This window comes from Streptomyces sp. NPDC050806 (assembly GCF_055586425.1).
Window position 1 is genome coordinate 924,544 of record NZ_JBVJIF010000001.1, and the last position, 56,003, is coordinate 980,546.

The 56,003-nt window shown below is 69.9% G+C and carries 53 protein-coding genes (2 of these 53 only partly in view); 33 read left to right on the plus strand and 20 right to left on the minus strand.

From position 1 onward, the window contains the following. A protein-coding gene (locus tag ACZ6WH_RS04180; protein ID WP_469725831.1) for a GbsR/MarR family transcriptional regulator crosses the window boundary here: on the minus strand, nt 1–390 show its 5' portion. Its footprint begins 375 nt before the window's first position; only the first 390 of its 765 coding nucleotides appear in the window; the start codon lies at nt 388–390; its stop codon lies beyond the left edge, outside the window. A 225-nt stretch (nt 391–615) separates the two neighbouring features. Between ACZ6WH_RS04180 and ACZ6WH_RS04185 the strand changes: the two genes are divergently transcribed. Both ACZ6WH_RS04185 and ACZ6WH_RS04190 read left to right on the plus strand, forming a co-directional pair. Further along, a complete protein-coding gene (locus ACZ6WH_RS04185) occupies nt 616–1,287 on the plus strand; it encodes a DUF4097 family beta strand repeat-containing protein (RefSeq protein ID WP_469725832.1) in 672 nt (223 codons plus the stop codon). Nucleotides 1,288–1,397: 110 nt separating this feature from the next. Then, nucleotides 1,398–3,701 carry a S9 family peptidase gene (locus tag ACZ6WH_RS04190; protein ID WP_469725834.1) on the plus strand — a complete coding sequence of 768 codons (2,304 nt, stop codon included), beginning with the start codon at nt 1,398–1,400 and terminating at the stop codon, nt 3,699–3,701. 120 nt (nt 3,702–3,821) lie between these two features. On the opposite strand, the gene ACZ6WH_RS04195 is transcribed toward ACZ6WH_RS04190, so the two are convergent. Next, nucleotides 3,822–4,502, minus strand: a complete 681-nt coding sequence (locus tag ACZ6WH_RS04195; protein WP_469726267.1) for a class I SAM-dependent methyltransferase — start codon at nt 4,500–4,502, stop codon at nt 3,822–3,824. A gap of 172 nt (nt 4,503–4,674) precedes the next feature. Continuing rightward, nucleotides 4,675–6,102: a GntP family permease gene (locus ACZ6WH_RS04200; protein ID WP_469726269.1), complete on the minus strand. Its 1,428-nt coding sequence runs from the start codon at nt 6,100–6,102 to the stop codon at nt 4,675–4,677. A gap of 324 nt (nt 6,103–6,426) precedes the next feature. On the opposite strand from ACZ6WH_RS04200, the gene ACZ6WH_RS04205 reads away from it, so the two are divergent. After that, nucleotides 6,427–8,286, plus strand: a complete 1,860-nt coding sequence (locus tag ACZ6WH_RS04205; protein ID WP_469725835.1) for a sensor histidine kinase — start codon at nt 6,427–6,429, stop codon at nt 8,284–8,286. Then, nucleotides 8,283–9,065: a response regulator gene (locus ACZ6WH_RS04210; protein ID WP_469725836.1), complete on the plus strand. Its 783-nt coding sequence runs from the start codon at nt 8,283–8,285 to the stop codon at nt 9,063–9,065. Before ACZ6WH_RS04205 ends, ACZ6WH_RS04210 begins: the two co-directional genes overlap by 4 nt. Nucleotides 9,066–9,194: 129 nt before the next feature. Here the strand turns inward: ACZ6WH_RS04210 and ACZ6WH_RS04215 are convergent, their stop codons facing one another. After that, complete coding sequence (locus tag ACZ6WH_RS04215) at nt 9,195–10,553, minus strand: helix-turn-helix domain-containing protein (protein ID WP_469725838.1); 1,359 nt, start codon at nt 10,551–10,553, stop codon at nt 9,195–9,197. A gap of 197 nt (nt 10,554–10,750) precedes the next feature. On the opposite strand from ACZ6WH_RS04215, the gene ACZ6WH_RS04220 reads away from it, so the two are divergent. Continuing rightward, nucleotides 10,751–11,470 carry a DUF4232 domain-containing protein gene (locus ACZ6WH_RS04220; protein ID WP_469725840.1) on the plus strand — a complete coding sequence of 240 codons (720 nt, stop codon included), beginning with the start codon at nt 10,751–10,753 and terminating at the stop codon, nt 11,468–11,470. 91 nt (nt 11,471–11,561) lie between these two features. Here ACZ6WH_RS04220 and ACZ6WH_RS04225 read toward each other — a convergent pair whose 3' ends face one another. Both ACZ6WH_RS04225 and ACZ6WH_RS04230 read right to left on the minus strand, forming a co-directional pair. Next, nucleotides 11,562–11,891 carry a branched-chain amino acid transporter permease gene (locus ACZ6WH_RS04225; protein WP_432849653.1) on the minus strand — a complete coding sequence of 110 codons (330 nt, stop codon included), beginning with the start codon at nt 11,889–11,891 and terminating at the stop codon, nt 11,562–11,564. Further along, on the minus strand, nt 11,884–12,630 hold the full coding sequence (locus tag ACZ6WH_RS04230; RefSeq protein ID WP_469725842.1) for an AzlC family ABC transporter permease: 747 nt from the start codon (nt 12,628–12,630) through the stop codon (nt 11,884–11,886). The genes ACZ6WH_RS04225 and ACZ6WH_RS04230 overlap by 8 nt, the downstream gene beginning before the upstream one ends. Before the next feature lie 62 nt (nt 12,631–12,692). Between ACZ6WH_RS04230 and ACZ6WH_RS04235 the strand changes: the two genes are divergently transcribed. The 4 genes from ACZ6WH_RS04235 to ACZ6WH_RS04250 all read left to right on the plus strand — a co-directional run bounded on the left by ACZ6WH_RS04235 (nt 12,693) and on the right by ACZ6WH_RS04250 (nt 14,955). After that, a complete protein-coding gene (locus ACZ6WH_RS04235; protein ID WP_432849650.1) occupies nt 12,693–13,151 on the plus strand; it encodes an Lrp/AsnC family transcriptional regulator in 459 nt (152 codons plus the stop codon). Nucleotides 13,152–13,229: 78 nt separating this feature from the next. After that, nucleotides 13,230–13,916, plus strand: a complete 687-nt coding sequence (locus ACZ6WH_RS04240; protein WP_469726271.1) for a LysR substrate-binding domain-containing protein — start codon at nt 13,230–13,232, stop codon at nt 13,914–13,916. Nucleotides 13,917–13,984: 68 nt separating this feature from the next. Continuing rightward, a complete protein-coding gene (locus ACZ6WH_RS04245; RefSeq protein ID WP_469725843.1) occupies nt 13,985–14,590 on the plus strand; it encodes a TetR/AcrR family transcriptional regulator in 606 nt (201 codons plus the stop codon). After that, nucleotides 14,587–14,955: a DoxX family protein gene (locus ACZ6WH_RS04250; protein WP_469725845.1), complete on the plus strand. Its 369-nt coding sequence runs from the start codon at nt 14,587–14,589 to the stop codon at nt 14,953–14,955. Before ACZ6WH_RS04245 ends, ACZ6WH_RS04250 begins: the two co-directional genes overlap by 4 nt. Here the strand turns inward: ACZ6WH_RS04250 and ACZ6WH_RS04255 are convergent. Next, nucleotides 14,924–16,057 carry a LacI family DNA-binding transcriptional regulator gene (locus tag ACZ6WH_RS04255; RefSeq protein ID WP_469725846.1) on the minus strand — a complete coding sequence of 378 codons (1,134 nt, stop codon included), beginning with the start codon at nt 16,055–16,057 and terminating at the stop codon, nt 14,924–14,926. The two genes, ACZ6WH_RS04250 and ACZ6WH_RS04255, sit on opposite strands and share 32 nt — an antisense overlap. A gap of 277 nt (nt 16,058–16,334) precedes the next feature. On the opposite strand from ACZ6WH_RS04255, the gene ACZ6WH_RS04260 reads away from it, so the two are divergent. The 11 genes from ACZ6WH_RS04260 (at nt 16,335) to ACZ6WH_RS04310 (ending at nt 29,302) form a co-directional block, all read left to right on the plus strand. Continuing rightward, the gene (locus tag ACZ6WH_RS04260; RefSeq protein ID WP_469725848.1) at nt 16,335–17,669 is read left to right on the plus strand and encodes an extracellular solute-binding protein; all 1,335 of its coding nucleotides are present in this window, start codon (nt 16,335–16,337) and stop codon (nt 17,667–17,669) included. A gap of 215 nt (nt 17,670–17,884) precedes the next feature. Then, complete coding sequence (locus tag ACZ6WH_RS04265) at nt 17,885–18,721, plus strand: carbohydrate ABC transporter permease (RefSeq protein ID WP_469725850.1); 837 nt, start codon at nt 17,885–17,887, stop codon at nt 18,719–18,721. A gap of 35 nt (nt 18,722–18,756) precedes the next feature. Beyond that, nucleotides 18,757–19,566 (plus strand): carbohydrate ABC transporter permease, encoded by an 810-nt coding sequence (locus ACZ6WH_RS04270; protein ID WP_469725852.1) that lies wholly within the window; start codon nt 18,757–18,759, stop codon nt 19,564–19,566. A gap of 116 nt (nt 19,567–19,682) precedes the next feature. Further along, nucleotides 19,683–21,383: a glycoside hydrolase family 13 protein gene (locus tag ACZ6WH_RS04275; RefSeq protein WP_469726273.1), complete on the plus strand. Its 1,701-nt coding sequence runs from the start codon at nt 19,683–19,685 to the stop codon at nt 21,381–21,383. A gap of 129 nt (nt 21,384–21,512) precedes the next feature. Beyond that, nucleotides 21,513–22,520 carry a GNAT family N-acetyltransferase gene (locus ACZ6WH_RS04280; RefSeq protein ID WP_469725854.1) on the plus strand — a complete coding sequence of 336 codons (1,008 nt, stop codon included), beginning with the start codon at nt 21,513–21,515 and terminating at the stop codon, nt 22,518–22,520. Between the two features lie 104 nt (nt 22,521–22,624). Further along, the gene (locus ACZ6WH_RS04285; RefSeq protein WP_469725855.1) at nt 22,625–24,199 is read left to right on the plus strand and encodes a molybdopterin-dependent oxidoreductase; all 1,575 of its coding nucleotides are present in this window, start codon (nt 22,625–22,627) and stop codon (nt 24,197–24,199) included. An 85-nt stretch (nt 24,200–24,284) separates the two neighbouring features. Beyond that, complete coding sequence (locus ACZ6WH_RS04290; protein ID WP_469725857.1) at nt 24,285–24,929, plus strand: fasciclin domain-containing protein; 645 nt, start codon at nt 24,285–24,287, stop codon at nt 24,927–24,929. A gap of 203 nt (nt 24,930–25,132) precedes the next feature. Beyond that, complete coding sequence (locus tag ACZ6WH_RS04295; protein WP_469725858.1) at nt 25,133–26,389, plus strand: NAD(P)/FAD-dependent oxidoreductase; 1,257 nt, start codon at nt 25,133–25,135, stop codon at nt 26,387–26,389. Beyond that, nucleotides 26,383–27,192 carry a DUF1365 domain-containing protein gene (locus ACZ6WH_RS04300; protein ID WP_469725860.1) on the plus strand — a complete coding sequence of 270 codons (810 nt, stop codon included), beginning with the start codon at nt 26,383–26,385 and terminating at the stop codon, nt 27,190–27,192. The genes ACZ6WH_RS04295 and ACZ6WH_RS04300 overlap by 7 nt, the downstream gene beginning before the upstream one ends. After that, on the plus strand, nt 27,189–28,442 hold the full coding sequence (locus ACZ6WH_RS04305) for a class I SAM-dependent methyltransferase (RefSeq protein WP_469725861.1): 1,254 nt from the start codon (nt 27,189–27,191) through the stop codon (nt 28,440–28,442). Before ACZ6WH_RS04300 ends, ACZ6WH_RS04305 begins: the two co-directional genes overlap by 4 nt. Further along, nucleotides 28,439–29,302 (plus strand): DUF1295 domain-containing protein, encoded by an 864-nt coding sequence (locus tag ACZ6WH_RS04310; RefSeq protein WP_469725863.1) that lies wholly within the window; start codon nt 28,439–28,441, stop codon nt 29,300–29,302. The genes ACZ6WH_RS04305 and ACZ6WH_RS04310 overlap by 4 nt, the downstream gene beginning before the upstream one ends. Before the next feature lie 186 nt (nt 29,303–29,488). Here the strand turns inward: ACZ6WH_RS04310 and ACZ6WH_RS04315 are convergent, their stop codons facing one another. Then, nucleotides 29,489–30,232 (minus strand): anti-sigma factor, encoded by a 744-nt coding sequence (locus ACZ6WH_RS04315; RefSeq protein WP_469725864.1) that lies wholly within the window; start codon nt 30,230–30,232, stop codon nt 29,489–29,491. Next, entirely contained in the window at nt 30,229–30,819 is a 591-nt protein-coding gene (locus tag ACZ6WH_RS04320; protein ID WP_469725865.1) for a sigma-70 family RNA polymerase sigma factor, read from the minus strand. Before ACZ6WH_RS04320 ends, ACZ6WH_RS04315 begins: the two co-directional genes overlap by 4 nt. 257 nt (nt 30,820–31,076) lie before the next feature. Between ACZ6WH_RS04320 and ACZ6WH_RS04325 the strand changes: the two genes are divergently transcribed. The 4 genes from ACZ6WH_RS04325 (at nt 31,077) to ACZ6WH_RS04340 (ending at nt 35,063) form a co-directional block, all read left to right on the plus strand. Beyond that, complete coding sequence (locus ACZ6WH_RS04325; RefSeq protein ID WP_469725867.1) at nt 31,077–32,324, plus strand: class I SAM-dependent methyltransferase; 1,248 nt, start codon at nt 31,077–31,079, stop codon at nt 32,322–32,324. A gap of 150 nt (nt 32,325–32,474) precedes the next feature. After that, on the plus strand, nt 32,475–32,906 hold the full coding sequence (locus tag ACZ6WH_RS04330; RefSeq protein ID WP_469725868.1) for a hypothetical protein: 432 nt from the start codon (nt 32,475–32,477) through the stop codon (nt 32,904–32,906). 420 nt (nt 32,907–33,326) lie between these two features. Then, complete coding sequence (locus tag ACZ6WH_RS04335) at nt 33,327–34,325, plus strand: hypothetical protein (protein WP_469725870.1); 999 nt, start codon at nt 33,327–33,329, stop codon at nt 34,323–34,325. Nucleotides 34,326–34,394: 69 nt separating this feature from the next. Next, complete coding sequence (locus ACZ6WH_RS04340) at nt 34,395–35,063, plus strand: O-methyltransferase (protein ID WP_469725871.1); 669 nt, start codon at nt 34,395–34,397, stop codon at nt 35,061–35,063. Between the two features lie 160 nt (nt 35,064–35,223). Here the strand turns inward: ACZ6WH_RS04340 and ACZ6WH_RS04345 are convergent, their stop codons facing one another. Next, nucleotides 35,224–36,066, minus strand: coding sequence for a phosphotransferase (locus ACZ6WH_RS04345; protein ID WP_469725873.1), 843 nt, complete (start codon nt 36,064–36,066; stop codon nt 35,224–35,226). 54 nt (nt 36,067–36,120) lie between these two features. Further along, nucleotides 36,121–37,065 (minus strand): phosphotransferase, encoded by a 945-nt coding sequence (locus ACZ6WH_RS04350; RefSeq protein WP_469725875.1) that lies wholly within the window; start codon nt 37,063–37,065, stop codon nt 36,121–36,123. A gap of 251 nt (nt 37,066–37,316) precedes the next feature. Between ACZ6WH_RS04350 and ACZ6WH_RS04355 the strand changes: the two genes are divergently transcribed. Both ACZ6WH_RS04355 and ACZ6WH_RS04360 read left to right on the plus strand, forming a co-directional pair. Beyond that, the gene (locus tag ACZ6WH_RS04355) at nt 37,317–37,865 is read left to right on the plus strand and encodes a TetR/AcrR family transcriptional regulator (RefSeq protein ID WP_469725877.1); all 549 of its coding nucleotides are present in this window, start codon (nt 37,317–37,319) and stop codon (nt 37,863–37,865) included. Between the two features lie 58 nt (nt 37,866–37,923). Beyond that, nucleotides 37,924–40,098 carry an MMPL family transporter gene (locus ACZ6WH_RS04360; RefSeq protein ID WP_469725878.1) on the plus strand — a complete coding sequence of 725 codons (2,175 nt, stop codon included), beginning with the start codon at nt 37,924–37,926 and terminating at the stop codon, nt 40,096–40,098. A gap of 146 nt (nt 40,099–40,244) precedes the next feature. Here the strand turns inward: ACZ6WH_RS04360 and ACZ6WH_RS04365 are convergent, their stop codons facing one another. Continuing rightward, the gene (locus ACZ6WH_RS04365; RefSeq protein WP_469725879.1) at nt 40,245–40,517 is read right to left on the minus strand and encodes a hypothetical protein; all 273 of its coding nucleotides are present in this window, start codon (nt 40,515–40,517) and stop codon (nt 40,245–40,247) included. A gap of 57 nt (nt 40,518–40,574) precedes the next feature. Continuing rightward, entirely contained in the window at nt 40,575–41,666 is a 1,092-nt protein-coding gene (locus ACZ6WH_RS04370; RefSeq protein WP_469725880.1) for a LacI family DNA-binding transcriptional regulator, read from the minus strand. Between the two features lie 141 nt (nt 41,667–41,807). Between ACZ6WH_RS04370 and ACZ6WH_RS04375 the strand changes: the two genes are divergently transcribed. The 4 genes from ACZ6WH_RS04375 (at nt 41,808) to ACZ6WH_RS04390 (ending at nt 47,594) form a co-directional block, all read left to right on the plus strand. Next, entirely contained in the window at nt 41,808–43,115 is a 1,308-nt protein-coding gene (locus tag ACZ6WH_RS04375) for an ABC transporter substrate-binding protein (RefSeq protein ID WP_469725882.1), read from the plus strand. Between the two features lie 41 nt (nt 43,116–43,156). Continuing rightward, complete coding sequence (locus ACZ6WH_RS04380; RefSeq protein ID WP_469725883.1) at nt 43,157–44,044, plus strand: carbohydrate ABC transporter permease; 888 nt, start codon at nt 43,157–43,159, stop codon at nt 44,042–44,044. Continuing rightward, nucleotides 44,041–44,862 (plus strand): carbohydrate ABC transporter permease, encoded by an 822-nt coding sequence (locus ACZ6WH_RS04385; RefSeq protein WP_432849601.1) that lies wholly within the window; start codon nt 44,041–44,043, stop codon nt 44,860–44,862. Before ACZ6WH_RS04380 ends, ACZ6WH_RS04385 begins: the two co-directional genes overlap by 4 nt. A gap of 131 nt (nt 44,863–44,993) precedes the next feature. Beyond that, a complete protein-coding gene (locus ACZ6WH_RS04390) occupies nt 44,994–47,594 on the plus strand; it encodes a beta-glucosidase (RefSeq protein WP_469726274.1) in 2,601 nt (866 codons plus the stop codon). Between the two features lie 86 nt (nt 47,595–47,680). On the opposite strand, the gene ACZ6WH_RS04395 is transcribed toward ACZ6WH_RS04390, so the two are convergent. After that, nucleotides 47,681–47,902 carry a DUF7489 domain-containing protein gene (locus ACZ6WH_RS04395; protein WP_469725885.1) on the minus strand — a complete coding sequence of 74 codons (222 nt, stop codon included), beginning with the start codon at nt 47,900–47,902 and terminating at the stop codon, nt 47,681–47,683. 130 nt (nt 47,903–48,032) lie between these two features. Then, nucleotides 48,033–48,713 (minus strand): TetR/AcrR family transcriptional regulator, encoded by a 681-nt coding sequence (locus ACZ6WH_RS04400; protein ID WP_469725887.1) that lies wholly within the window; start codon nt 48,711–48,713, stop codon nt 48,033–48,035. 78 nt (nt 48,714–48,791) lie between these two features. On the opposite strand from ACZ6WH_RS04400, the gene ACZ6WH_RS04405 reads away from it, so the two are divergent. Beyond that, nucleotides 48,792–49,787 carry an NAD(P)-dependent alcohol dehydrogenase gene (locus ACZ6WH_RS04405; RefSeq protein ID WP_469725888.1) on the plus strand — a complete coding sequence of 332 codons (996 nt, stop codon included), beginning with the start codon at nt 48,792–48,794 and terminating at the stop codon, nt 49,785–49,787. 50 nt (nt 49,788–49,837) lie between these two features. On the opposite strand, the gene ACZ6WH_RS04410 is transcribed toward ACZ6WH_RS04405, so the two are convergent. Further along, nucleotides 49,838–50,335: a GNAT family N-acetyltransferase gene (locus ACZ6WH_RS04410; RefSeq protein ID WP_469725889.1), complete on the minus strand. Its 498-nt coding sequence runs from the start codon at nt 50,333–50,335 to the stop codon at nt 49,838–49,840. A gap of 193 nt (nt 50,336–50,528) precedes the next feature. Here ACZ6WH_RS04410 and ACZ6WH_RS04415 point away from each other — a divergent pair, with 193 nt between their 5' ends. After that, nucleotides 50,529–51,425: a LysR family transcriptional regulator gene (locus ACZ6WH_RS04415; RefSeq protein ID WP_469725891.1), complete on the plus strand. Its 897-nt coding sequence runs from the start codon at nt 50,529–50,531 to the stop codon at nt 51,423–51,425. Between the two features lie 119 nt (nt 51,426–51,544). Here the strand turns inward: ACZ6WH_RS04415 and ACZ6WH_RS04420 are convergent, their stop codons facing one another. Together ACZ6WH_RS04420 and ACZ6WH_RS04425 are read right to left on the minus strand one after the other, a co-directional pair. Further along, nucleotides 51,545–52,315: an oxidoreductase gene (locus ACZ6WH_RS04420; protein WP_469725893.1), complete on the minus strand. Its 771-nt coding sequence runs from the start codon at nt 52,313–52,315 to the stop codon at nt 51,545–51,547. Between the two features lie 308 nt (nt 52,316–52,623). After that, nucleotides 52,624–53,208: a TetR/AcrR family transcriptional regulator gene (locus tag ACZ6WH_RS04425; RefSeq protein ID WP_469725894.1), complete on the minus strand. Its 585-nt coding sequence runs from the start codon at nt 53,206–53,208 to the stop codon at nt 52,624–52,626. A gap of 222 nt (nt 53,209–53,430) precedes the next feature. On the opposite strand from ACZ6WH_RS04425, the gene ACZ6WH_RS04430 reads away from it, so the two are divergent. Continuing rightward, the gene (locus tag ACZ6WH_RS04430; protein ID WP_469725896.1) at nt 53,431–54,369 is read left to right on the plus strand and encodes an alpha/beta fold hydrolase; all 939 of its coding nucleotides are present in this window, start codon (nt 53,431–53,433) and stop codon (nt 54,367–54,369) included. A gap of 138 nt (nt 54,370–54,507) precedes the next feature. Here ACZ6WH_RS04430 and ACZ6WH_RS04435 read toward each other — a convergent pair whose 3' ends face one another. Beyond that, complete coding sequence (locus ACZ6WH_RS04435) at nt 54,508–55,365, minus strand: class I SAM-dependent methyltransferase (RefSeq protein WP_469725897.1); 858 nt, start codon at nt 55,363–55,365, stop codon at nt 54,508–54,510. Between the two features lie 75 nt (nt 55,366–55,440). Next, nucleotides 55,441–56,003, minus strand: partial view of a GlxA family transcriptional regulator gene (locus tag ACZ6WH_RS04440; protein ID WP_469725899.1) — the 3' portion only. 421 nt of this gene lie beyond the right edge of the window; 563 of the gene's 984 nt are visible here — the last part of the coding sequence; its start codon lies off the right edge, out of view; it ends in the stop codon at nt 55,441–55,443.

Here is a 56,003-nt window from a genome sequence, read left to right on the forward strand (position 1 = left end):
GACGAGTTCGGACGCGGTCAGGCTGCCGGCGTCGGTGATGGTGAGACAGGACAGCACCCGGGCCATCATCTTGGGCAGGCCCGACGCCATGAGGACGGTGGTGAACACCTCCTCGTACTCGCGCACCGCCTCGGCGTCGCGTCCGTGTGTCTGCGGAGGTGTTTCCGCATCGCGGGGCGTGGCCCGCCTGCGCCGGTGGGCGCGGCGTTCGGTGGCACGGTGGGCCAGGTCGGCGCGGTAGGCGGTGGGGCCGCCGTTGCGCATCACTTCGCGCGTGATGGTCGAGGTCGGACGGTCAAGGCCTCTGGCGATCTCCGCATACGCGAGGCCGTCGGCCAGCCCCAGCGCGATCTGCTGACGTTCCTGCTGGGTGAGCCTGCCGCCCGGCATCGCAATCTCCTCCGTGCTCAGTGAGTGCCCTCACCATAGCGTTCACCCGCAAACTATTGCAACGAGTGGATGGTCAATGGTTGCGTTAACTTCGGATCCATTGCAACAAATATGTGTCATCTAGCTGGGGTGATGCCGTAACGGTGCAACAAGTTTATTGCTGGAGTCATGAATGCAACGTAGCGTTTCGCACATCAGAAACAAGCCGAGTTGCAGGAGGGCACGATGCAGAAGTTCGACACCCCCACCCCGATCTCCGCCGTTCTCGACATCCCCGCGGGACGCATCCGGTTCATCGCCGCCGACCGGGCCGACACCACGGTGGAGGTCCTGCTGGCTGACGCCTCGAAGAGCCGTGACGTGAAGGCGGCGGAGCGGGTCGAGGTCGTGTACGGCGACGGCGTCCTGCGGATCGAATCCCCGGCGGCGCAGAGCCGGAGCCTCGGTAACCCCGGAGCCGTCGAAGTGACCGTCCAACTTCCCGCCGGCTCCCGCATCGAGGCGAAGGCGGCCAGCGCCGAATTCCGGGGCGTGGGACGGCTCGGCGACGTCACCTTCGAAGGCGCGCACGGCTCCGTCGAGCTCGACGAGATCAAAGGCGCCCGCCTCGCCCTTCTCGCCGGTGGCATCTCCGTCGGCCGCCTGGACGGCCCCGCCGAGATCAGCAGCCAGAAGGGTGACCTCCACATCGCCGAAGCCGTACGCGGCAAGGTCACGCTGCGCACCGAGCACGGCGAGATCTTCATCGGCGCTGCCCGCGGAGTCTCCGCGACGCTGGACGCCGGCACCGCCTACGGCCGGATCCACAACATGCTCAACAACACCGATGGCCCCGCCGCCGGACTGAACATCAACGCGACCACCGCCTACGGCAACGTCACCGCCCGCAGCCTCTAGGCGCCCCCACCTGAACCCGGCGCCCTCACCTGAGCTCTTCCATTCCCTCGCCACCCCTGCCGTTTCGGCACCACCGTGCCCAGAGGCGACACCAAGGAAGGACGACGAGATTGAGCACCACTCAGGACTACCAGACGGCGGAGCAACTCCTCCGCCGCCCCGTCCGCCCCGGCGAGCTCGTCGTCGGCGACAAGGTGAGACCGCAGTGGATCGAGGGAGGCACCCGCTTCTGGTACGCGGTGAGCAATGGTGCAGGCAGACGGTTCGTGAGGGTGGACCCGGCAGCGGGCACTCGCGAGCCGGCCTTCGATCACGCCCTGCTCGCCGCCGCACTGACCGCCGCATCCGGCCGGCAGGCCGACTCCGAAGCCTTGCCCTTCATGACCATCGAACTCTCGGGGAGCACCGTGGAGTTCGACGCGTTCGGCGAGCACTGGCGCTGCTGCTTGGACAGCTACGCCTGCGAGCGGGCCGAGTTCACAACGCCGGGCAACCCGCTGGAAGTGCTGTCACCCGACAAGAAGGTCGCGGTGTCCCAGCGGGGGCACGACCTGTGGGCGCGCTCGCTGTCCGACGGCCGCGAATGGGCGCTGACCACGGACGGGGAGCCCGGCTACCAGTACGGTTCCGGCCCGGAATCCACGAGCAACCCCACTCTGCTGCGCAAGATCGGTCTGCCCCATCTGCCGCCCGCTGTGGCCTGGTCGCCCGACTCGACGAAGGTGCTGGCGCACCGGACCGATGAGCGCGGCGTCCGGCAGACCCACCTCGTGGAGGCCAGGCCGGCCGACGGTGGCGCGCCCCTCCTGCACACCCAGCGGTACGCATACGCCGGGGACGAGAGCATCCCGCAGGCCGAACTGGTCGTGCTGGACGTCGCCGCGGGCACGGTGGTCCGCGTGCAGGCCGAGCCGCTGCTCATACCGGTGCTTTCGCCCATCACGAGCAAGTGGGCATGGTGGGCTCCGGACGGCTCGGCCGTCTACTACCTCAGCCGTCCCCGCGACCAGCGCACACTCTCCCTGCACCGGCTGGATCCGGCCACCGGTGAGGTCACCACTGTGCTCAGCGAGACCGGGGCGACCCGTGTGGAGCCCAACCAGTGGTCGCTGGAACCCCCGATCGTGAAGGTGCTGGCCGACGAGGTGCTGTGGTACTCGCAGCGGGACGGCTGGGGCCACCTGTACCGGTACGACCTGCGCACCGGCGCGCTGCTCGGGCAGGTCACCGCCGGGCAGTGGGCAGTGCGGCAGATCCTGCGCGTCGACGAGGCCGAGCGGGTGGTGTACTTCGCCGCCTCCGGACTGGTCGACGAGGATCCGTACCGGCGTACGGTGTGCCGGGTCGGCCTGGATGGATCCGGCTTCGCCAAGGTCACGGACGACGCGCTGGACCACATCGTCACCGTGCCGGAGAGCCGGGGAAGGCTGGAAGGCCCGGAAAGTCTGGAGTACTTCATCGACTCCGCATCCACTGTCGACACCCCGCCGGTGACGACGGTCCGAGACTGGACCGGGCGGGTGGTGGTCGAGCTGGAGCGCGCCGACATCAGCAAGTTCAGCGCCACCGGCTGGACGCCGCCGGAGCGGTTCTGCGTCAAGGCCGCTGATGGCGTGACGGACATCTACGGGGTGCTGTACCGGCCGCGGGGGTTCGACCCGGCCCGGCGCTACCCGGTGGTGGACAACGTCTACCCCGGCCCACAGGTCAACAGGGTCGCCCCGTGCTTCGACCCCGGCGGGATGGGCCTCGACGCTGAACCCCTCGCGGCGCTGGGCTTCGTGGTGGTGGCGGTGGACGGGCGGGGCACCCCCGGGCGGAGCAAGTCCTTCCACGACGCCTCCTACGGCCACTTGGCCGACGCGGGCTGCCTGGTCGATCACGTCGCGGCGCTGCGGCAGCTGGCCCGGACCCGGCCGTGGATGGATCTGGACCGGCTGGGCGCCCTCGGCCACTCCGGGGGTGGGTTCGCCACAGTGCGGGCGATGCTGGACTTCCCGGAGGTGTACAAGGCCGGAGTCGCCCTCTCCGGCTCGCACGACGCCCGCTGCTTCAATCCGGGCTTCGTGGAGGCCTACGACGGCGCGGACAACCCCGATGCCTGGGCCCTCGCCTCCAACGTGGACCTCGCGGACCGGCTGGCGGGCAAGTTGCTGCTCATCCATGGCGAAATGGACGACCAGGTCCACCCGGACCACACGCTGCGGCTGGCCGACCGGCTCGTCGCCGCCGACAAGGACTTCGAGCTGCTCATCGTCCCCGGAGCCGAGCACACGTTCATCGACTGCCTCACCTACGTCCGTAAGCGCTGCTGGGACTTCCTGGTACGCGAGCTGATGGGCACGCAGCCGCCCTCCTACCGCCCGGCCCCCATCGCCCTCGGCCCCGAGATGCTCGGCGAGATGTTCGCCTGAGTGCGACGCCACGGGTGAGCAGCGCAGGGAAGACGCTCCTCGCCGGCGATGAGTCGGCTGCGGTCGGCCGGGGCAGCCCGATCCCTGGCCGACTGCCGCCCGGTGGATGGTCTCAGCGCCTCAATCCGAGGGAATCGCGCGGACCCATATCCGGTCCTCCGTCAGATACGTGTCCACCTTCAGCCCTGCCTCCGCCAGCGCCTCCTCGAACTGTTCCTTCGTCAGGGGCCGGGAGAGGAACGTCTGGGTCCAGCCGGCGTCCGGGAACTCGTACTCCGCATGAACCGAGCGCACCCCGTCATCGACCGGCTCGGAGGACACGATCCGGACGGTGAAGCCGGCGGGGTCGACGCGCTGACGAGGGACGTCGGTATGCCAGTCCTCGCCCTCCCGCTGGATCAGCACACAGCCGGCCGGAGCGACATGCCGCACACAAGTGCGCAGCAGGGCCTGCCGCTCCTCGACGCTTCCGGCGTGGACGAGGAACGAGGCAAGCATCACCACGTCGTACGTCTCACCGAGGTCGAGGTCCTCGATCGGGCTGCATATCGTGCGCGCCCCGCGGACCCGCTCCAGCATCTCCGGGGACTCGTCCACGGCCGTTACCGTGAAGCCTCGTTCCAGGAGTGGATGGGTCATTCGTCCCACGCCACAGCCCAGTTCCAGGATGTGTGCCCCCGCCGGCACCGCCGCGGCGATCATGTCGGGCTCGGCCCCGATGGGGAGCCGTGCGTACAGCTCCACCGCACAGCCGTCAGGAGTAATCGCGCCAGGCCCCGTCGCCTGATGCCCCGCTCGCATCTTCAGCTCCATGCCCTTCCAACGGCTCACGCGCCGTGACCGTTCCCGCGCCAAGCCGGGCCGTTCAGCCGTTGGGCAGTTGAGCCGTTGGGGAAGGCGGCATGCCGATCTGATCGCGAGGGTCCGACGAGGTCCGACGAGGTCAGGGGACGTCAGAGGAAGTCAAGTGACGTCAGACGAACATGGAGATGAGGAGGGCCATCAGCAGGCCGCAGACGCTGACCAGGGTCTGGATCATGGTGTGCGACTTCGTCGCCTGGCCGAGCGTCATTCCGAAGGACTCCTTGACCAGCCAGAAACCCGCGTGGTTGACGTAGTTCAGGCCGATCGAACCGGCGCCGATCGCCACCACGAGCAGGGAGGTCTCGACGCTGCCCATGTGCTGTGCCATGGGCGTCAGGATGCCGGTCGCCGCGACGATGCCCACGGTCGCGGAGCCCGTCGTGAACGACAGCAGCAGAGCCAGCAGCCAGCCCAGGACGAGCAGATTGAGGTGGGCGCCGGAGGCCACTGATTCGATGGCCTTGCCGATGCCGGAGTCCTCCAGCACCTGGTTGAACGTGCCGCCACCGGCGATGATCAGCAGGATGCCCGCCACGGATTTGATGCTGTCCGTGAGCGCCTGACGCGTGCCCTCCGGCGATGTGCCGCGTCGGTACCCGAGCACGAACAGCGCGAAGAGGAAGCCGGCGAACATCGCGATCACCGGTTCACCCGCGAAGTCCAGCACATGGCGCAGCGCGGACGTCTCGCCGAGGGTGAGTTCGCCGAGGGTACGAAGCAGCATCAGGACGGCCGGTACGAGCACGGCGGCCAGCGCCCGGCCCACCGGGACGCCGCTCTGGTGCGAGGAGTGGCCGTCCCCCTGCCCCGAAGACTCCTCGGACCGATCGGGTGTGGACGCGGACGTGCCGCCGGTGAACTGGGCGACGAGCTCCCGGTCCGGGTCGACCGCCAGGCGCGGTGCGATCCACCGCCCGTACAGGGGGCCCGCCACGATGACCGTCGGTATCGCGCAGACGAGCCCGATGAGGATCGTGGTGCCGAGGCCGGCGTGCAGGCCCTCCACCGCGATCAGCGGACCCGGGTGCGGCGGCACCATCCCGTGCAGTGTCGCGAGCGCCGCGATGGCCGGGGTGGCGAGCAGGACGTACGGCGAGCCGGTGTGCTTCCCACTGGCACGCAGCCGCTGGGCCACGCTGAAGACCAGCGGCAGCAGCACGATGAGCCCGATCTCGAAGAACATCGGGATGCCGATGACGAATGCGGCGCCCGCCATGTACCAGGGGAGCCAGCGCTCTCCCGCGCGGTCGATGATGGCCCGGGCGATCCTGTCCGTGGCGCCCGAGGCCGCGAGCAGTTTGCCGAGCATCGCACCGAAGGCGAGGGTGATGCCGACGTCGCCGAGGATGCCGCCGGCACCCTTCTCGATCGACTCGGCGATCTGCTCGGTGGACTCGCCCGACACCACGGCCACCACGATGGAGACCAGCATCAGCGCGATGAACGGGTGGAACTTCAGCCGGGAATTGATGAGCACGATCAGGGCCACGATGGCCCCCGCGAGCGTGATCAGCAGTGTCCAGGTATGCGTCGTCACCATCGGGGCGCCCCCTCGGCGTGGGCGCGGGCAGCACTCGCGCGCGGCTCTGCGCGGTGTGTTGTCATTCGCTTCTCCTGCTGATCACGTTCCGTCTGACCTGCGGGAAGCTATCGGCCGTCGCGGCGGCGCTCCAGAATTCGTGCACAGCCCGCGATAGCCGCGTTCTGCCACTTCTGCTCATTGTGTGCACGCCTGTGCCGGGGCCCCCGGGGGCCCCGGCACTGGTTGCCTGTGTGCCGCGATGTGGGTGAGTACAGGCTGCCGGGCCGGGGTCCGCGGCCGCCGGACGCGTGGATTCCGCTCGCGTCTACCGTGGGGCCGGTGAAGCCCTACCCGTCCCGCTCCCGTCGCCGGTCCCGGTCACCGGTGCCGGGCCCCGGCCACCGCCCGAGACTGCGCGTACGGCTGCGGACCCGGATGCTGCTCCTGCAGTGCGTGGTCGTCGTGGCCGTCCTCGCCTCGGCCTTCGGCGCCTTCGCGTACGACACCGACCAGCGGCTCGTCCACCAGTACCAGCAGCGGGCCCTCGCCATCGCCCGTACCGTCGCTTCGGAGCCGACCGTACGGGCCGGGGCCGCCCGGTACTCCGAAACCAACGACCGTCCGGGGCAGGGCGCCGCACACGAAAGCACCGCAACACTCGCCGTGAACGCGGTACGCAAACGGGCCGAGACGGTCAGGAAGAGCACCGGATCGCTGTTCGTCGTGGTCACCGACGACCGGGGCATCCGACTCGCCCACCCCGACGTCTCCGAGCTGGGCAAGAAGGTGAGTACGGACCCCTCCCGGGCGCTGTCCGGGCGCGAGGAACTCGCCGTGCACCGTGCGCACCTCGGCGAGGAGGTGGTCGCCAAGGTGCCGGTACGCGCCCCCGGCTCGTCCCGTGTCGTCGGCGAGGCGAACGTCGGCGTCTCCGTTGCCGCCGTCCACGCCCAGGCAGCCCGAGTGCTGTGGGGCGGCGTCGGCTGGCTCGTGGCCGCGCTGCTGCTGGGCATCGGGGCCTCGGTCCTGCTCGCCCGGCGCTGGAAACGGCTCACCCTCGGCCTGGAACCCGAAGAGCTCGCGGGCCTGGTCCAGGAGCAGGAGGCAGTGGTCCATGGGATCGGGGAGGGGGTGCTCGCCGTGGACGGGTACGGGCGGGTGACGGTCGCCAATGATGAGGTACGCCGACTGCTGGGTACCCCTGCCGAGCCCGGCAGCCGGCTCGACCGGCTGGGGCTCACCCCGCGCGTTCTGGAGGTGGTCGGCGAACCCGAGGGGCGGCCCGTCATGGCTGTGGTGGGGGAGCGGGTGCTGGTGGTCTCGGCCCGCCGGGTCGAGCGGGACGGCCTCGACCTCGGCACACTGCTGACCGTCAAGGACCGCACCGACGTCGAGTCCCTGACCCGTCAGCTCGACGCCGTACAGACGATGAGTTCGGCGTTGCGTGCGCAGCGGCACGAGTTCGCCAACCGCCTGCATGTCCTGTCCGGGCTGCTGCACCAGGGGCACATCGAGGGGGCCAGTGACTACATCGACAGCCTGCTCGGCACCGGCGGCAGGGGCGGCACCGGCGGTGCTGGCCCCCTCGAAGCTCCCGGCGCCGCACTCCCCGGCCTGGAAACGGTCAAGGACCCGTACCTGAGCGCCATCCTGTCGGCGAAGGCCGCCCAGGCGCGCGAACTCGGGGTGACGCTGCTGCTCGGCGGCGCCACCTGGGTGGACGGGCCGGTGACGGCACGCGTCGACCTCACCACCGTGCTCGGCAACCTGATCGACAATGCCCTCGACGCCGCCCGCGACGGGACCCGCCGCCCGCCGCGCGTCGAGGTGGAGCTGATGACGGTGGAATCGGACCTGCACATCACGGTGGCCGACAGCGGCGACGGCGTACCGGCCGAGCTGACCGACGCCCTGTTCGAGGAGGGGATCTCGACGAAGGACCACACGTCGGCGCCCGGCGGGCGGGGCGTGGGCCTCTCCCTCATCCGGCAGATCGCCCGGGGCCGCGGGGGAGACATCCGGCTGACGGACCCCGGCGGCCCGCCGACCGCCACCGAGACCGACGAGGTCGACGAGGCCGACGAGGTCACCGACCTACCCGGTGAGCCCGACCGGGTCACCGGCGGCGCCGTCTTCGTAGCCCGCCTGCCGCACGTCGTACGCCACCCCGACACCCCGCCCGCGAAAGACCGGACATGAGCGATCACCACGAAGACCACGACCACCGCGAAGACGATGACCACCGCGAAGACGACGACCACCGCGAAGGCCGCCGTGGGGGTCACGACCGCCGAGTGCACCGTGAACGTCAGGAACGGCGAGCCCCCTTCTCCGTACTGGTCGTCGACGACGACTTCCGCGTCGCCGACCTGCACGCGTCGCTGGTCGCCGACACCCCCGGCTTCACCGTCGTGGGGACCGCGCACTCCGCGCGCGCGGCGCTGGCGGAAGCGTCCGCGCACCCCGTCGACCTTGCGCTGGTGGACCGCTATCTCCCCGACCGCTCCGGCATCGAGCTGATGGCCGAGCTGTCCTGCGATGTGTTCGTCCTCAGTGCCGCGGCCGAGGGCGAAACCGTCCGCGAGGCGCTGTCGGCGGGCGCGCTCGCGTACCTGGTCAAGCCGTTCCCACCGCTGCTGCTCTCCGAAAAGCTGCGCGGGTACGCCCGGTTCCGGCAGCTGACCGACGCGGAGATCCTCGACCAGAACGTGATCGACAACGCCTTCGACGCGCTCAGGAGCCCGCGCGCGAGCCGCAGCCGGCAGGCCGCCGCGCAGACCGTGACCAGGGAACTGGTCCTGGCCGCCGTGGACAGCTCCGGCGCCCCGCTCTCCGCCGGCGAGGTCGCCGCCCAGATCGGTGTGTCACGCGCCACGGCACAGCGCTACCTCGCCGACCTCGTCACACGCGGTCGGCTGCGCATGCGTCTCCGGTATGGCGCGGCGGGCCGCCCGGAGCAGGAGTATCACCACCTGTGAGGTTCTGCTCCGGGTGCGGGTGCGGGTGTGGCACGTGACCGTGTACCGGACTTTGCGCGTCGCGACTATGGCCCCTCGCGACGGTGGCTCCACGCGAATATGGCTCCACGCGACTGTGGTTCCTCGCGGCTACTGCTCCTCCCGCTCGATCCACTCGCTGCCGCCCAGCGGGTAGTCGTAGCCCGGGCGTCCGGCGTCGGCGCTGGTGCGGAACGGAGCGCCCTTGTTGTTGATGTGCACGGTGCCGTGGCGGTCGCCGCTGGACCAGTCCAGGGCCAGGTCCCAGCGGACATCGTGCGCCTTGGTGTGGGCGCTGACGTAGAAGACCTCCGGGTCGGACTCGCTGACCTTGTACGGGAAGTCGCGCTGGCCGTTCTTGACGGTGACGTGCGGGCTGCCGTTGTCGAGGTCGATGTCGAACGACTTGGTGCCGACGTTGCCACCGCAGCCGACGCCCATCGAGTAGTCGTTCCAGGCGAGCGGGGCGCCCTTCGCGACGACTCGTACGTGCAGTGCCTCCAGGACGACGGTGTCCTTCCCGGTGCCCTGCACGGTGAGGGCGACGCGCTGTTCCCCGGAGGAGACCGCGCCGTAGGCGGCGGCCCAGCGAGGCGCGTCCTGTTCGGTGGCCGGCGGGCCGACCTGTTCGGGCTCGCTGTCGACAAGGAAGTGCTGGCTGCACGGGCTGTCGTAGACGTAAGGCCGGGTGGCGACGTTGACCGGTACGCCGCCGGTGTCCCCGGTGGCGCCACCGCCCTTGCGCGCGGGGTCCTTTGTCACCGAGTCGGAGGGCTTGCCGGTAGTCCCGTTCCGGGACGGGGGAGGGGAGGCCGAGGCGGACGGCCGCTTGTCCTTCGGGTGGCGGCCGTCACCGCTTCCGTTCGCGGGGTCGGTGCCGGTGGTTCGGGTGGCGGTCCCGGCGGCCTTCTGGCCACCGCCACCCCCGTCGTCACCGCCCGAGGGCGGCAGGGCCAGGGCGAGCGCGCCGGCACCCAGCACCGCGGCCGCGGCGACGGCAGCGACAAGCGGGGTGCGCCGCCGGGGCCGCTCGGAAGCGGGAGCAGCGGAGGGATCGGAGGAGGCGGCGGTTGCCGTGCTGCCGATGTCCGGTTCGACGACCGGCTCCTCACTTGCGGCGGGTACGGAGAGTCCCATTGCGGCGGATGCGGGGAGTCCCATTGTGGCGGATGCGGGAAGCCCTTTTCGCCCCCGCGCCGCGTCCGCCAGGATCCACCGCCGGTGCAGCTCGACCAGTTCCTCGGGGCTCGCCCGGCACATCCGGGCGAGCCGCTCGGCCGGCGCGTAGTCGGTCGGCACCGCGCTGCCGTTGCAGTAGCGGTGCAGCGTCGACGTGCTCATGTGCAGCCGCTTGGCGAGCGCCCCGTAACTCAGCCCCGAGCGCTCCTTGAACCCCCGCAGCAGCTCCGCGAACGCCTCCGCCTCCCCGGCGGTTCCCGTCGCTCCCGCGGACCCTGTTGCCCCTGACACTGCTTCCCCTTCCCCCGAACGGTCCGGCGCGTCCCATTCCCGCGTTCCAGACCCTTCACGTTTCCCCTGGTCACAGCCTGTTTTCGCGTTCCAGTGTCCCCAACTGCCCGCTCTTCGTGGCGGTTGGGACGGATCACCCCACAAGCTGCAGTCATCCAAGCACCACACCCACCGCACCGCCGAAGGGGCCCACTCGCATGTCCAGCGTCCGTACCTCCCGCACCCGCCTGCTGACCGCCGCCGCGACCGTCGCGCTCGCCACGCTCTCCCTGACCGCGTGCAACGACGGATCAGGCGTACAGACCGAGGGCGCGTCAGCAGACGCCTCCTCGCTCGCCTCTCCCTCCGCCGGCAACGAGCCGGGATCCGCCCCGTCCTCCGACGACGACGCCAACTCCGCCTCCGCCGGTTCGAAGCAGACCGCGGACGCTCCCGTGGCGTCGAAGAACGACAAGGCCGGTACCGGCAATTCCGGTACGACCGCCGGCCAGGCCGTCACCTGCCAGGGCTCCAACACCAAGACGGTCGCGGCGCCGCTGAAGCGTCCTGTGAACCACATGCTGCTGACGGTCACCAACACCGGCAGCAAGAGGTGCTTCCTCTACGGCTACCCGGCCGTCCGCTTCGGCGAAGCCCAGTCGGTGCCGCCGGTCATCGAGGACTCGAAGCCGCAGGCAGTCGTCACGTTGGAGCCGGGCGATTCCGGCTACGCCTCCGTCAGCCTGTCGGCCACCGACGGCAGCGGTTCCCACGGTCGCACGGAGAAGTCCCTGGCCGTCTACTTCCACGGCCGCTCCGGCAACGAGAGCGTCGGCACGGGTGCCCACCCCGCGCTGCCCGCCAAGGGTGTCTACATCGACGACTCCCTCAAGGTCACCTACTGGCAGCAGTCGATGGACGACGCCATCATGTGGTGACACCACCGCGGGCATGGGCGGGCACGGGGACGGGCCCTTCAGCGGGCGGGGAGACCGGGAGCGGTGGCGGCCGGTGGCGGTGGTGTCCGGCTCAGTGGGCGAAGACGGTACTGGCCAGCGCCACGTGTACGGCCGTGCCGGCGAGGATGCTCAGCAGGGCGTTGCGGCGCCACAGGTGCAGGCCGATCGTGACGGCCAGGGCGGCCAGCGGGGCGATGGCGCGCGACTGCGTGACGGGGAGGTCGCGCAGGCAGTAGACGACCAGGATCACCATCACGCCGGCGGGCATGCGCGTGCTGAGGTACTGCACGGTGGCGCTGGCCCGCAGCGGGGCCAGGACGGCGAACGGCAGGGCACGCAGGGACCAGGTGACGGCGGCGGTGACGAGGATCGCGACGACGGCGTAGCCGGTGTCAGGCATGAGTGGGCTTCCTGCGGGTGGCGAGGTGGCGTGCCAGAAGTCCGGCGGCGAACAGGGCGAAGGCGGCGAGCAGCATCTCGTGGGGGAAGAGCAGCCGGGCGGCCAGGGCGCAGAGCGCCGCGAGCACGGGGGTGGGCAGGTCGCCGCGCAGGTCGCGGACGGCGTCGAGGGCGAGGACGGCGAACAGGGCGGTCAGTGCGAAGTCCAGACCGGTGACGCTGTCGGGGATGAGGGAGCCGAGCAGTGCCCCGGTGACCGCGCTGCCGGCCCAGTACAGGTGCATGAAGAACTGAAGCCACAGGATGCGCCGGCTGGACCAGCCCCGGGACTGCTTGGTGGAGGTCAGCGCGTACGCCTCGTCGGTGAGCGCGAAGGTGCTGTACGTCTTGGCGAGGCGGCCCTGTACGCGGTGCAGGGGGAAGGACAGGGTGTAGAAGACGTGCCGCGCCTGCACCAGGAAGGCCGCCACGGCGATGGAGGCCAGCGGCGCGACGGCGGTCACCATGCCGATGAGCAGGAACTCGAACGAGCCGCCGTAGATCAACGCCGCGGACAGCCCCGCCCACCACCAGTCGAGCCCGGACTGGATCACGAGTGCTCCGAAGGCGAGGCCCAGCGGCAACATGCCCAGGCCCACCGACGCGCAGTCCCGGAAAGCGGCCCGCGCCGCCGACCGTTGTGGCGGCGGGGGAGCGGCGGCGGGCTGCGGCGCGTCAGCAAGGGGGGGACTTATTCGCATGCCGACATTTTAGGAAAGTGATCACCTTATTTGGTTGCCGATCAAGGGCTTATGATCTTCAGATGAGCAATGAAAGTGAACTGGATGCCGTAGACCAAGAAATTTTGTTGCACCTCAGTCAGGACGGGCGGCTGTCCAACGTCGAGCTGGCCAAACGGGTCGGCCTGACCCCTCCGCCCTGCCTGCGCCGGGTCAAGCGCCTGGAGGAGGCAGGCGTCATCGCCGGCTACCGGGCCGTCATCGATCCCGCGGCGCTGGGCCGAGAGCTGGAGGTGCTCATCGACGTCGAGATCTACGCCCAGGACCGCAAGACCGTCCAGGACTTCGAGGCCACTGTCGCCTCCTATGAGGAGGTCATCGAGTTCCGGCGGATGTACGGCCGCCCCGACTACTTCCTCCGGGTCGCCGTCGCCGACCACGCCACCTACGAAAGCTTCATGACAGGAAAGCTCAGCGGCCTGCCCGCGGTACTGCGCCTGGAATCGCACCTCACCATGAAAACCATCAAAGCGGACGGCTGAACACCGGACCGGCTGCGAACCGCCGTACCTGGAACCGCGGGGCGCTGTGATGGCATCGTCATCTACCGCACGCTGCGGATCGGTGGTTTCGCTTCCAGCGTCGGCGCACTGCTGGCGCCCGCCGCCGAGGAGCTGCGGGCGGCGGGCGAGCCGGTCGACACACGCGTCAGCGAGACCGGCACCGCCGAGAGCTTCCAGCGGCTGCTGGCCGGGCAGCTGGACATCGCGGTGCTGACGCCGCTGGCGGACAGCCCGGCGCTGGACGATCCCCGGTTCGTCCAGCAGCCGTTGCTCGATGAGCTGCAGGACCTGGTGGTACCCGCCAGGCATCCCCTCGCCGCTCGCACCGGCGTCACCCTCCTCGATGCCGCGACGGAGGAGTGGATATCCGCACACCACGACCAGGAGCGGCTGACGCGGGCGCTGTGCACCGCGGCCGGGTTCGCGCCCCGTATGCCCCACCACGCCGACGAGTGGCAGTCAGTGCTGTCGCTGGTCTCCCATGGTCGCGGGGTCTGCCTGGTGCCGCGTCCGGTCTCCACCTCGGGCCACCCGGCCGTGGTGCGCGTACCGGTGCACGGCGACCCCAGGCCCGCACGCCGCGTTCTGACCTGCGTACGCCGCGGCAGCGAGGGTCAGGACAGCATCGCCCGGGGGCTGGCGGCGCTACGGGGCGCCGCCACCCGAGCGGTGCGGCTCGGCGACTCGCAGGCGGGTCAGAGGGTTCGGGGTGACCGCCACCGCCGACGGCAGGGGGGGCCGTAGTTGACGTGGATGCGCCCACCGCATTACGGTCTGAACATGTTCAGTGAACGCGTTCATTCGAGGACGGTATGAGCTCGCGCAGCGAGCAGCGGGAAGCGACCCGCGAGCGGGTGTTGAGCGCCGCGGAGCAGCTGTTCGCTGCCCGCGGGTTCGAGACCACCACCATCCGGGAGATTGCCGCGGATGCGGGCGTGAGTGTCGGCACCGTCATGGCGGTGGGGGACAAGGCGGCGATCCTGGTCGAACTGTTTGACCGGCGCATCTCGGCCCTGCACGCGGCGCGGGCGGAGGACGGCGAACCGCATCGAACTGGCGCTGCCCACGGGCGACTTGCCGACGAGATCCTTGCTCTGTTCGAGCCGTTCGTCGCTCTCTTCTCCGGCGACCCCGAGCTCACCCGCCAGTACGCGGCGGCCCTCGTGACCGGCAAACACGAGGCGGGTGTCTTCCACGAACTCGCCGCGGTGCTGCGGCGCGAGATCAGCGACGTCCTCGCCCGCGGTGGTTGCGCACCGGATGCCGCCACTCGTGGCGCGACCGCGATCCACCTCGCCTACCTCGGCACTCTTTTCGTCGGGGCCGGGGCCGGAGGGGACGACCTGAACGGGCCCATCGAAGACCTCGTCTCCGTCGTGGAATTCCTCACCGAGAGCCAGGAAAGCGAGCAGCAGTGACCGTGCTTCCAGACCCGTGGTGGCCGCAGGCGGTCCTCGCGGGCATCCTTGCCGTGGACGCTGCCATGTCCATCCGCCCGCCGGCCTTCATCCGTGCCTGCCTCGAAGGGGTCGGGTTCCCCGAGGACTGGTGGTGGACGCTCGTCGTGATCAAGCTTCTCGCGGCCGCGGGTCTCGTCACCGGAATCTACGTGGCCGGCATCGGTGTGGCCGCGAACGCCGGCGTGATCTGCTACTTCCTCGCGGCGTCCGCCGCGCACATCCGAGCCCGTTTTCTCAAGTCGGAGTTCTGGCTCAACTGTCTCGGCATGCTCGCACTCTCGACGCTCGCGCTCATCGTGTCGTACGTCGTTCCTGGCCTTTGAGTGCGTCGGTGCGGGCCGGTGCGGTGTTGCTGTCCTGGCGAACGGGGGTTGTCAGGACAGCAGCACCCACATCCGGCTCCGCCTCCGGGGGCGGACCCGTACTGCCTCGCGGTATCAGGTGTGTCGGCAGTACGACGTGGTGTGCCGGGTCGGCGGCCGGGTCGTCGATGAGGGTGTGCGCGAGGTTTCCGGCGGCGCGGCCGACCTCGGTGGCGGGCTGGGCGATGGTGGTGAGGTCCAGCCACTGCGCGTGGTCGTGGTCGTCGAAGCCGAGGACGGACAGGCGGTCGGGGACCGCGATGCCGGACGAGCGCAGCACCGACAGCACTTCGATCGCGATTTCGTCGGTCTCGACGAACACCGCGGTCGGCGGGTCGGCCAGGCACAGCAGTTGCCCGACGGCCTCGGAGGTGGCGCGCCGGCCGCGGGAAGTGGCGACCACCAGGTCCTCGTCGTAGGGGAGTGCCGCTTCGGCCAGCGCCTCGCGGTAGCCGAACAGGCGGGTGCGCGAGCTGCACGTGAAGCCGGAATCGGGGGCGGCGCGGACGAAGCCGATCCGGCGGTGGCCGAGTCCGCGCAGGTAGCGGGTGCCGCCGCGGGCCGCCGCGACGTCCTCGACGTACACGCTGGCCCGGCCCGGTGCGTGCTGGCTGACATACACCACCGGGACGCCCAGCCCGTCCAGCCGGGCGAACTCCTCCTCGGTCAGGTCGAAGGAGATGACCAGCAGTGCGTCGGCGTTGCGGCGGGCCGGGAGACGGTCGAAGAAGGCGGCGCGTTCGGCGAGGTCGCCGACGCTGTAGACCTTCAGGTCCAGGCCCGCGTCGCGCAGTGCCTCGCTCAGACCGCGCAGCACCTGTCCGACGAACCACGAGCCGAGTGTGGGCGCGAGCACGGCGACCGTACCGGTCTTGCCGGTGACCAGGCTGGACGCCTGCCGGGAGATCACGAAGGACAGCTCGCGGGCTGCCGCCTCCACCCTCGTCCTGGCTTCGTCCGAGACGGTGGAGAGGCCGCGCAGGGTCCGCGAGACCGTGGAGACCGAGACCCCCGCCCGTTCGGCCACGTCGGCCATGGTGGGGTGGCGTTGCGCTGGAGGCATGGTCCGGAACGTAGCACAGGTGTAGCACGCATGGACCCGACGATGACAGCGTTATCACCGGGATGGGTCCGGCAATCCTCAGCAACTCGACCAATCTGCCTGCTTCTTCGTACGAGAGGATGCCTCTTCCCGTTGCTGTGCGCGCCATTGACAGCCCCTGAGGCCGTCCCTAGCGTGCAAGCGTTGTCAGGAGCACCCCCCAAGGGGCTACGCTTCAGCGCGCCCTTCCCTCATCGCCCGCCCCTCGGCGTTCTCCCTCGGTCAGGAGCGCATCGTCATGCCAGTGAGCCGCAGATCACTCCTCAGAACCACCGCCGGGGCCGCCGTCCCGCTGGCCGCCGCGACCGGCTGCGGACGTGCCGCAGCCCGCGGGCCGGACCTCTCGCACGCCACCGACGTACCGCGCGGCCCCGTCACCATCCGCTGGTGGGCCGGTCGGGTCGCGGCCCGCGACGGCAGCGACCTGCGGCCCGTCCTCATCAGTGCCTTTCGCCGGAAGTACCGCAACATCACGGTGCGGCTGATCGCCGCGCCGCCGACCACGGACGTGGCCCGTGCGGCCCTCACCACACAGGTGGCGAGCGGCAGCCCGTCGCCGGACGTGTACATGGGCGACCTGGCCTGGCCGGCCCAGTTCGCGGAGAACTCGCTGGCCCTGGCGCTGGATCCGCTGTTGCCGAAGGGCTACTGGCAGCGCTATCCCGAGGAGCTGATCCGGGCCCTGACGTACCAGGGCCAGGTGTACGCCTTTCCCCTCTACCTGGACGAGGCGTTCCTGTACTACCGCAGGGATCTGCTGCACAAGCACGGGCTGCGGCCGCCCGGTTCATGGGAGGAGCTGGCGACCACCGCCACGAAGATCCAGCGGGCGGGGGACGCCGACTTCGGCTTCGTCTGGCAGGGCACGGTGTACGAGGGGCTGACCGCGAACGTCGCGGAGCTGGTCGCCGACGCGGGCGGCAGCATCCTTTCCCCCGACGCCCGCAAGGTCACCTTCGACGGCCCCGCGGGGGTGCGGGCCCTGTCGTACCTGCGCGAACTGATCACCCGCGGGGTCACCCCGTCCTCGGTGACGACCTTCGTCGAGCAGGACAGCCTGGACGCCTTCACCAGCGGCCGGTCGGTGTTCCTGCGCAACTGGCTGTACGCCTGGGGAGTCGCGGACAATCCGGCGTCCTCGCACGTGGCGGGGAAGATCGGGGTGATGCGGCGACCCGGCTTCGAGGGCGGCACGGGCGGCCGCAGCTGCCTGGGCGGCTGGTGCAACTACCTCAACCCGCACTCCCGCAACCTCGGCGCGGCCCTGGCCTTCGCCCGCTTCCTCGCCGAGGAGGAGGGACAGTCGGTCCTGGCCCGTGAGGCGGCCGTCCTGCCGCCGTTGCTGTCCCAGCTGCACGGCAAGGCCGTGGCCCGCTCGGCCAACCCCGCCTTCGCGCTCGCCCGCGACGTACGGCTGGTCGCCCGGCCGACCCGGACCCCGGAGTACCCCATGGTCAGCAAGGCGGTGTTCACACCGGTCAACGAAGTGCTCAGCGGCGGCACGAGCGTACGGCAGGCACTGGCCCGCGCCCGCGGCGACCTCCAGGCAGCGCTGCGCGGGGAGGCGCTGTGACGAACACCCCGGATACCCCTTCGCAGACGTCCACGACATCGAGGTCCGAAGCCTCGACGTCCAAGGCATCGAGGTCCGAAGCCTCGACGTACAAGAGACCGCGGTCCGGGACGTCGACATCCACCGCTCCGCAGAAGGCCCGCACAGCACGTCCCCCGGCCGGACTCGCGAGCCGGCGCGCCCGCACCGGCTGGCTCTACACCACCCCGGCGCTCGTGGTGATCGCGCTGGTGACGATCTTCCCCATCCTCTACTCCGTCGTTCTCAGCTTCAGCAAGGTCCGCTTCACCTTCGGCGGCCTTCGCGTCGAGGAATGGACGCTCGGCAACTACACGACGATGCTGGCCAGTCCGGTCTGGCTGGAGGCGCTGGCCTTCACGGTCGGATACACACTGGTGACGGTGGCCGTGGAGATCGCCCTCGGCATCGCGGTGGCGGTGCTGCTGGATCGGCTGGAGGCCGGACGCGGCTGGATCCTCGCGCTGCTGCTCATCCCGTGGTCGCTGATCACGGTGGTCTCCGCGCAGCTGTGGGACTTCCTCTACGATGCCACGTTCGGCGCCGTGACCTGGCTGTTCGGGCTGGTCCTGGACCAGCCGCCGGTCATCCTCGGCACGCCCGTCCCCGCGATCACCGGCATGGCCGTCGCGGACATCTGGAAGACCACGCCGTTCGTCGCAGTGATCATCCTGGCGGGACTGGTGCGCATCCCGCAGGAGCGGTACGAGGCGGCCGAGGTGGACGGCGCGGGCGCCTGGAGCACCTTCTGGAACATCGTCCTGCCCGCACTGCGGCCGGTGGTGTCGGTGGCGGTACTGTTCCGCGTCCTCCAGGCGTTCGGGATCTTCGACCTGCCGTTCGTCCTCACCCAGGGCGGCCCCGGCACGGCCACCCAGTCCCTCGCCGTGCTCGGCTACAAGACGCTCTTCCAGAACCTCGACATCGGCATGGGCGCGGCGATCGCCACGAGCACCGGCGTGCTGGTCATCGTGTGCTGCCTGCTGTGTCTGCGGATGTTCCGCAACCAGGTCGACGAAGGGGGTGCCGCATGAGGCGCGGCCGCAGGCGCACGGGAGTGCGCCGGTACGTGAACGTGGTGAACCTCGGGGCGCTTGTCCTGGTCGCCGTGACCGCGCTGCCGCTGCTCTGGATGGCGGTGACGTCGTTCAAGACGGCACGGGAGAACGGCACCCTGCCGCCGACCCCCGTCCCGCTCCACCCCACGCTGGCCAACTACCGCCAGGCGCTGGGCTTTGCGGGATTCGACCGCTACCTGCTCAACAGCGCGGTGGTGGCCGTCAGCGCCACCGCCATCGTTCTCGGGCTCGGACTGTTCGCCGGGTACGCGTTGGCGCGTACCCCCATGCGCGGGCGCGGTCCGGTGATGACCGTACTGCTGATGATCTCCGTCTTCCCGACCATCGCCGTGGTCACCCCGCTGTACCTGGTCGAACGCGAACTGGACCTGCTCAACAGCTACTGGGGCCTGATCATCCCCTACACCGCCTTCCACCTGCCGTTCGCGATCTGGATCCTCCGCAACTCGCTGCTGAGCATCCCGTACGAGCTGGAGGAGGCGGCGACGGTGGACGGCGCGGGGCCGACCCGCACACTGCTGTCGGTGATCCTGCCGCAGGCCCGGCCCGCGCTGTTCACGGCCGGGGTGTTCACCTTCACCGCCACCTGGACGGAGTTCCTGATGGCGCTCACCTTCAACAGCGAGGACTCCTACCGCACCGTGCCGGTGGGCATCGCCCTCTTCAGCAGCCAGTACGAGATCCCGTACGGGACGATCTTCGCCGGGGCGATGGCCGCGACCGTGCCGATCGCCCTCCTCGTCCTGGTCTTCCGGCGCGCCGTACTGTCCGGCCTGACCGACGGCGCGGTCAAGGGATGACCGGCGTACCACTCTTCCCGCCCGATCCGCAGCAGTCCTCCGATCCGCCCGCACCTGGCCTCCCATCCGTCGAAGGCATCCGATCCGCACCGCGACTCGAAAGCAGGGCACCCGTGATCACCACCGCCTCGTCCTCCCTCGACTCCTCCTCGCAGGATCCCGACTGGTGGCGGCAGGCCGTCATCTACCAGGTCTATCCGCGCAGCTTCGCCGACAGCGACGGTGACGGCATCGGCGACCTGCCCGGCCTCACCGGCCGGCTGCCGCACCTGGCCACCCTCGGCGTGGACGCGCTGTGGCTGAGCCCCTTCTACCCGTCCGAACTGGCCGACGGTGGTTACGACGTGGCCGACTTCCGCGACGTGGACCCGCGCCTGGGCACCCTCGCCGACTTCGACGCGATGGTCACCGAGGCGCACCGGCTGGGCCTGAAGGTGCTGGTGGACCTGGTGCCGAACCACACCTCCGACCAGCACGTGTGGTTCCAGGAGGCGCTGGCGGCGCCGCCCGGTTCGGCGGCCCGCGCCCGGTACGTCTTCCGCGAAGGGCGCGGTGAGCACGGCGAGCTGCCGCCCTCGGACTGGGTCTCGCGGTTCGGCGGCAGCGCCTGGCAGCGGGTGCCGGACGGTCAGTGGTACCTCCACCTCTTCGCGCCCGAACAGCCGGACCTGGACTGGAGCAACGAAGAGGTGCGCGAGGACTTCCGGCGCACCCTGCGCTTCTGGTCCGACCGCGGGGTGGACGGCTTCCGCATCGACGTGGCGCACGGGCTGGCCAAGGACCTCGCCGAGCCGCTGCGGGACATGGGCGAGAACCAGTTCAAGGGCGACCACGACCTGCTGCCGGACGGTACCCACCCGCACTGGGACCGGGACGAGGTGCACGAGATCTACCGGGACTGGCGGCTCGTCCTGGACTCCTACACCCCGCCGCGGATGGCGGTCGCCGAGGCCTGGGTGAAGAACTCCCGGCGCGTCCTCTACACCCGCCCCGACGAGCTGGGGCAGGCCTTCAACTTCGAGTACCTCCAGGCGGAGTGGACGGCCCGCACGCTGCGCAAGGTCATCACCGAGTCGCTTGCCACTGCCGCCGCCGCGGGCGCCTCGGCGACCTGGGTGCTCTCCAACCACGACGTCGTACGGCACGCCTCCCGGTACGCACTGCCCCTCGGCACCGACACCGACGCATGGCTGCTGGGCGGCGGCAAGGACCCGGCTCCCGACCCGGAGCTGGGGCTGCGCAGGGCCCGCGCCGCGACCCTGCTGATGCTGGCGCTGCCGGGTGCCTCGTACGTCTACCAGGGCGAGGAACTGGGCCTGCCGGAGGTCGCCGACCTGCCCGCCGAGGCGCTGCAGGACCCGGTGTGGGAGAACACCGGGCACACCCGCAAGGGGCGGGACGGCTGCCGGGTGCCGCTGCCGTGGACCTCGGAGGGCACCTCGTACGGCTTCGGGCCCGGCGGGGCCTGGCTGCCGCAGCCGCCCGCCTTCGGTGAGCTGTCGGCGGCCGCCCAGGACGGCGTCGAGGGCTCCACACTGGAGCTGTACCGCACGGCCCTGCGGCTCCGGCGCGAGCTGCAGGGCGACGAGTCGCTCGAATGGCTCTCGGCACCGGACGAGACGGCGGCGGACGGCCCGGCCGGAGACGGCACCGCCGACCTCGTCCACTTCGCCCGCTCCACCGGCTGGCAGTGCCTCGCCAACCTCTCCGACCGGCCCGTACCCCTGCCCGCCGGCGAAACACTCCTCACCAGCGGAGAGCTGACCGATGGCCTGCTGCCCCCGGACACCACGGTCTGGGTGCGCGGCGACCGCTGACAGGCCCGGCGTCGCTTCGGGGCCCGGCGAAGTGACGCCGGGGCGGGCGTTTACCGGTCGCGCCGCTCCGAGGATCTTGAAAGAGTGAGGTCCGAGGACAGGCGCGACCAGGTGAGAGGAGCGGCCGACATGGGAGGACGGGTTCCCGCGGAGAGCCTGGAGGACCGGCCCCTGAGCAAGGGCTCGGTCCCGGCCTGGCTGGAGCTCCACCAGGCCGTCGAGCGTGTCGACGCGACCGGCGAGCACGCCGATGCCGAGGAGCTGCTGGAGGTACTGTCCGACCCCAAGCTGGAGCCGGAAGAGGACAGCCTGGGGCTGTGGGACGGCCCGCACCTGGCCGCGTACGCCGTGCTGCACACACCGCACGGAGCGGTGGACGTGGCGCGCTTCCATGGGGACGCGGCGGTGCATCCCGACTGGCGGCACCGCGGCATCGGCAACCACCTCGTTGCCTGGCTGGAGGACCGCGCCCAGGCCCGGCACGCGGCGGACGCGGAGCTGTCCGCCATGAAGGGTGAGCTGCTGCTCGAAGGAATGGCCGGGCAGGAGGATCTGCGGAAGCTGGCCGCGCGGCGCGGGTACACGCCGAGCCGCTGGTGGTTCGACATGAAGCAGCCGCTGGCGGGCAGCAGCCGCCCCGAGTCCCGCCCGGCCCCCGAGGGCACCCGTCTCGTGCCGTACGACGCGAGGTATGCGGAAGCCACCCGGCTCGCGCACAACGACGCGTTCCGCGACCACTGGAACTTCACCCCGTTCGACGAGACCGACTGGCGCACCTGGGTCACCGGAGCCAAGGCGTTCCGGCCCGCGATGTCGCGGCTGCTGGTGTCGGGTGCCGAGGTGGCGGCGTACCTCCTGGCGGAGGAGAGCACGGCGGAGACGGCCGCAACGGGCAGCAGGGACTGCCATGTCGGCTACCTGGGAACCCGGCGGGCCCACCGCGGCCGGGGTGCGGCGCCGGCCCTGCTGAGGGAAGTGCTGGGCGCGGCGCGCGACGCCGGGTACGACTCGGTGTCGCTGACCGTGGACACCGCCAACCCCTCGGGCGCGCTGGGTTTCTACGAGGAGTCGGGATTCGTGGTGGAACGCGAATCCGTCACCTACGCCCGTCCGCTGGAGGCGGCTCACCCGTCCTGACACCCCGTTCGTCGCATCGCCGGCTCCTGGCCGATTCGGGGTGACGGAGGACCAATCCGGCCGCGGCATGGCTCCGAACAAGGGGTGTGAACGAGCCAAACGGAGTGCGTGAGCGCCGGATCCTCGCTGCGCTGGGCGGGCTGGTCGCCGGTTACGCGGCGCTGGCCGTGGCGGAACTGGTGTCCGTGGCCGTACGGCCGGAGGCGAGTCCGGTCACGGCGGTCGGCGGCGCGGTCATCGACCGGACCCCGGCCGCGGTGAAGGACTGGGCGATCCGCCAGTTCGGAACCGGCGACAAGCTGGTGCTGCAACTGGGCATCCTCGGCGTACTCGCCGTCCTCGCCGCCGCTCTGGGGCTGCTGGGCCTGCGGTACCGGTGGCATGCGTCGGCCGGTGTGCTGATCTTCGGCATCGTCGGGGGCGCCGCCGCTATGGGCCGGCCGGATGCGGTGGGTGCCGTCGATGCGGTGCCGTCGCTGGTGGGAGCCGTGACGGGAGCAGCAGTGCTGTACGTGCTCCTCGGGCGGCTGCTCCTGAGGACGGATGCGCAGGGCGGGAGCGCTGATGGGGAAGCGCATGGGTCCCCGGCGCCGGGACGCAGAGACTTCCTGGTCGCGGCCGGTGCTGTCACGGCGTTCTCGACCGGTGCCGGGCTGTGGGGCCGGCGGCTCAATGCCTCGGCGGCGGTGGATGCCGAGGCGAGTCGCGCCGCGATCAGGCTGCCGGCACCTGGCTCTCCGGCGCCGCGCCTGCCGCGCGGGGTGGACCTGAAGCTTCCCGGCCTGACGCCGTACCGCACGCCCACCCGGGACTTCTACCGGGTCGACACGGCCCTGACGGTGCCGCGCCTGGACGCCGGAAGGTGGCGGCTGCGCGTTCACGGTCGGGGGGTGCGGAACCCACTGACGCTGGACTTCGAGGACCTGCTGCGGCGCCGGCTGATCGAGCGGGACATCACCATGACCTGCGTCTCCAACGAGGTCGGCGGCCCGTACGTCGGCTCGGCCCGATGGCTCGGCGTACCGCTGGCCGAGGTGTTGCGGGAAGCAGGCGTACGGCCGCCCTCCCAGGGTGGGCGTGCCGACCAACTGGTGGCCCGGTCGGTGGACGGCATGACCCTGGGCACGCCGGTGGAGACGGTCATGGACGGCCGCGACGCGATGCTCGCTGTGGGCATGAACGGCGAGCCCCTGCCCTTCGATCACGGCTTCCCGGTCCGCATGCTGGTGCCCGGCCTGTACGGCTACGTGTCGGCGTGCAAGTGGCTCCAGGAGCTGGAACTGACCACCTTCGCGGCGTACGACACGTACTGGGTCGAGCGGAAGTGGGCACGCAAGGCGCCGATCAAGACCGCGTCCCGGATCGACACGCCCAGGCCGTTCGCCTCGCTGAAGGCCGGAACCATCGCGGTCGCCGGCGTGGCCTGGGCACAGCACAAGGGCATCGAGCGGGTCGAGGTACGGGTGGACGGCGGCAGCTGGCAGGAGGCGCAGCTCGCCGCGCAAGGCCCGGTCGACACCTGGCGGCAGTGGGTGTGGCAGTGGCCGGCCAAGCCCGGCACCCACACGCTCCAGGTCCGCGCCACCGATCGCACCGGTGCCACCCAGACCACCGCACGGGCCCGCCCCATTCCTGACGGAGCGTCCGGTCATCACTCGGTGGTGGTCACCGTGACCTGACCCGAACAGCCCCTGAGGGCGGCCCTTGAGGGCCCGTCCACGCACACCTCCGTACCACCCACCCCTTCCCTTCAGGAGAAGCATCATGAACACTCTGCGTATGCGTCGTACCGTCCTCGCCGTCACCGCGGCGGCGGTCCTCCCCGTCGCACTGGCCGCCTGCTCCAGCGACGACGGCGGCAAGGAGAAGGCGTCGGACTCCGGTTCCTCCGCCGCGCCCAAGGGATCCAAGAGCAAGTCGATGGATCCGATGGCAGGCCCCTTCGGTCCGGCCTGTTCCACCGTGCCCAAGGAGGGCAAGGGCAGCTTCGACGGCATGGCCCAGGACCCGGTGGCCACCGCCGCGTCGAACAACCCCGCACTGTCCACCCTGGTCTCCGCGGTGAAGAAGGCCGGCCTGGTCGACACCCTGAACAACGCCGAGAACATCACGGTCTTCGCGCCGACCAACGACGCGTTCGACAAGCTGCCCAAGGACCAGCTGAACAAGGTCATGAACGACAAGGAGATGCTGACCAAGATCCTGACGTACCACGTCGTCGGCCAGAAGCTCACTCCGCAGCAGCTGGAGAACGGCAGCTACCCGACGCTGGAGAAGAGCAAGCTCACCACGTCCGGTTCCGGCACGTCGTACAAGGTCAACGACGCCTCGAACGTGGTCTGCGGCAACGTGCCCACGGCGAACGCCACCGTGTACATCGTCGACAACGTCCTGATGCCGACGAAGTGAGCCCTCGACCGCCGACACAGTGATCCATCGACTGTCGGCACAGTGATCCACCGGCCGGTGCCGGGCGGGCGTCCTTACACGGGGCGCCCGCCCGGCCGCACTGCTGCGGCCGGGTGACCAATCCGTCCTGCCGTCCGCTCCGAATCCCCGGTGAACAGGCGGTGCGTCCGGTGCCGCCGTGGCCTTGGAGGAGACGGATGCCGATGGTGCGCACCGCGGTGGTGGGCAGCGGAATAGCGGGCCTGACAGCCGCGTACGTGCTCCGCGACGCCCATGAGGTGACGCTGTACGAGGCGGCGGACCGGCTGGGCGGCCACGCCCACACCCACGACCTGGCCTCGGCCGACGGCCGGGTGCACCAGGTGGACTCGGGATTCATCGTGCACAACGCGCGCACCTACCCCCACCTGCTGAGACTCTTCGACGAGCTGGGGGTGGTGACCCAGGAATCCGAGATGAGCATGTCGGTGCGGTGCGCGGGCTGCGGTCTGGAATACGCCGGCGCCCGCGGCCCGCGCGGGCTCTTCGGCCGCCCTCGCAACGCGGTGAGCGGACGCTACCTGCGGCTGCTGGCCGAGGTGCCGCGCTTCCACTCGCGAGCCCGCCGGCTGCTCGACGACGACGCCCAGGACGACCGGACGCTGGCCGCCTTCGTCGCCGAGGGCCGCTTCTCGCCCTACTTCGTCTCGCACTTCCTCACGCCGCTGGTCTCGGCCGTGTGGTCGTGCGATGCCACGACCGCGCTGCGCTACCCGGCGCGCTACCTCTTCCGGTTCCTGGCGCACCACGGAATGCTCTCCACCGGCGGCTCGCCCACCTGGCGTACGGTGACGGGCGGTTCCCGTGCGTACGTCGAGCGCGTGGCCAAACAACTCACCACGATTCACACCTCCGCACCTGTGCGGGCCGTCAGCCGGACCGGCGGCGGCGTGCGGATCTCCACCGAGGACGGCACCACCGCTCGCTACGACTCCGTGGTGATCGCCGTCCACCCGGACCAGGCACTGCGCCTGCTCGCCGACCCCACCGACGACGAGCAGGCGGTGCTGGGGGCCTTCCGCTACTCGCGCAACGCCACGCTGCTGCACACCGACACCTCCCTGTTGCCACGCCGCGCGGCGACCGCCTCCTCGTGGAACTACCTGATGCCCTCCTGCCGGGCCGCCGCCGACCAGGTGCTGGTCAGCTACGACATGAACCGGCTCCAGCGGCTGGACGCGCCCGAGAGGTACGTCGTCACGCTCAACGGCGGCGAGCGCGTCGCACAGGACCGGGTGCTGGCCCGCATGAGCTACGAGCACCCTATTTACACGCCCGAGTCCGTGGCCGCCCAGCGCCGGCTGCCCGCCTTGAGCGGCCCGGTCACCGCGTACGCGGGTGCCTACCACGGCTGGGGATTCCACGAGGACGGCTGCCGCTCCGGCGTCGCGGCCGCCCGAGCCCTGGGGGTGGAATGGTGAGCACTGCCCCTGCCACGCGCACCGCCGGCCGGCCGAGCGGCTCCGCCGCCCGCACCCCGGCGCTGTACCCCAGCCTCATCACGCACGCCCGCACCGAGCCGCGGCGCTATGTCTTCCGGCAGCGCACCTACCTGTGGCTGGTGGACCTCGATGCCCTGCCCCGGCTGCCCCGGATCCTGCGCCCGCTGGCCCGCTTCGAAGCCCGTGACCACTTCGCGGGCGGCAGCCCCAAGGATGCCAGGGGCGCCCGGTACACCATCCGGGAAGGGCTGGAGACGTTCCTTGCCGCGCGCGGTGTGGAACTCCATGGCGGCCAGGTGCTGATGCTCGCGCACGCCCGGGTTTTCGGCCATGTCTTCAACCCACTGTCCGTGTACTGGTGCCACACCCCGGACGGCGCACTGCGGTGCGTGGTGGCCGAGGTCCACAACACCTACGGCCAGCGCCACTGCTACCTGCTCGAACCGCGGACGGCCGAGCAGGGCAGCCGGACGGACAAGGAGTTCTACGTGTCGCCGTTCTTCGGCGTCGACGGCGCATACCGGATGCGGCTGCCCGTCCCCGGCGAGCGGCTGGACCTCAGCGTGCGGCTCGAAAACGAGGGCGCCCACCTGCTGACCGCCACCGTACGCGGCGTCCGCCGTCCCGCCGGCACCGTCGGCCTGCTCCGCGCCGCCGCCCGCCACCCCTGGTCCACCGCCGCCGTCTCCCTGGGCATCCGCTTCCACGGCATCCGGCTGTGGCGGCGCGGCCTGCCCGTTCAGCCCCGCCCTCCGCACGACCCCCAGGAAGGTATGCAGTGACCCTCTCCGCCCTCCCCATCGCCGCGGCCGTCGACCCCCGGCGATGGCCCGACGTCGCCGCGCTGCCGCCCTGCTCCTCCGCCCGCAGAGACGTGGGCGAACGCCTCGTACGCCATGCCCTGGCCCGGCTGCCGCTCACCACGCACCTGGGTGCACACGAACAACTCGGCCTCGGGGGACCGGTGTTCACGGTACGGGCCCCTGACGCCTTCTTCCGGCGCATCGCCGCCCGCGGCCTGACCGGCTTCGGGGAGTCCTACCTGGCGGGGGAGTGGGAGGCTGAGGACCTGGTGGGTGTACTGCAAGTCTTCGCCGACCACGTCACCACCCTCGTCCCCGCTCCGCTGCAACGCCTGCGCCGTTTCTGGGCGTTGCGGCAACCGGCCGGCAGACGCAACACACTCGAGGGAGCGCGGGCCAACATCCACCACCACTACGACCTCTCCAACGACCTCTTCGCCCTCTTCCTGGACGACACACTCACCTATTCCGCGGCCGTCTTCGATGACCTGCCAGCCCGTTGGGACGGGCTGGCCGAGGCCCAGCGCGGGAAGATCGACCGGCTGCTGGACCTGGCCGACGCGGGCCCCGGCACCCGGCTGCTGGAGATCGGCACCGGTTGGGGCGAGCTGGCCGTCCGTGCCGCCGAGCGCGGCTGCCACGTCCACTCGGTCACCCTCTCGGCCGAGCAGCGGGACCTGGCGCTGGCGCGCATCCGCGCCGCCGGCCACCAGGAACGCGCCTCCGTCGAGCTGTGCGACTACCGCGACGTGCGCGGACGGTTCGACGCCGTCGTCAGCGTGGAGATGATCGAGGCGGTCGGCGCGGAGTACTGGCCCCAGTACTTCGCCACGCTGGCCCGAAGGCTGCTGCCCGGCGGCCGCATCGCCCTGCAGGCGATCACCATGCCCCACGACCGGATGCGGGCGACCCGCAACACCCACACCTGGATCCAGAAGTACATCTTCCCCGGCGGCATGCTGCCCTCCCTGACGGCCATCGAGGACAACGCCCGAGCCGCCGGTCTCCGTGTCACGGACTGCACGCCCTACGGCGCGCACTACGCCGAGACCCTCCGGCTGTGGCGCGAGCGCTTCACGGCCCGGGGAGATGAGATGGCCGAGCTGGGGTTCGACTCCGTGTTCCGCCGGATGTGGACCTTCTACCTCGCGTACTCCGAGGCCGGCTTCCGCGCCGGCTACATCGACGTGCACCAACTCCAACTGACTCACGAGGGGCTCAGCCGATGAGCGACCCGACCGCACACGCCTTCCTCCTGAACGCCGCGGGCGCCCCGGATGCCTTCCCCTGGGGCGCCTTCGCCCGCAACCTGGCGGTGGCGGCCGGCGCGGCGCTCGCGGTCCTGCTCGTCACGTTCGCCGTGGCACTGCGCCGGGGCCGGCACCGGATCGTGGACATCGCCTGGGGCCTGGCGTTCGCCGCGGTGGCCCTGACCACGTACGGCATGTCGGCCGGCGAGGGCGACGCCGGCCAGCGGCTGCTGGTCACCGCGCTGACGGTGATCTGGGGACTGCGGCTGGCCGGCCACATCGCATGGCGTGGCCGGGGCAAGGGTGAGGACCCGCGGTACGAGAAGATGCTGGCCAAGGCGGGCGGCAACCGCAACGCCTACGCCTTCCGCATGGTCTATCTGTTGCAGGCCGCCCTCGTCTGGCTGGTCTCGCTGCCCGTCCAGGCCGCCCAGTACGTCCGCGGAGCGCCGGACGCGCTCATCGCGGCCGGGGTGGTCCTGTGGCTGGTCGGCCTGTTCTTCGAAGCCGTCGGCGACCACCAGCTCGCACGCTTCACCGCGGACCCGGCCAACCGGGGAAAAATCATGGACCGCGGCCTGTGGGCATGGACCCGGCACCCCAACTACTTCGGGGACTTCTGCGTCTGGTGGGGACTGTTCCTCTTCGCCTGCGGAGACCCCGCCGTGGCCGCCGCCACCGTCCTCGCGCCCGTGGTCATGACCTTCCTCCTGACCCGTGGCAGCGGCAAGGCCCTGCTGGAGCGGCACATGGCGGAGCGTCCGGGCTATGCCGAGTACGCGGCCCGCACCAGCGGGTTCTTCCCCCTGCCGCCCCGCGCACCCGCACCTCACCGATGACACCGGCCCGGCGCCGTCTCCGTGCGGCCGGCGGCGAAGCGGCGGCCGGGGAAGTGGCGGTCGGGGAAGTGACGGCTGGGGGAGTGACGGTCGGGAGCGTGACAGTCGGGGAGCGGCAGACGACCGAAAGGACGCCGGCGGCAGTGCGCCGGCGTCCTTCCGTCTGCCCCTCCGCGCGTCCGCGCATCAGGTCCGGGCGGGGAAGTCCATCAACGCGATCGGCCGGGTCGTGGGCTGCCGGGAGCCACCGGCCGGCTCCACCGTCACCCCCATGCCGGAGGCCGTGCCGACGTCCCCGTCGAGCAACGTGGCGGCCGCACCCCGCGCGGCGTTGAACGTACCGGCGGAACGCATCGTCCCCCCGTCGTTGAACCACAACTGATACACCTTGCCGCCGGGCAGGTCGGCCAGGCCGGAGGCGACGAAGGCCGCACGGTTGCGCGTCTGGGAGACCACGACCGTACCGCTGCCGCCCTCACCGAGCCTGCCGGTCGCCGCCCGGGCATCGGGCGCGGCCAGCACTGCCGCCAGCTCCGCCGCCTGCTGCTGGGCCGCTGAGCGTGCTTCCTCGGCCTCCTGGTGCTGCCGGACGGCGATACCACCGAACGCCGCGGCGGCGGCGAGACACGCGGCCAGCGCCAGACGCGGCAGCGAGCGCCGCCAGGCCCGCCCGGAGAAGCGGTCACCGCCCACCGCCGGCGGCTCCTGACGCACCGTGGCGATGTGCTGGAGCACGCGGCCCTTCAGCTCCGCCGGCGGCACCGCTGCCACGGCCTGCCCCAGACGCCCGGCCGTGGCGGTCAGCTCCGCGACCTCCTGCCGGCAGGCCGCGCACTCCCGCAGATGCCGCTCGAACTGAACACGCTCGTCCTCCGGAAGCGCATTGAGCGCGTAGGCGCCCGTCGCCGTGTGCAGGTCGGCGTCGTTCATGCCGTCACCCCCAAGCAGTCGCGCAGCCGGATCAACCCGTCCCGCAGCCGAGTCTTGACCGTCCCCAGCGGCAGCGCCAGCAGCTGCGCCACTTCTCGGTAGGTCAGGCCGCGGTAGTAGGCCAGCGTCACCGACTCGCGCTGCCGCTCGGTGAGCGCGCCCAGACAGCGGCGTACCCGCTGGCCCTCCAGCCGCGCCTCCACCTGCTCACTCACCTCGTCGTAGGCGGGCGTCCGCTCCAGCAGCGCCGCCTTGTTCTCCCGTTCGGCCCTGGCCTGCGACGCCCGTACCCGGTCCACCGCCCGCCGGTGCGCCATCGTCAGCACCCACGTCATCGCACTGCCCTTGTCCGGGCGGAAGCGGGCCGCGGTGCGCCAGACCTCCACCAGCACTTCCTGAGTGACTTCCTCGGACTGCCCGGGATCCCGCAGCACCCGCGTCACCAGACCCAGCACAGGCCCAGCCACCACGTCGTACAGCAGCCCGAACGCCTCCTTGTCACCGAGCGCGACCGCGGTCAGCAACGCCTCCGCATCCTGCCCCGCCGGCCGGGACCCCGGCCCTCCCCTTACCTCTGGCGCTCCCATTGCGCTCCTTCGCTCGGTGCCGCCTCACATCACACCGCCGCGCCCGGCCATCTGGCCATCCGGACACGCAGATGTCTCCCACGTCCTTACTTCGGAGCCGTGACGTGACCGGATTGGTCGCGAAAACCGAAGGCCGGGAGACCGGGGACGGCCAGGACCGATGACCAATCCGCGACGCCCGCGGCTCCGAAGGAGAAAACGAAGGCCACCCATGAACGGCACATATGAACGCCACACATCGAGGAGGAAGCATCCCCATGCCGTCAGTCACCCGGGGCGCCGCGCAGCGCCTGCTCCCGCTCGTGGAGAAAGCACTCGGTGGCCCCCTGCCGCTGCGGTTGCGTACCTGGGACGGCAGCGAGGCCGGCCCACCGGACGCCCCGGTCGTCGTCGTACGACGACGGCGCGCGCTGCGACGCCTGCTGTGGCAGCCCGGAGAGCTCGGCCTCGCCGAGGCGTACCTCACCGGCGACCTCGACATCGAGGGAGACCTGACCGACGGACTGCGGACCATGTGGCAGGCCGCCCGCGACCGGGGCCTGCAAGCGCCCCGCCTCGGTCTCACCGACCGGGCACGCGCCGCCGCCACCGCACTGGCACTGGGCGCGATCGGCTCGCAACCGCCCGCGCCGGCGTCCCGGGCGCGCCTGCGCGGCGAACTCCACAGCAGGCGCCGCGACCGGGCGGCCATCAGCCACCACTACGACCTGTCCAACGACTTCTACGCCCTGCTGCTGGACGAGACCATGGCCTACTCCTGCGCCGTGTGGACCAGCGACGATCCGGCCTACACCGTTGCCGATGCCCAGCGCGACAAGCTCGACCTCATCTGCCGCAAGCTCGCACTGGGCCCCGGCGACCGGCTGCTGGACATCGGCTGCGGCTGGGGCTCGCTGACCCTGTACGCCGCCGAGCGGTACAAGGTCGAGGTCACCGCGGTCACCCTTGCCCGGGAACAGGCCGATCACGTACGCGAGCAGGCCAGGAACCGGGGTCTGGAGGACCTGGTCGACGTCCAGTGCCGCGACTACCGCGACATCGAGGGCGGGGCGTACGACGCGGTGGCGACCGTGGAAATGGGCGAGCACGTGGGCGACGCCGAGTATCCCGCCTTCGCGGCCCTGCTGTACCGGGCGCTGCGCCCGCGCGGCAGGGCCCTGATCCAGCAGATGTCGCGAGGCAGGCAGGCGCCGGGCGGGGGAGCGTTCATCGAGACGTACATCGCACCGGACATGCACATGCGCCCGATGGGCGACACCATCGGTCTGCTGGAAGGCGCCGGCCTGGAAGTACGTACGGTGGAATCGCTGCGGGAGCACTACGTCCGCACCGTCCGGGCCTGGCACGACACCCTGGAAGAGCACTGGCACGAGTTCGTCGCCCTCGTCGGCGAGGAAACCGCGCGGGTGTGGCGGCTGTACCTCGCGGGCGGAGGACTCGCCTTCGAGGAACGCCGCATGGGCGTCGACCAGTTCCTCGCGGTACGTCCGGACGAGGACAGCTGAGCCGAAGGGGCGGAGGCCAACCGGCGTACAGTACAAGTCAGTTCGGAATCGGCATCACCGCCACTGGCTTTGTATAGGCTGTTGCACATGGATGTGACGGGGTGTCTTGGGTGCGATCTCCTCTCCGGGCGCCGGGAGTTGCCAGGAGGTGTGCTGCACGAAACCACCGCCTGGGTGGTGAACCACGTCGTCGGTCCGATGAACCTCGGCACTTTGATCGTCGGTCCGCGGGAGCACGTCGTGGCCGTCGCGGAGCTCGATGACACGGCAGCGGCGGAACTGGGCCCGTTGCTGCGCGATACCGCTCATGTCGTGGAGACGTTGTGCCGGCCAGAGCAGACATACGTCTGCGTGTGGTCGCACGGCCAGGACGCGCGCAAGCACCTGCACATCGCGGTCCAGCCCGTGACCGCGGAGGTGCGAGCCCGCTACGGCGGACTGCGCGGCGAAAAGCTCCAGGCCCGGATGATGGCGGACGGGGACGAGCCGGACACCACGGATGTCGAGCAATTCTGCGAGCGCGCCCGCGAACTGTTCCGGGCCATCACCATCACCAACGGCAGCACCGAAGACCGAGCCTGATCGCCGGTTCCAGTGAGGTGGCCTGTGACCACCGTGGTCCAGGCGAACGGCTGTCGGGGCGATCCGGGCGCCCCGCCCGTGGCCGCCGCACCTCGCGGGGGCTTGATGCGACCGTCGACCATTTACTCCGTGCGGCAGCCGCGTCTCCCTGGCCGTGCCGAGCCAGGCCGCAATGGCTGTGTCCAGGGGCCCGAAGTGCCGCAGCTGTGTGCTTCAGGGGCGCACGTACGGCCAACCGGGCAGGTGTGTATGCCCTTTCGCTTCTTGGACAGCCCCAGGTGTCCTGCTAGGAAGGCCGGGAAGGCAGAGATGGCGAACACCTCGGAAGGTGGGCGAGTGCAGGAGCGGGAGCAAGGCGCGAGCGCTGCGGCAAGGCGGGAGAGAGTTGCCCGGACGCCTCGGCCGCCGAGCCACGAGCGGGTGGCGGAGCAGGCCGCCGGCCGGCCCAGTGGGCTGACGCCGGACGCCGTGATGTCGTTGCAGCGAGCGGCAGGAAACTCCGCGGTGCTTCGCACTCTGCGGGCCGGGCCTCATTCCCGAGCTGCCGGGCAGGAAGAGCAGAGCGCCACCGACGCCTCTGCGATCCGCGCGGTGCAGCGTCGTAAGCCGTCGGCCGACGCACCCAAGACGCATTTCGCAACCAAGGCAAATGATCATCCTGAATGGCCGCTGTTCCAGAACTTGATGGAGAAGGGCGGCTTCCCGGCCGATGTGACGGAGAGCGCCTGGCAACTCGTTCTCGGCGGCCTCGTCGAACAGGACCACCTGAACCTGGAGTCGGCCGACACGTCCATCGATCCGGCCGAGCGACGTGCGCGCAGGGCCTCGAACACCTGGTACCGAGAGCTGGTCAATCTCGTGGGCGACCATCTACGGGTTACCACGCCCACGATGGCGCTCTGGTCGGGTGGCTTCGATGTGAGCAAGTACGCGCAGGCGAAGGGGCACACTTCCCTGGAGTTCACTCGACTCGGGAAGATCGTCGACCAACTGGAGCTGCACGCGAATTGGAAGCTGCAGGCGCCGCTGTGGAACGTACTCTCCCGTGCATTCGTTGAACGGGCGACCGGTCCGGTGCATGTCTTCCTGCGCGCCTACAACCCGGACAGCGTTCTGATCGCGCAAGAAATCCCGCAACTGCGCATCATCCAGAAACTCAACCCCGCCGTCGAACTCCTATGGCATCCGCTCTACACCAACCCTGACGGCGCAATCAAGGAAATCTCGCCTGACCTGCAACTCACCGATGACGCCGCCTACCGCAGTCGCGACAAGTGCGTGAGCGTGATGTACCACTACCTTCTGCGCCTCCATGACACGAACAACAATGCGGCATCCATGGCGTACAAGGAGATGAACGAATTCCTGGAGGGGAACGTCAACCCGAAGGCGGCGCACCAGAAGCAGGAGCCAGTGTGATTACCTCAGCCCTCCGGACCTTCTGCTAGCTTTCTTAGCGAAGCTGACTGAGCAAGGTGAAAGGAATCCATGTCCCAGCAGCAGTGGACCGCAGTCGACGACTACTTCACTTCCCTGCTCGCACCCGCCGATGAGGCACTCGAAGCGGCCCTGCGTGACAGCGACGCCGCCGGTCTGCCTCATATCAACGTGGCCCCGAATCAGGGCAAGTTGCTGCATCTCCTCGCCCAGATGCAGGGCGCCCGCCGCATCCTGGAGATCGGCACCCTCGGCGGCTACAGCACCATCTGGCTCGGCCGCGCCCTGCCTGCCGACGGCCGCCTTGTCACGTTGGAATACGACGCCCGCCACGCCGAAGTCGCCCGGGGCAATCTCGTCCGCGCCGGCCTCGCCGAGCGTACTGAGGTCCGCGTCGGCCCGGCGCTCGACAGCCTCGCCGACCTCGTGGCCGAGGGCGCCGAGCCCTTCGACGTCGTCTTCATCGACGCCGACAAGCCCAACAATCCGCATTACCTCGACTGGTCGCTGAAGCTCACCCGGCCCGGCAGCGTCATCATCGGTGACAATGTCGTCCGCGACGGCAAAGTCGCCGATGCTCATAGCAGTGACGCAGGGGTGCAGGGAACGCGCCGCTTCCTGGAACTCATGGCCGAGCACCCGAAACTGTCGGCCACCGCGCTGCAGACGGTGGGCAGCAAGGGCTACGACGGCTTCTCCCTGGCGCGAGTCATCGCCTAGGAATTGTCCTTGCCGGGTCAAGCCCGATCGGGTTCATCGTGAAGCCCGACCGAGTTCATCCGCTGTCCCGTGCCGGGATGACCCATGGGCGGCATCCCGACACGGGACAGCGGATCGGCACCCGTCAGCCCGTCAGCCCGTCAGCCCTTCTGTCTTGAATTCAGCCCAGTCCGCAGCGATCGAGTGCAGCACGAACTTGGCTGAGTCCTTCTGCTCGGCAGTGGTCCCGGTCAGGCATTTGGTCGTCCCGGCGCCAGCGCCAGGCCGAGAACATCGCCCAGTTCAGGGCGCGGCACCGGTGAATCAAGTCGTGGTCAGCTCCCGCATAGTGCTCTGCCACTTCCTCGGGCGCATGGGCCAGGTCGAACTCGATCGGTCCACGGCAGGCCGTGGCGAGGTCTACGAAGAGCGGCCCTCTGCTCGTGTTCAGGAGGTTGCCCGGGTGCGGCTCGCCGTGCAGCAGCTGGTCACCGGATTTGTCGATGCCGATCGCGGCGCTCAGCCCTCTGAGCGTGGTGCTCAGGAGTTCCCGGTCGGCGTCGGGGAGCTCTGGGGAGCGCTCCCGGTCGTTCACCTCTCTCAGTGCCACGGCGATTCGATCGGTGAAATGCGGTGCGTTGAGGTCGATCCGGCGCAGCGCGGCATGGTGCCGGATGAATACCTCTGCGTAGTCGGCCGGCGCGATCTCTGATTCCAGAGGTTCGTAGTAGGTCCAGAGCGAGATGGCGAAGGCGTCACGCAAATGGACTCGGGGCTCTACCCGCGGTTCCAGCTCTGCCACTGGAGCGTCGGCTTCGGCGAGATGGTGAGCGACGGCTACCTCGAACTCGGAATCAGCCAGATGCGCCGAAGGCGCGACCCGAGCCAGAACGTCGCAAGGAGCCAGGCGGAGCGCGACGCGGTCCGAGTTGTGGACGACGGCCACATCGTCGACCTGTAGGCCCAGCTCCGAAGCGGTTGCCCGTCCTGCCTCAACCGCGCGGCGGAGTTCCCGTGGCTCCATACCGTTCTCCCTCATTGTTGAATTACTCGGTTGAATTACTCGCTGCGGCTGAAATTATCGGGTGTCGCGCCACCAGTAGCGCCCGACGATGAGTTCTTCGAGTGCGCGGAGCCTGTCTGCGGCCAGCTGCGCATGTGCATCGGGGTGTTCCAGAGCGATGCGGAGGTCGGAGGCGAGGTGGGCCGCTTCGCGGACCTCGCATTCTGCTCGGAGGGTTTCCGGCGAGCTCGTCGTCGTCCGGGCGATGACGTCGAGAACGGTCTCCACGTGGGGTCCGCTGAACCGGGCCAGGAAGAACCAGTCGTCGGCCGGTTCGCCGAAGCGGGCCCACTCGAAGTCCAGCAGGGTTGTCACGCTCAGATCGCAAACGATCCAGTTGTCCCAATGGCAGTCCGCGTGAACCGGGACAGCGGTCTGTGCGTACAGCGGCGCGCGCTTCGCGATCGCCGCCAAGCCGTCGAGCAGCGGGCGGGGTACGGTCCCGTGCCGGTCCAGGGCGGCGAGGTTCTCCACTTCGGCGCAGAGCGCGGCCTGGCTGGTGAAGCCGCCATGGTCGAGAGGTTCCCTGAGCACCTGTTCGGTGTCACTCTCGGGCACCCAGCTGTGCAGTCGAGTGAGCTGCTGAACTGCCTCCTCGGCCAACGTGCGTGCGGCCAGAGCGTCCACTCCAGGCATGCCCAGGCCGGGGGCTGTCCCCGGTGCGCGGGCGTAGCAGGCGTAACGGATGTCGTGCGTACCCAGCCGGTGGACTCCGCTGCCGAGGAGCGTGGCTGTGAGGCCGGTGGGCAAGTGGGGCGCGAGTGCGATCTCCCGGTTCAGACGCGAGTGGTCGTCCGCATCGATGAGCTTCACGACCGCCTCCGAGCCGACGTAGACGTGATGGGAGTTGCTCTCGGCGCTGGTCATGGGGCCGGGGTCTCGTCCGAGGGCCGCTGCGGCGATTGCGTGAGCGGCGTCGTGTGCCTGCCGCAGGTTGGTCATGTCGATCATGTCGGTCATGAATGCTCCAGCCGTGGGCTGCGATCTTGCCGGTGGGTCGACTGAGACGGGGGTGCGGCCACCGTTGACCATCTGTTCGTGGAGGCGAGGGAAGAGCCGGTAGCCGCAGGTCACACCTTAGATCCCGGCCGTTGGCCGGACGCTTTCGAGGGGGAGAAGGTACGCCTTCGGTTGGGCCGGGGTGGTGAAGGCCACAGCGGGAAGCTGTCCGATCGGTCAGGTCTGACCGATCGGACAGTTACTGTTGGGCCATGGCACGCACTGCATCCGCGTTGCGCGGGCACATCCTGGAGGCGGCGCTCGGGCTGTTCGTCATCCACGGGTACCGGGGGACGTCGCTCCATGACATCGCTTCCGAGGTGGGCTGCTCGAAGGCTTCGCTGCTGTACCACTTCGCCAGCAAGGACGCGATACTCACCGAGCTGCTGACGCCCGCCGGCCAGGCGCTGGCCCAACTCGACCAGGACCTGATGGGCCTGACGGGGGAGCAGGCGGTGGAGCCGGCGGTGACCGGCTATGTGGACCTCGCACTGCGATACCGGCGTGAGGTCAAGCTCCTGTTCAGCGACCTCCCCGAGATGCTGAACAACTCCGCGTTGTCCGGCGTCCCCGGTCTCACCGAGCGGCTGCTGACGGCGTTGGCCGGACACAGCGAGGAGCCGCAGGCTGTGGTGGGTGCCTGGATGGTGATCGGCGCGGTCTTCGTGACCAGCGCCAGCGATGTTCCGGTACCGCAGGAGACGCTGCGCGCCCAGATGATCCGCAGCGCCCTGCGGGCGCTCGACCGCCACCCCGAATGAATCTGTAACTGCTCGACCACCACCCCGGTGAACCTGCAACAGAGAGATACCTTCTGCAATGGCGACCTTGCTGCACCGGCTAGGCCGGTTCTCCTTCCGCCGCCGCGGGCGCGTCGTCGCGCTCTGGCTGCTGCTGCTCGCCCTGTTGGGCGGAGCGGCAGCGGCCTTCAGCGGCTCGACCACCGACCAGTTCAAGATGCCGGGAACCGAGTCCCAACGGGCCATGGACTCCCTCAAGAAGGAGTTCCCGCAAGCCAGCGGCGGTACCGGTTCGATCGTCATCGCCGCCCCCAAGGGGGAGAAGCTCAAGCCCACCGATGTCGCCCCGGTGGTCCAGCAGGCCGCACAGGTGGACGGCGTCACCGCGGCCATCGATCCCTTCAAGGCCAAGTCGATATCCCCGGACGGCCGGTACGCCCTGGTCCAGGTCCAGTTCGACAGCGGCGCCCAGGAAGTCACCGACGCTCAGCGTGCCGAATTCGAGAAGGCCGGCGCCGACGTCAAGGGCCTCCAGGTCGAGCACGGCGGCGAGGTGATGACCAACAAGGTGGAGGTCGGTTCCACCGAAGTTCTCGGCGTCCTGGTGGCGGCCGTGGTGCTGGTCATCACCTTCGGCTCGCTGGTGGCAGCCGGTATGACCCTGCTCAACGCACTCATCGGCGTCGGCGCGGGCATGGCGGGCCTGTACGCCTTGAGCGGCGTCATCGAACTGACCAGCACCGCGCCCATCCTGGCGCTGATGCTCGGGCTGGCCGTCGGCATCGACTACTCGCTCTTCATCACCTCCCGCTACCGTCACTTCCTCGCCGAGGGCGCGGAGCCCGAGGAGGCTGCGGGCCGTGCCGCCGGGACCGCCGGTTCCGCCGTCGTCTTCGCCGGTGCCACCGTGGTGATCGCCCTGGCGGGCCTCGCCGTGGTCGGCATCCCCTTCCTCACCGTCATGGGCCTGGCCGCCGCCGGCACCGTCGCGGTGGCCGTACTGGTCGCCCTCACGCTGCTGCCCGCGGTCCTCGGCTTCGTGGGGCACCGGGTGCTGCCGCGCAAGCAGCGCAACGGCGAGGCGAGCAGCAGCACCAAGGAAGCGTCCAGTACCAAGGAAGCGTTCGGCTTCCGCTGGGGCCGCACCGTCCTCCGCGCGCGCATTCCGCTGCTCCTGGTGGGGGTCGTGGGTCTGGGCGCCCTGGCGCTGCCGACTCAGGACATGCGACTGGCACTGCCCGACGCGAGCACCGCGGCGAGCGATTCGCCGGCGCGCAAGGCGTACGACCTCACCAGCGAGGGCTTCGGGGCGGGCTTCAACGGCCGGCTGATGGCGGTCGTCTCCGGCGACGACGCCGCGTCGACGGGTGCCGCCGTCAAGCGGGTAGCGGCGAAGATCAAGAACACCGACGGGGTGCTCGCGGTCGCTCCGCCGCAGCTCAACAAGGAGGGGACCACCGCACTGCTGGCGGTCATCCCCAAGGAGGGGCCCACCGCTGCCGGCACCGAGGACGCGGTGCACGACATCCGCGACCACGTAGCGGGCATCAAGGGCGCCGAGGTCTCCCTGACCGGCATGACGGCGCTGGGCATCGACGTGTCGGAGCAGCTGGCGGACGCCATGCCGGTCTACCTGCTGCTGGTGGTCGGGCTGTCCATCCTGCTGCTGATGCTCGTCTTCCGCTCCATCCTGGTCCCCCTCAAGGCGGCACTGGGCTTCCTGCTCACCGTCGGTGCCACCTTCGGCATCACCGTCGCGGTGTTCCAGCAGGGCCACCTCGCCGGGCTCGTCGGCCTCGACAGCTCGGGACCGCTGGTGAGCTTCCTGCCGATCCTTCTCATCGGCATCCTCTTCGGCCTGGCCATGGACTACGAGGTCTTCCTCGTCTCCCGGATGCGTGAGGACTACGTGCACGGCGCCGAGGCATCCCAGGCCACCGTCAACGGCATGGGCTACAACGGGCGCGTGGTCACCGCCGCTGCGCTGATCATGGCGTCGGTGTTCGGCGGGTTCGTGTTCATGGAGGACCCGATCATCAAGTCGATCGGCTTCGCGCTGGCCGTGGGTGTTCTGGTGGACGCCTTCATCGTGCGTATGACCCTGGTCCCGGCGGTGATGGCGCTCCTCGGCCGCGCCGCCTGGTGGCTGCCCCGTCCGCTGCAGCGGGCCCTGCCCAACCTCGACATCGAGGGTGAGAAGCTGCAGAAGCGGACTGTGCCCGCACAGCGCGAACGGGAGGACGTGCGGGTCTGACCCGGTAACGGGCCGCCGTCACCGGACGGCCCACTCGTGACGGACCGCCCTCGTGGTGAGCGCAGCACCGCTCACCACGAGGGCACGCACCTTTCAGGGCCCACCTGCCCCGGTCGTGTTGGGTTTGTGTCCCACCCCGGGTCAGGTCACGTCCGGTCGAGTGCCTGGTCGTGGCCGGTCCGGACGGTGAAGCGCATGGCCGTGACGTCCTCCGGTGTGCAGTGGACCTCGGTGCCCAGCGCGTTGCTGAGGGCGGGGACGAGGTCCAGCAGGCGGCGGCGCTCCTCCGGCTCGTGTGCGGGGAAGCGCACCGTGCCGTGTGCGGCCAGTTCGCGGACGAGGAAGTCGGCGAAGGCGGTCCGGGCGCGGACCTCCTCCTCGAAGGTCAGCGGAGTCCGGGAGGGGATGTCGTAGGTCATGGGCGGCACGGTAGCCGCCTCCCGGTGATGGCGGCCGGGCCGGGGCCACCGCTGTGCTCACTGAGGTCGGTCGCCGTCGCCTTCGCAGTTGCCTTCGCCTCCGCCGTCGTCGTCCCTGCCACCGTCTCGGGGCGGGGCCGTGCTGTTTCTGACGACGAGGCTGGTGGCCAGTTCGAGCCTTGTCGTGACCGGTGCTTGGGCCCGTATGCGCAGCAGCATCTGGGTTGCCTCTTCGGCCATCTGCCGCAGGGGCTGGTGGATGGTGGTCAGGGCGGGGCTGGACCAGCGGGCGACGGGGACGTCGTCGTAGCCGACCACGGACAGGTCGTGCGGAACGCGCAGGCCGCTGACACGGGCGGCTTCGAGCGCGCCGAGGGCCTGGAGGTCGCTGCCGGAGAAGATGGCGGTCGGTGGCCGGGGGAGTGAGAGCAGTTTCATGGTCCCGTCGTAGCCGCCTTCCACGTGGAAGTCGCCGTACAGAACGAGATCGGGGTCGATCTCCAGGCCCGCCATGCTCATCGCCGAGCGGTAGCCGTCCAGGCGCGCCAGCGAGCAGAGCATGTCCTCGGGGCCGGTGATGATGCCGATGCGGCGGTGCCCGGACTCGATGAGATGGCGAGTGGCCGCGAGCCCGCCGCTCCAGTTGGCCGAGCCCACCGAGGGTACGTCGGGGTCTGGATCGCCGGCGGGGTCGATGATGACGAAGGGTATGGCGCGCGAGCGCAACTGCTCCTTGACCTCGGCAGGCAGGGCGGAGAAGACCAGGACCACGCCGAGCGGCCGGCGCTGGAGCACCCCTTCGATCCAGTCGGGGCCGGGGGCCTGTCGGGTTCCGCTCTCGGTGAGGACCACGCCCGCCTGATGGGCCTTGGCCACGTTCTCCACTCCCCGGATCAGTTCCATCGCCCAGATGCTGTCCAGCTCGTGGAAGACCAGCTCGATCAGCGGCGCCTCCTGGGCCGAGCGGGTCGTACGCCGGTAGGCATGCGCCTCCAGCAGGCGTTCCACTTTGAGCCTGGTCGGGGCGGCGACGTCCTGCCGCCCGTTGAGGACTTTCGAAACTGTCGAGAGGGAAACCCCGGCCTGCTCGGCCACCTGGGCCAGGGTGACACGGCCCGACTCCTCGTCATCGCGCATGGTGAGGAGCATAAGGCACGGGCAACTCCGCGTGCAGCGTCACGAGTTGATAACTCGCCTACCGAGGGTTGACCCGCCGGAGCGGGGAGTCCTAGCGTCCCGACTTATCAAGTTTCGGAATTGATGTCGAAAGAGTTTCGAAAGGTGGGGGCGATGAGAAGACGTACACGGTTGCTGCGGAACGCCACTGTCGGCGGTGCCGCGCTGACCCTGACGCTCACCCTGTCGGCATGCGGCGGGGGCGCCGAATCGGCGGGCAGGGACGACGGCAAGATCCACGTACTGGTCTACGGCGACAGTGCGAACAAGGTGGAGAAGCGGATCATCGCCACCTTCAACAAGACATCGAAGGTGAAGGCCGTCCTGGACACCATCCCGGGCGCCGACTACCAGGCGAAGCTGCAGACCATCATCAACAGCGAGCAGGCCCCCGACGTCTTCTTCAACTGGGGCGGCGGCAGCATCAAGCCGTTCGTCGACGCCGGCCTGTTGATGCCGCTGGACGACTTCGTCACCAAGGACCCGGACCTGAAGGAGAAGTTCCTCCCCGCCGTGTTCGAAAGCGCGGAGGTGAACGGGAAGCCGTACGGCATACCCATGCGCGGCACCCAGCCCGTGCTGCTGTTCCACAACAAGAAGGTCCTCCGTGACGCAGGCGTCGAACCGCCCAAGACCTGGGAGGACCTGCTGGCGGCGGTACGCGCCCTCAAGGCGAAGGGCGTTACACCGATCGCCCTGGGCGGCGGCGACAAGTGGCCCACGCTCATGTGGTTCGAGTACCTCTACGACCGGGTGGCCGGACCCGGGCTGTTCCAGAAGGCGCTGGGCGGGGACAAGGGCGCCTGGGCGAGCGCCGACAGCAAGAAGGCCCTCGGCATGCTCAAGGACCTGAGGGACGCCGGAGCCTTCGGCACGCACTACGACTCGGTGAAGTTCACCGACCAGGGCTCGCCCACCCTCCTGGCCACGGGTAAGGCCGGATTCGAGCTGATGGGCTCGTGGGAGTACTCCACCCAGCAGGACAGCCACCCCGACTTCGCCGCACACGACCTCGGCTACGGCACCTTCCCGTCGGTCGACGGAGGCAAGGGCGATGCGGACAACCTCGTCGGCAACACCAACAACTTCTACTCGGTGCTGAAGAAGACCAAGCACCCGGAGGCGGTCGCGGAGTTCCTGAAGCTGCAGTACTCGGACGAGTTCGTGAAGGCGCAACTCGGCATCGGCAACCTGCCCACCACCACGACCACCGAGAAGTTCCTCGACAACGCCGCCGACCCGGACTTCGCCCGCTACCAGTACGACCATGTCGAGAAGGCGCCCGCCTTCCAGCTCTCCTGGGACCAGGCGTACCCGCAGACGGCGACCGTCGGCATGCACCAGGCCGTCCAGCAGTTCCTCAACGGCGGGCTGGATGCGGGCGGATTCATCAAGGCCATGCAGGAACTTCCCACGAACTGACCGCGCCTCGCCTCGACTTGGATCCCCATGGACCCCCTCTCATGACCCCCACCGCCACCGGCGTCAGCCGGCCGGGCTTCGCCTGGGCAGCACCCGCCGCCGTCTTCTTCGGTCTCTTCGCGCTCCTCCCGCTCGTGCTGGTCGCCGTGCTCTCCTTCGCCCACTGGGACGGGCTGAGCGCCCCGCGATTCACCGGGCTGGACAACTGGAGCAAGCTGTTCGCGGACCCCGTCATGCTCAAGAGCCTCTGGCTGAGCGTCCTGCTCACCGGGCTCGGCGTCGCCGTCCAGACACCGCTGAGCATCCTGCTCGGCGTCTGGGCGGCGGGCCACCAGCGCAACCGGGCCGTCCTCTCCGCCATCTACTTCGTCCCGCTGCTGCTGTCGGCGGCGGCCGTGTCCGTGCTGTGGCGCGCCGTGCTCGACCCCAACTTCGGTGTGCCCGCACACGCCGAGTGGCTGTTCGGCGACGGCAACCTCTTCGGCGTACAGAGCAGTGCCATCGGCGTCCTCACCTTCGTGAGCGCCTGGCAGTTCACACCGCTGCACACGCTCATCTACCAGGGTGCGGCCCGCGCGGTGCCCAAAGTCCTCTACCAGGCGGCCCAGATCGACGGCGCGGGCAGGGTCCGGCAGTTCTTCCACATCACCCTGCCGCAGCTGCGCAACAGCATCATCACGTCCATGATCCTGATGGTGGTGGGCGGCCTGACGACCTTTGACACCGTCCTCATCCTCACCCAGGGCGGCCCGGGCACCGACACCACCATCAGCGCCTACTACATGTACCAAAAGGCCTTCAAGAACTTCGACTACGGGACGGCCTCGGCGATCGGCGTGCTGCTCGTCCTGGTCGCCACGGTCATCTCACTGATCGTGGTGCGCCTCTCGGGCTACGACAGGATGCGCAGCACGATGGAGGGCCTGTGAGCAAGCGCCGCCCCAACTACCTCGCCGGCTTCGGCTCCCTGATCTGGCTCCTCCTGGTCGGACTGCCGCTGTACGCGATGCTCGTCGCCACGTTCCAGTCGCGCGCCGACTATGGGGCGAACGGACCGCTGGCCTGGCCGAAGACCTTCACGCTCGACAACTACGTCAAGGACTTCCACAGCGGATTCGGGCAGTACTTCCTCAACACCGCCCTCGTCACCGTGTGCGTCGTGGGCATCGTCGTGCTCCTCGTACCGCCGCTGTCCTACGCCATCGTGCGCAGCCGCAGCAGGACGACGCACACGGTCTTCCGGCTGTTCCTGCTCGGCCTCGCCATCCCCTCCCAGGCCGTCATCGTGCCCATGTTCTACGTCATGAGCGAGGCCGGACTCTACGACAACCTGCTCGGCGTCATCCTGCCGACCGCCGCCTTCGCCATGCCGGTGTGCGCCCTGATCCTCAGTGGTGTGATGCGGGACATCACCCCGGAGCTGTACGAGGCGATGACGATGGACGGCGCCTCCTCCCGGCGCGTCTTCTTCCAGCTCGTCCTGCCGCTCTCCCGCAGCGGTCTCTCCACCGTCATCGTCTTCTCCGCCCTGCAGGCATGGAACGGATTCCTCTTCCCCCTGGTGCTCACGCAGTCCGCCGACACCAAGGTCATCACCATGGGCCTCTACGACTTCCAGACCGAGCACGGGGTCGACATCCCGGGCCTGCTCGCCGCGGTAGTCCTGTCCATGCTCCCCATCCTGCTCGTCTATCTGTTCGCCCGCCGCGCCCTGGTCCAGGGCCTGATGGGCGTCGGAGGAAAGTGACCGGCCACGTGGCTGCACAGATCGCACACACGGAACATGCCGAAGACCCCGAAGACACTGGACGCACCGAGCACGCCGAAGGCACCGAACGCAGTGAACACACTGGGCGCGCCGAAGCTACCGGCGTCCCGTTGTGGCGGGACCCGGCCCGCGATCCGGGGGAGCGGGCCGATGCCCTGCTCGCCGAGATGACACTGGAGGAGAAGACCGCCCAGCTCTTCGGGGTGTGGGTCGGCGCCTCCGCCGAGGGCGCCGAAGTCGCCCCGCATCAGCACGACATGGAGGAGCCGGCACCTCTCGACGACCTGCTGCCCCATGGCCTCGGCCAGCTGACCCGGCCCTTCGGCACCACCCCCGTCGACCCCGCGCTCGGCGCGCTCTCGCTGCTGCGCACCCAACGCAGGATCGCCGCCGCCAACCGCTTCGGCATCCCGGCACTCGCCCACGAGGAGTGCCTCGCCGGCTTCGCCGCCTGGGGCGCGACCGCCTACCCCGTACCCCTCTCCTGGGGCGCCACCTTCAACCCCCGGCTCATCCACGAGATGGCCACGGCGATCGGCCGTGACCTGCGTGCGGTCGGCGTCCACCAGGGACTCGCCCCCGTCCTGGACGTCGTGCGCGACGCCCGCTGGGGGCGGGTCGAGGAAACCATCGGCGAGGACCCCTACCTCGTCGGCACCATCGGCACCGCCTACGTACGCGGCCTGGAGGGTGCCGGCGTCGTCGCCACCCTCAAGCACTTCGCCGGCTACTCCGCCTCCCGCGCGGGACGCAACCTGGCCCCCGTCGGCATGGGCGCCCGAGAACGCGCCGACGTCATCCTGCCGCCGTTCGAGATGGCCGTACGCGAGAGCGGTGTCCGCTCGGTGATGCACGCCTACACCGACACCGACGGCATTCCCTCAGCGGCCGACGAACGGCTGCTCACCGGCCTGCTCCGGGACGCCTGGGGATTCGAGGGAACGGTCGTCGCCGACTACTTCGGCATCGCCTTCCTCCAGACTCTGCACGGAGTCGCCGGCAGCCTCGGCGAAGCCGCCGCCACGGCGCTCACCGCGGGCGTCGACGTGGAACTCCCCACCGTCAAGGCGTTCGGCGCACCTCTCCGCGCGGCGCTCGCCGAAGGCCTGGTCTCCGAGGCAACCGTGGACCGCGCCGCACGCCGCGTCCTGAGACAGAAGGCCCAGCTGGGTCTGCTCGACGCCGACTGGGGCCCGACACCGTCGGCGCTCGCCGGGAGGGGGGCGGACAGGGCCGGTACGGACGCCTGCCCGACTGGTATGGACGCGAGCCTGACTGGTATGGACGCGAGCCTGACTGGCATGGACGCGAGCCTGACTGGCACGGACGCGAGCCCGACTGGTACGGACGCGGGCCCGAACGATACGGAGGCCTGCCCGATCGGCACGGACGCGGATACGGCCTGTGCGGATGCCGTCGGTCTGCGGGGCGCGGCTGACCTGGATACCGCTGATCTGCGTGGCACGGTCGACCTGGACACGGCCGCCAACCGCGCCCTGGCCCGCCGCGTCGCCGAGCAGGCCATCGTCCTCCTCCGCAACGACGGCACGCTGCCCCTGTCGGGCGACCGCACCCCGGCACGCATCGCACTCATCGGCCCCAACGCCGCCACCCCCACCGCGGTACTCGGCTGCTACGCCTTCCCCGTCCACGTCGGCAGCCAGCATCCGCACGTACCCGTGGGCATCGAGCTCCCCACGCTGCAGGAGGCACTGGCCGCCGAATTCCCCGACAGCGAGATCGTCACCGCCGCCGGGTGCGACATCGACGACGCCACAACCGACGACGGCTCAACCGTCGGCGCCACAACCGACGGTTTCGCCGCGGCCGCCGAGCTTGCCCGCGGTGCCGACCTGGTGATCGCCGCACTCGGCGACCGGGCCGGGCTCTTCGGCCGCGGCAGCAGCGGCGAGGGCTGCGACGCCGGCTCCCTGGCCCTGCCCGGAGTACAGCAGCAGCTGCTCGACGCGCTGCTGGACACCGGCACCCCCCTCGTCCTCACCCTGCTCGCCGGCCGGCCCTATGCCCTGGGCCGTGCGGCGACCGAGGCCGCCGCCGTCGTCCAGACGTTCTTCCCCGGCGAGGAGGGCACGACGGCCCTCGCCTCTGTCCTCAGCGGGCGCGTTGCCCCGGAGGGCCGGCTCCCCGTAAGCGTTCCCCGGCTCCCGGACGCACAGCCCTCCACCTACCTCGCGGCCCGCCTCGGCCACTCCACCGAGGTCTCCAACATCGACCCCACCCCGGCCTTCGGCTTCGGCCACGGACTGACGTACACCACCTTCGACTGGTACGGGCTCGTCATCGCCGACGAGGAGACCGGCACGGACGGCGAGTTCGAGGTGGCCTGCACCGTACGCAACACCGGTACGCGTACGGGCACGGAGGTCGTCCAGCTCTACCTGCACGACCCCGTCGCCTCCGTCGTCCAGCCCGTCCAGCGCCTCATCGGGTACGTACGTCTCGACCTCGCCCCGGGCGAGGCGGCGGAGGTACGCGCGACCGTCCCCGCGGATCTGGCGTCCTTCACCGGCCGCGACGGGCACCGCATCGTCGAGCCCGGCGACCTGGAACTGCGCTTCAGCGCCTCCAGCACGGACACCCGCCTGACAGCCCGGGTCCGCCTCACCGGCCCTGTCCGCACGGTCGACCATGGGCGGCGGCTGCACGCGGACTTCCGTGACTTCCGTGTGGCACGTCGTCAGCCGCGGTAGAGGCGCTTGTCGGCCCACCGGCCCACCGGCCCCTTGGCACCCTTGGTCCAGTGCCCATTCAACGCAACGTCAGGTGCCGGGGTGGGTCACCCCTTGGCCGGGTCGGTGCCGGGCCGCTTGATGATCCGGTCGCCGACCGCGATCGACTTCCAGAGCCGGCGGCTGATCCGGACCTTTATGGATTCGCCGTCGGCAAGGCTGACCTCGACGAAGTGGTACATGTTCGAGCCGTCGAGCATGCCCCGGGAGGTATGGGTGACGACGCCTTCCCAGGAGTCGTCCGGTCCGATTTTCTGTGCTTTCGCCATGGTGTGGAGTCTAGGAAGAGCGGCAGTCGCCCCAGTAGGGCCTTCGATCACGTCTTGTGCAGTACATATGTCACGACTCGCGACTCATGACTGCCGCTGTGCCCACCCCGGCCCGCTCTCCGATGTGGTGTCATCCATTGCTGTCCTGCCGGGCGTGGTGCCCGGTAGTCAACAGATGCCCGAGGTCCAGGCCGGTCGGCGGCGGCAGCGGCGTGTGAGCGGCATCGGCACGAAAGGAGTCGAGCAGATAGCCGACCAGGCGCCGTGAGGCCGCCGCGGGGTCGGGTGTGGCAGTGAGTGCGCTGTTGGCGAGCAGTACCACTGTCAGATCCGAGGGATGGAAGTCCGTGCGCAGCGCCCCCGCGCTCTGGGCCCTGCGGACCAGGGCCGCGAAGCCGCGCTCGCCCTGCAGCCGCCGCCGGGAATGGTCCGCGGCCGCGTCCGGGAAGGCGTTGAGGAATGCCTCCGTGAAGCCGCGCTCGGCCGCCTGCAGCGCGCACACCTTCTCGATCACGTGGCAGAAGCCACGCCAGGGGTCGGGGTCGTCCAGCGCCTCGTTCAGCGCCGCCGTACACGTCTGGAGCTGGTCGGCGAAGATCTCCCTGACCAGCTCGTCGCGGGTGGGGAAGCGGCGGTAGAGCGTGGCGACGCCCACCCCGGCCTTGCGTGCGATGGCTGCCATCGGCACCTCGACCCCGTGCCGGGCGAAGGCCTCGCGGGCGGCCTCGATGATCCGCTGCCGGTTGCGCTCCGCGTCCGCACGCAACCGGTCCGCACGCAACCGAGAGGAATTGGCGTCGATCTCTCTCACCTCCGGCGTAAGTGGACGATGGCATCCACTTACCACCGTACGGTCGATCGTAGACGCGATGACGACGAGGTGTGCGAGATGACCGAGATGATGCGAGCCGCACTGTACGACCGCTTCGGCGGCCCCGAGGTGCTGTACGTGGGCGAGGTGCCCAAGCCCGTCCCCGGGCCCGGTGAGGTGCTGGTGAGGGTCGGCGCGATGAGCATCAACGGCGGTGAGCTGTACGCTCGCGCCGGCCGGCTCAAGCCGGTCACCGGCAGGAAGTTCCCGCTGCGTACTGGCCTGGACTTCGCCGGAGAGGTAGCCGAACTGCCCTCTCCCGCCGCCGGCCTCGCCGTAGGCGATCAGGTCTGGGGCATCATGGCGCGCTCCTCCGGCTTCGGCAGTGCTGCGGAGTACGTCGTCGTCCGGCCGGAGCGGCTTTCCCGAAGCCCCAGGGGACTCGACCCCGTCGACGCGGTCGCGGTGCCCGTGGGCACCACGGCCATCACCGCCCTCCGGGACAAAGCACGGCTGCGCCCCGGCGAGCGTCTCCTGGTACGCGGGGCGGCCGGGGGAGCGGGCAATGTGGCAGTGCAGCTGGGCAAGGCGATGGGAGCGCACGTCACGGGGCTCGCCCGCGCGGACAATCTTGCCCTGGTCCGCGAACTGGGCGCCGACGAGGCGCTGGACTACCGCGCCACCACACCGGCCGACCTGGGCCGCTACGACGTGGTCCTGGACACTGTCGGCAAGGGCCTCCCCGCCTATCGCAGGCTGCTCGCCCCGGGCGGGCGCATGGTGGCCATCGCCTTCGATGCCGACAGGATCGCCGCCTCCCTCGGCTACATCCTGGCCAGCGCCGTGCACGGCCGCAGCCGGGTGCGCTTCTTCAGCGGCAACCCCAAGACCGACCTCTTCACGGAACTCACGTCATACGTCGAGAAGGGCACGCTCCGTCCGATCGTCGACACCGTCTTCCCACTGGCGGACATCGCCGACGCCCATCGCGCACTGGAGGCAGGCGGCGTACGCGGCAAGTACGTGGTGCGTATCGACCAGGGCACGCCTGTTGGCTCACTTGGCCCCACGTGACCCCACTTGGCGCCGCCCAGAGGAGAAGTGCTGTGATGCACAGGGCGGTGTCACGAGGCGCGCGGTAGCGCGAGCCAGTCCTGCCAGGTGATGTCGCGGCCCAGGTAACGGGGGTGCTGGAAGGGCCAGGCGGTGGCGATCCACTGCGGCACCAGCGCGTCGAGGGCGCGTTCCGTCTCGCCGCCTACCAGGTCGTCCACCACCCACCAGGAGATCTCTCCGTCGGAGCCGGTGCGCTCGGGCGGGTCTACGTAGACGCAGCCGAGGAGCGCTGTCTCCTCCTCGTCCAGCAGCGCGTAGTTGAACGACTGGTGCGCGGCTATTTCCTTCTCGTGCCGCAGCAGGTCGATGCGGTCCTCGTCAAAGGTCATCGTCTCCTTCGGCCAGCTCCATGCCGGGCCGAAGGTCTCCCATAGGCGCTCACGGGAGCCCATCACGGCGGGGTAGTCGAGCGCGGTGTCCCCCTCCCGGATCGGCCGCAGGTGAAGCGCGGTGTGGGGTACGGGCACGTGGGTGGGGTGGACGAAGTCGTCAGGCAGCCAGCTCATGAGGGCCGAGAGTACAACCGCTCGACACTGGCCGGCCGCTTGATGAGCGTGGCCGCGGCCACGGGAATCCCCACCGGCGGGACCGAGTTACTGACTGTGACCACAACGACAACAACGACGACACCAACAACGACGACGATGACAGCGATGACAACGGGGGCCGCGGTCCACCGCAGGAAAGGAACAGGAGCCGATGAGCCTTCGTCAGTTCGAGTACGCACTGGCCGTTGCCGAGGAGGGCTCGGTGACCGCGGCGGCGGAGCGGCTGCACGTCGCTCAACCGTCGATGTCCCAGCAGATCCGCGGCCTGGAGCGGGAACTCGGCGTGGATCTGTTCGCCCGCACGCCGACCGGATTGGTGCCCACCGTGGTCGGCCGCGCGTTCCTGCGGGAGGCGGAGGCCGCGGTGAGTGCGGCGCGGCGGGCGCGGGCGACGGCGCGGGCCGGTGCCGATGAACTGGTGGGCGAGCTGATGGTCGCGGTCCAGATGGGCTTTGGCACGCGGCAGCTGCCGGGCGCGTTGAGCGCGCTGCGGCGTCGCTTCCCACGGGTGGAGGTCACGATGTTCGAGGAGCCGAGCTCCGCCGAGCTGGAACGGTTGTGCCGCCGGGGCGTGGTGGACCTTGCCCTGATGGCGGCGTGTGAGCGGACCCCCGCCGACGCCCACCACCTCGGAGACGAAGAGTTCGTCGTGGTGCTGGGCGACGGCCACGGGCAGCTCGCCGCGGACCGGGTCGAGCTGCGCGGACTGAAGGAGGAATCGTGGGTGAGGTTCGACCGGGACAGCGCGCTGGACGGCGTGCTGCTGGAGGTCCTGCGGGACAACGAGCTGACCCCGACCACGGCCGCCCGTGTGTCCCAGACGGCGACGGCTGTGCGCTGGGCCGCCCACGGTCTCGGGGTGACGCTGGTCCCCGCCTCCGCGGTGCCCCATGGTCACGAGCACCTCGTGCGCCCGGTGCTCCCGGCCGTGTCCCAGCCCGTCATCGCCGTCGTCCGGAGCAGTGCGGGCCCGGCGGAGACGGCCCTGCTCGAATTCCTCCGTCAGGAGTCCTGGCCGGAGCCCGCTTCCCTCTCGCCGGTGTCCTGACGGTCCTCACCGGTGTCCCTATCTCCTTACGGTCGAGAAGGTATGAGAAGGTATTGGGCGCCGCTGAATTATTGATGTCGACGCCGGTGTTCCGGAAATGCCGACGGCGTCCGCCGGCATCAGCCCCTGGGGAATTCTCCGCCGTCCACAATAATATTGCTTCCGGTCAGCCAGCCCGCCCGGTCGGACAGGAGGAACAGCACCGCGTGGGCGATGTCGCCGGGCTGACCGTCGCGCCCCAGAGGGGGAGTGGTGGTGTCCTGGCCCGGTCCCGAGTCCAGACGCGCCCACTGCTCCCGCGTCTGTTCACCGCCGGGGGTGGCCGTTCTGCCAGGAGACACGGTGTTGACCCGGATTCCGAACGGAGCCAGCTCCGAGGCCATTCCCCGGCTGTATGCCTCAAGCGCCGCCTTCGCCGCCACGTAGTGCAGGAACGGCGGCGCCACGGTGGGGACCGCGGCCGAGGAGACGTGCACGATCACCCCCGAACGCTGTTCCCGCATCCCCGGTGCCAGCAGCGCATCCAGCCGCACCGACGCCAGGAAGTTCAAGTCCAGCGCGTTCTGCCACTCCTCGTCGGGGATGGCCAAAGCACCCTTGTACGGCCCCGCCCCGCCCGCGTTGTGCACCAGGATGTCCACCCCACCCAGCCGCTCCTGCGCGGCCGCGGCGAGGGCCTCCGCTCCGGCCCGTGTCCGCACGTCGGCCTCCACGAAGGCGGCCCCCTCCGGCACCGTGCTCGTCGCCGACCTGGCAGTGGTGAGCACCTCGGCGCCCGCCTCCAGGAGCTGCCGCACGACGGCCGCTCCGATTCCGCGAGAACCACCCGTGACCAGGGCTCGCTTTCCCGCTAGTTCTCGCGTTCCCGATCCGCTCTCGATAGTGGTCATGTCACCGGTCCTTTCGAATACGTAATTTTCCGCTCGGCGGAAGAAATCCCGACGTGCGCGGCGCGGCGCGCGAATTCTTTGGAGAAATCGCGGTGCGCGCGGCGCCTCGTCGAGCTGTTTCACGGTACGTAGGCAAAAGGCCGAGAGACAAAGACCAAAAGTCAGCACGGGCTATAGGGGATGCCTATGGCGTCCTGGCTCCGCCGCCCGCCGTGGGCGACCTTCGCGGGGAACGCTCGCCCTCGTGGGCTCCAGCACCTGCCCTCGGGCGCGGTCTGGGACGAGGCTGCCGTGCGTGATCAGACTCGTTACGCGCGCAACGCCTGCGACAGCGCGTCCACGGTCACGCCCACGATGGCCAGGAGCTGCGCCGGGCTCGCCCCGGCCCTGCTCATGACGGCGAGCGACTGGTTCACAGCCGCCGCGTGCACAGCGAAGGCCTCGGCGTCCTGGTCGGTCAGTCGGCCGGCCTTCAGCGCGGTGCGCAGGCGCAGGAGCTGGAAGCCGAGCGCCTGCTTGGCGTGCGCCGCGACGCCCGGACTCAGCACTGGGATCGCCATGGCTGACTGGGCAATCAGGCACCCATCAGGGAGTTCGGGATCGGCGATGCGCTGGAGGGTGACGTCGAAGAACGCACGAACAGCGGCAACGGGGTCCGAGGCTGCGCACGACAGGGCGGCGTCGTACTTCTCGCCATAGCGCGCGGCGTAGAGATCCAGGCAGCGCAGGAAGAGCGTGTCCTTGCCGCCGAGGGAGGAGTAGATGGAACTGCGGTTCAGGCCGGTCGCCCGGGACAAATCGTCCAGTGAGGTGTCGGCGTAGCCCTCGCGCCAGAACTGGATCATCGCGGCGTCGAGCGCCGTGTCCATGTCGAACTGCTTCTTGCCTGCCACGCGGTACTTCCTTGCCGATGCGTCGATGGTTCGGACTGTGTTGCGCACCATTCTATCTTGGACTGATCGGTTCAAGATGTGTAGTCTTCAAGCGTGGTCATGGCCAGGCGTGCGGCGCACTTCGCGACCGCGCGGCGTAACACCCCATGTGGTCCCAGCCACCGCCGTCAGCCCGTCAGCTACACCGTCCCACCGCACACCTGACACCGATGGAGGATCCCCGTGACCGGCCCAGCGACCAGCACTCCGCATGTCTCCGAAAGCAACCCCATCCGCGACCTGCCCCTGCAGCATCTGGCCGGATTCACGCACCGCTGGGTCGACGCGGACGGCGTCCGTCTTCATGCCGTCGAAGGCGGACGGCCGGGCGGCCCGGCCGTCGTCCTGCTCGCCGGATTCCCGCAGACCTGGTGGGCCTGGCGAAAGGTGATGCCCGGCCTCGGCCGCCGGTTCCACGTCATCGCGATCGACCTGCCGGGTCAGGGCCACTCCGAGCGTCCGGAGCGCGGCTACGACACGCACGCGGTCGCCGCGCACGTCCACACCGCCGTGCAGGCTCTCGGAGTGTCGACCTACTCCCTGGTCGCCCACGACATCGGCGCCTGGGTCGCCTTCTCCCTCGCCCTCGACTTCGAGAGCCATCTGCGCGGGGTCGCTCTGCTCGACGCCGGAATTCCCGGTATCACTCTCCCGGAGGCGATTCCCGCCGACCCGGATCGGGCGTGGAAAACCTGGCATTTCGCGTTCCACATCGTGCCCGACCTGCCCGAGACGCTGCTTGCCGGCCGCGAACGCGAGTACGTCGGATGGTTCCTGAAGGCGAAGGCCCTGTCTCCCGATACGTTCGACGACGCCGAGATCGACCACTACGCGGCGGCCGTCGCCGTCGACGGCGGCCTGCGCGCTTCCCTCGCGTACTACCGAGACGCCGCGGAGTCAGCGCGTAAGAACCGTGAGGCGCTCAAGCGGCGGCACCTGACTGTGCCGATCCTCGGAATATCCAGCAGCCACGGCTCCGTTCCGGACATGGCCGCCTCCATCAGCCCATGGGCCGACAACACCACCGGAATCGTCCTGCCCGACGCGGGACACTTCATCCCCGACGAGCAGCCCGAAGCCATCGCTGCCGCGATAGCGGACTTCATCGCCGCCGACGACTGACACCCGTCGAACCTTCCCGACGCGCCGCACGCCTGGTGTTGGTCGTGGCCGCCCGATATCGGACAGCCGCAGCGACTGGACCGCCTTCAAGGGCTCAGGCATCATCAAGCAGTTGCCCAGGCCGAGAGTGAGCGCAGGTCAGAGCGTGGCCAGCAAGAAGTCTTCTCCGCTGGACGGGTGGAGGGCGTCGGTGCGATCAGCGAAGTAGCGCTCGGCAAGAACAGCTCCCGATACGTGCCGCGCGTCCTTGAGGCCGGCTTCACGGGCCAGTGCCAGCATGTCCTGCGGGGCGTAGAAGCTGACGAAGGGCGTGCCGGCTGCTTGCGCGCCTTCCTTGCTCGCCCGGAGGCCGGAGCGATCGGATTCGTCAACGAGGCCGGCCGGTAGCAGGAAGGTCATGGCAAAAGTTGATCTTGGCGCGAGTGCCGCGATCTGGCGCAGGGTGGTCGCAGTTGCGTCCTCGGTGAGATACATGCTGACGCCGGTGGACACGATGACCGCCGGACGGCGCGGATCGAATCCCGCAGCGGCGAGTTGCTCCCACCATGACTCGCCCGCTTCGAAGTCAACCGGTACCAGATGCAGCCACTCGGGGATGCCGTAACCGAGCTCCACCAGACGCCGGCGCTTCCACGCCTGGGTGCCGGGCTGGTCTACCTCGAAGAGCTGCAGGCGGGAGGCAACCTCCGGCCTGCGCTGGGCAAAGGTGTCCAGGCCGGCACCCAGGATGACGTACTGAGTGACACCGAGCTCGACCTGCTGGGCGACCAGGTCCTCGATGAAGCGAGCGCGGGCGACCATGGCCGCCCGAAAGGGGCTGGTAGCTTCCGGATCCATGTCCGGACGGTGTGGCCAGTCGGCAGCCGGGGCCACCAACTGCAACCCGACCTCGTCCTCCAGTACATGGGGCGCTGCGTCGAGCCGGACGTGCATCGCCCGCCAAAGCGCGCAGCGCACCGCAGTGTTGTCCGGCCGTTCGGTAACTTCGTCCCTCATGGCGCTGCCTCCATTGCGGTCGATTCCCGGCGGGAGCCTGGAGATTTTGCAGGCGCCCGTCAGGATCGCGGACGGTCAGTTGCCTGGTGCCGAAGTGGGTGTTCTCGAACGGGGCGGACCGAAGGTGCGTCGGTAGGCGCCGGGTGTGGTGCCGAGATGGGCCCGGAAGCGGCGGCGCAGGTTGACTGCCGAAGTGAGTCCGACGCGGGCGGCGATGGCTTCGATCGGCAGGTCGGTCTGTTCCAGCAAGACACGTGCCGCGTCGATGCGTTGGTCGAGCAGCCACTGCCCTGGGCTGGTGCCGAGCTGTTCGGTGAAACGCCGGGCGAGGGTCCGGCTGGAAAGCCCGGCGCGTTCGGCGAGCCGGTCGAGGGTCAGTCGTGTGTCGAGCCGGGAGGTGGCCCACTCCAGCAGAGGTGCCAAGGACTCTTCCGTCTTGGCCGGTGTGGGCCGCGCGGCGTACTGGAGTTGGCTTCCCTCCCGGTGCGGCGGCAGGACCATGGCTCCGGCGATACGGGCGGCGTATGCCGCGCCGTGGTCGGAACGCACCAGGTGCAGGCACAGGTCGATGCCTGCACCGGTTCCGGCGCTGGTGGCCACGTCGCCGTGGTCCACGAAGAGCACGTCCTGGTCGATGT

What these genes read in the sequence shown, in the direction of transcription:
- ACZ6WH_RS04185 (WP_469725832.1), top strand. Translation starts at nt 616, where the DNA reads ATGCAGAAGTTCGACACCCCCACCCCGATCTCCGCCGTTCTCGACATC.
- ACZ6WH_RS04195 (WP_469726267.1), bottom strand. Translation starts at nt 4,502, where the DNA reads ATGCGAGCGGGGCATCAGGCGACGGGGCCTGGCGCGATTACTCCTGAC.
- ACZ6WH_RS04210 (WP_469725836.1), top strand. Translation starts at nt 8,283, where the DNA reads ATGAGCGATCACCACGAAGACCACGACCACCGCGAAGACGATGACCAC.
- ACZ6WH_RS04220 (WP_469725840.1), top strand. Translation starts at nt 10,751, where the DNA reads ATGTCCAGCGTCCGTACCTCCCGCACCCGCCTGCTGACCGCCGCCGCG.
- ACZ6WH_RS04225 (WP_432849653.1), bottom strand. Translation starts at nt 11,891, where the DNA reads ATGCCTGACACCGGCTACGCCGTCGTCGCGATCCTCGTCACCGCCGCC.
- ACZ6WH_RS04230 (WP_469725842.1), bottom strand. Translation starts at nt 12,630, where the DNA reads ATGCGAATAAGTCCCCCCCTTGCTGACGCGCCGCAGCCCGCCGCCGCT.
- ACZ6WH_RS04235 (WP_432849650.1), top strand. Translation starts at nt 12,693, where the DNA reads ATGAGCAATGAAAGTGAACTGGATGCCGTAGACCAAGAAATTTTGTTG.
- ACZ6WH_RS04245 (WP_469725843.1), top strand. Translation starts at nt 13,985, where the DNA reads ATGAGCTCGCGCAGCGAGCAGCGGGAAGCGACCCGCGAGCGGGTGTTG.
- ACZ6WH_RS04255 (WP_469725846.1), bottom strand. Translation starts at nt 16,057, where the DNA reads ATGCCTCCAGCGCAACGCCACCCCACCATGGCCGACGTGGCCGAACGG.
- ACZ6WH_RS04260 (WP_469725848.1), top strand. Translation starts at nt 16,335, where the DNA reads ATGCCAGTGAGCCGCAGATCACTCCTCAGAACCACCGCCGGGGCCGCC.
- ACZ6WH_RS04280 (WP_469725854.1), top strand. Translation starts at nt 21,513, where the DNA reads ATGGGAGGACGGGTTCCCGCGGAGAGCCTGGAGGACCGGCCCCTGAGC.
- ACZ6WH_RS04290 (WP_469725857.1), top strand. Translation starts at nt 24,285, where the DNA reads ATGAACACTCTGCGTATGCGTCGTACCGTCCTCGCCGTCACCGCGGCG.
- ACZ6WH_RS04295 (WP_469725858.1), top strand. Translation starts at nt 25,133, where the DNA reads ATGGTGCGCACCGCGGTGGTGGGCAGCGGAATAGCGGGCCTGACAGCC.
- ACZ6WH_RS04300 (WP_469725860.1), top strand. Translation starts at nt 26,383, where the DNA reads ATGGTGAGCACTGCCCCTGCCACGCGCACCGCCGGCCGGCCGAGCGGC.
- ACZ6WH_RS04310 (WP_469725863.1), top strand. Translation starts at nt 28,439, where the DNA reads ATGAGCGACCCGACCGCACACGCCTTCCTCCTGAACGCCGCGGGCGCC.
- ACZ6WH_RS04315 (WP_469725864.1), bottom strand. Translation starts at nt 30,232, where the DNA reads ATGAACGACGCCGACCTGCACACGGCGACGGGCGCCTACGCGCTCAAT.
- ACZ6WH_RS04320 (WP_469725865.1), bottom strand. Translation starts at nt 30,819, where the DNA reads ATGGGAGCGCCAGAGGTAAGGGGAGGGCCGGGGTCCCGGCCGGCGGGG.
- ACZ6WH_RS04325 (WP_469725867.1), top strand. Translation starts at nt 31,077, where the DNA reads ATGCCGTCAGTCACCCGGGGCGCCGCGCAGCGCCTGCTCCCGCTCGTG.
- ACZ6WH_RS04340 (WP_469725871.1), top strand. Translation starts at nt 34,395, where the DNA reads ATGTCCCAGCAGCAGTGGACCGCAGTCGACGACTACTTCACTTCCCTG.
- ACZ6WH_RS04345 (WP_469725873.1), bottom strand. Translation starts at nt 36,066, where the DNA reads ATGGAGCCACGGGAACTCCGCCGCGCGGTTGAGGCAGGACGGGCAACC.
- ACZ6WH_RS04350 (WP_469725875.1), bottom strand. Translation starts at nt 37,065, where the DNA reads ATGACCGACATGATCGACATGACCAACCTGCGGCAGGCACACGACGCC.
- ACZ6WH_RS04355 (WP_469725877.1), top strand. Translation starts at nt 37,317, where the DNA reads ATGGCACGCACTGCATCCGCGTTGCGCGGGCACATCCTGGAGGCGGCG.
- ACZ6WH_RS04360 (WP_469725878.1), top strand. Translation starts at nt 37,924, where the DNA reads ATGGCGACCTTGCTGCACCGGCTAGGCCGGTTCTCCTTCCGCCGCCGC.
- ACZ6WH_RS04365 (WP_469725879.1), bottom strand. Translation starts at nt 40,517, where the DNA reads ATGACCTACGACATCCCCTCCCGGACTCCGCTGACCTTCGAGGAGGAG.
- ACZ6WH_RS04370 (WP_469725880.1), bottom strand. Translation starts at nt 41,666, where the DNA reads ATGCTCCTCACCATGCGCGATGACGAGGAGTCGGGCCGTGTCACCCTG.
- ACZ6WH_RS04375 (WP_469725882.1), top strand. Translation starts at nt 41,808, where the DNA reads ATGAGAAGACGTACACGGTTGCTGCGGAACGCCACTGTCGGCGGTGCC.
- ACZ6WH_RS04380 (WP_469725883.1), top strand. Translation starts at nt 43,157, where the DNA reads ATGACCCCCACCGCCACCGGCGTCAGCCGGCCGGGCTTCGCCTGGGCA.
- ACZ6WH_RS04395 (WP_469725885.1), bottom strand. Translation starts at nt 47,902, where the DNA reads ATGGCGAAAGCACAGAAAATCGGACCGGACGACTCCTGGGAAGGCGTC.
- ACZ6WH_RS04405 (WP_469725888.1), top strand. Translation starts at nt 48,792, where the DNA reads ATGACCGAGATGATGCGAGCCGCACTGTACGACCGCTTCGGCGGCCCC.
- ACZ6WH_RS04410 (WP_469725889.1), bottom strand. Translation starts at nt 50,335, where the DNA reads ATGAGCTGGCTGCCTGACGACTTCGTCCACCCCACCCACGTGCCCGTA.
- ACZ6WH_RS04415 (WP_469725891.1), top strand. Translation starts at nt 50,529, where the DNA reads ATGAGCCTTCGTCAGTTCGAGTACGCACTGGCCGTTGCCGAGGAGGGC.
- ACZ6WH_RS04420 (WP_469725893.1), bottom strand. Translation starts at nt 52,315, where the DNA reads ATGACCACTATCGAGAGCGGATCGGGAACGCGAGAACTAGCGGGAAAG.
- ACZ6WH_RS04435 (WP_469725897.1), bottom strand. Translation starts at nt 55,365, where the DNA reads ATGAGGGACGAAGTTACCGAACGGCCGGACAACACTGCGGTGCGCTGC.